This is a genomic window from Paenibacillus flagellatus (genome assembly GCF_003217775.1).
GTDB lineage: Bacteria > Bacillota > Bacilli > Paenibacillales > NBRC-103111 > Paenibacillus_AB > Paenibacillus_AB flagellatus.
This window is the reverse complement of sequence record NZ_QJVJ01000007.1, coordinates 115344-173014: the sequence shown is the minus strand read 5'-3', so window position 1 is coordinate 173014 and position 57671 is coordinate 115344. Positions and strand designations below refer to the sequence as shown.

The 57671-nt window shown below is 60.6% G+C and carries 41 protein-coding genes and 1 other annotated feature (2 of these 42 cut by a window edge); of the genes, 5 read left to right on the top strand and 36 right to left on the bottom strand.

The genetic code is table 11. From position 1 onward, the window contains the following. Positions 1-367, bottom strand: the beginning of a protein-coding gene (locus DLM86_RS16610; RefSeq protein WP_110841172.1) for a bacterio-opsin activator. 1772 nt of this gene lie to the left of the window's left edge; the window shows 367 of its 2139 coding nt (coding positions 1-367); its start codon is at positions 365-367; its stop codon lies beyond the left edge, outside the window. A gap of 135 nt (positions 368-502) precedes the next feature. Here DLM86_RS16610 and DLM86_RS16605 point away from each other — a divergent pair, with 135 nt between their 5' ends. Both DLM86_RS16605 and DLM86_RS16600 read left to right on the top strand, forming a co-directional pair. After that, positions 503-4144, top strand: coding sequence for an S-layer homology domain-containing protein (locus DLM86_RS16605; RefSeq protein ID WP_158289508.1), 3642 nt, complete (start codon positions 503-505; stop codon positions 4142-4144). Between the two features lie 263 nt (positions 4145-4407). Next, complete coding sequence (locus DLM86_RS16600; protein WP_110841170.1) at positions 4408-4926, top strand: GyrI-like domain-containing protein; 519 nt, start codon at positions 4408-4410, stop codon at positions 4924-4926. Between the two features lie 248 nt (positions 4927-5174). Here the strand turns inward: DLM86_RS16600 and DLM86_RS16595 are convergent, their stop codons facing one another. The 16 genes from DLM86_RS16595 to DLM86_RS16520 all read right to left on the bottom strand — a co-directional run bounded on the left by DLM86_RS16595 (position 5175) and on the right by DLM86_RS16520 (position 25511). Next, on the bottom strand, positions 5175-5663 hold the full coding sequence (locus DLM86_RS16595; RefSeq protein ID WP_110841169.1) for a hypothetical protein: 489 nt from the start codon (positions 5661-5663) through the stop codon (positions 5175-5177). A 118-nt stretch (positions 5664-5781) separates the two neighbouring features. Beyond that, positions 5782-6006: a hypothetical protein gene (locus DLM86_RS16590; RefSeq protein ID WP_110841168.1), complete on the bottom strand. Its 225-nt coding sequence runs from the start codon at positions 6004-6006 to the stop codon at positions 5782-5784. A 383-nt stretch (positions 6007-6389) separates the two neighbouring features. Further along, positions 6390-6992, bottom strand: coding sequence for a dihydrofolate reductase family protein (locus DLM86_RS16585; protein ID WP_110841167.1), 603 nt, complete (start codon positions 6990-6992; stop codon positions 6390-6392). Positions 6993-7229: 237 nt separating this feature from the next. Beyond that, a complete protein-coding gene (gene lspA / locus DLM86_RS16580; protein WP_245954662.1) occupies positions 7230-7706 on the bottom strand; it encodes a signal peptidase II in 477 nt (158 codons plus the stop codon). 23 nt (positions 7707-7729) lie between these two features. Next, positions 7730-8800, bottom strand: a complete 1071-nt coding sequence (locus DLM86_RS16575) for a sensor histidine kinase (protein WP_110841166.1) — start codon at positions 8798-8800, stop codon at positions 7730-7732. Continuing rightward, positions 8797-9498, bottom strand: a complete 702-nt coding sequence (locus DLM86_RS16570; RefSeq protein ID WP_110841165.1) for a response regulator transcription factor — start codon at positions 9496-9498, stop codon at positions 8797-8799. The genes DLM86_RS16575 and DLM86_RS16570 overlap by 4 nt, the downstream gene beginning before the upstream one ends. Before the next feature lie 13 nt (positions 9499-9511). Further along, entirely contained in the window at positions 9512-10285 is a 774-nt protein-coding gene (locus tag DLM86_RS16565) for an ABC transporter permease (protein ID WP_158289507.1), read from the bottom strand. Positions 10286-10298: 13 nt separating this feature from the next. Further along, the gene (locus DLM86_RS16560) at positions 10299-11072 is read right to left on the bottom strand and encodes an ABC transporter permease (protein ID WP_158289506.1); all 774 of its coding nucleotides are present in this window, start codon (positions 11070-11072) and stop codon (positions 10299-10301) included. Continuing rightward, positions 11069-12130 (bottom strand): ABC transporter ATP-binding protein, encoded by a 1062-nt coding sequence (locus DLM86_RS32725; protein ID WP_245954660.1) that lies wholly within the window; start codon positions 12128-12130, stop codon positions 11069-11071. Before DLM86_RS32725 ends, DLM86_RS16560 begins: the two co-directional genes overlap by 4 nt. 76 nt (positions 12131-12206) lie before the next feature. Then, positions 12207-12677, bottom strand: a complete 471-nt coding sequence (locus DLM86_RS16550; protein ID WP_110841162.1) for a hypothetical protein — start codon at positions 12675-12677, stop codon at positions 12207-12209. Between the two features lie 461 nt (positions 12678-13138). Further along, positions 13139-15472 (bottom strand): FTR1 family iron permease, encoded by a 2334-nt coding sequence (locus DLM86_RS16545; protein WP_110841161.1) that lies wholly within the window; start codon positions 15470-15472, stop codon positions 13139-13141. A gap of 35 nt (positions 15473-15507) precedes the next feature. Next, on the bottom strand, positions 15508-16632 hold the full coding sequence (locus tag DLM86_RS16540) for an imelysin family protein (RefSeq protein ID WP_110841160.1): 1125 nt from the start codon (positions 16630-16632) through the stop codon (positions 15508-15510). A gap of 199 nt (positions 16633-16831) precedes the next feature. After that, the gene (gene ileS / locus DLM86_RS16535) at positions 16832-19915 is read right to left on the bottom strand and encodes an isoleucine--tRNA ligase (protein ID WP_110841366.1); all 3084 of its coding nucleotides are present in this window, start codon (positions 19913-19915) and stop codon (positions 16832-16834) included. A 51-nt stretch (positions 19916-19966) separates the two neighbouring features. Further along, positions 19967-20227: a binding site (T-box leader), on the bottom strand. Positions 20228-20313: 86 nt separating this feature from the next. Then, on the bottom strand, positions 20314-21633 hold the full coding sequence (locus DLM86_RS16530; RefSeq protein ID WP_211326546.1) for a replication-associated recombination protein A: 1320 nt from the start codon (positions 21631-21633) through the stop codon (positions 20314-20316). 114 nt (positions 21634-21747) lie between these two features. Further along, a complete protein-coding gene (locus DLM86_RS16525) occupies positions 21748-24969 on the bottom strand; it encodes an MMPL family transporter (RefSeq protein ID WP_110841159.1) in 3222 nt (1073 codons plus the stop codon). 95 nt (positions 24970-25064) lie between these two features. After that, positions 25065-25511, bottom strand: a complete 447-nt coding sequence (locus tag DLM86_RS16520; protein WP_245954658.1) for a MarR family winged helix-turn-helix transcriptional regulator — start codon at positions 25509-25511, stop codon at positions 25065-25067. A gap of 167 nt (positions 25512-25678) precedes the next feature. Here DLM86_RS16520 and DLM86_RS16515 point away from each other — a divergent pair, with 167 nt between their 5' ends. Then, positions 25679-25987: a hypothetical protein gene (locus DLM86_RS16515; protein WP_110841158.1), complete on the top strand. Its 309-nt coding sequence runs from the start codon at positions 25679-25681 to the stop codon at positions 25985-25987. Between the two features lie 658 nt (positions 25988-26645). Further along, positions 26646-27542, top strand: coding sequence for an SHOCT domain-containing protein (locus tag DLM86_RS16510; protein WP_158289505.1), 897 nt, complete (start codon positions 26646-26648; stop codon positions 27540-27542). Positions 27543-27625: 83 nt separating this feature from the next. Here the strand turns inward: DLM86_RS16510 and DLM86_RS16505 are convergent, their stop codons facing one another. The 5 genes from DLM86_RS16505 to DLM86_RS31745 all read right to left on the bottom strand — a co-directional run bounded on the left by DLM86_RS16505 (position 27626) and on the right by DLM86_RS31745 (position 32477). Then, a complete protein-coding gene (locus DLM86_RS16505; RefSeq protein ID WP_110841156.1) occupies positions 27626-29995 on the bottom strand; it encodes a WG repeat-containing protein in 2370 nt (789 codons plus the stop codon). Positions 29996-30320: 325 nt separating this feature from the next. Then, positions 30321-30491 (bottom strand): hypothetical protein, encoded by a 171-nt coding sequence (locus DLM86_RS32095; RefSeq protein ID WP_158289504.1) that lies wholly within the window; start codon positions 30489-30491, stop codon positions 30321-30323. Positions 30492-30584: 93 nt separating this feature from the next. Continuing rightward, entirely contained in the window at positions 30585-31286 is a 702-nt protein-coding gene (locus tag DLM86_RS16500; RefSeq protein WP_245954656.1) for a DinB family protein, read from the bottom strand. A gap of 89 nt (positions 31287-31375) precedes the next feature. Continuing rightward, entirely contained in the window at positions 31376-32170 is a 795-nt protein-coding gene (locus DLM86_RS16495; protein ID WP_110841155.1) for a sigma-70 family RNA polymerase sigma factor, read from the bottom strand. Continuing rightward, entirely contained in the window at positions 32055-32477 is a 423-nt protein-coding gene (locus DLM86_RS31745; RefSeq protein ID WP_146250227.1) for a VOC family protein, read from the bottom strand. The genes DLM86_RS16495 and DLM86_RS31745 overlap by 116 nt, the downstream gene beginning before the upstream one ends. A gap of 422 nt (positions 32478-32899) precedes the next feature. On the opposite strand from DLM86_RS31745, the gene DLM86_RS16490 reads away from it, so the two are divergent. Next, positions 32900-38296: an OmpL47-type beta-barrel domain-containing protein gene (locus DLM86_RS16490; RefSeq protein WP_110841154.1), complete on the top strand. Its 5397-nt coding sequence runs from the start codon at positions 32900-32902 to the stop codon at positions 38294-38296. A 368-nt stretch (positions 38297-38664) separates the two neighbouring features. Here DLM86_RS16490 and DLM86_RS16485 read toward each other — a convergent pair whose 3' ends face one another. The 14 genes from DLM86_RS16485 to DLM86_RS16420 all read right to left on the bottom strand — a co-directional run. After that, positions 38665-40170 (bottom strand): alpha/beta hydrolase family protein, encoded by a 1506-nt coding sequence (locus tag DLM86_RS16485; RefSeq protein ID WP_110841153.1) that lies wholly within the window; start codon positions 40168-40170, stop codon positions 38665-38667. Between the two features lie 357 nt (positions 40171-40527). Continuing rightward, positions 40528-41379 carry a sulfurtransferase gene (locus tag DLM86_RS16480; RefSeq protein ID WP_110841152.1) on the bottom strand — a complete coding sequence of 284 codons (852 nt, stop codon included), beginning with the start codon at positions 41377-41379 and terminating at the stop codon, positions 40528-40530. 19 nt (positions 41380-41398) lie between these two features. Further along, the gene (locus DLM86_RS16475; protein WP_110841151.1) at positions 41399-42172 is read right to left on the bottom strand and encodes an ABC transporter ATP-binding protein; all 774 of its coding nucleotides are present in this window, start codon (positions 42170-42172) and stop codon (positions 41399-41401) included. A gap of 22 nt (positions 42173-42194) precedes the next feature. Beyond that, positions 42195-43223: an ABC transporter substrate-binding protein gene (locus DLM86_RS16470; protein ID WP_110841150.1), complete on the bottom strand. Its 1029-nt coding sequence runs from the start codon at positions 43221-43223 to the stop codon at positions 42195-42197. A gap of 29 nt (positions 43224-43252) precedes the next feature. Continuing rightward, complete coding sequence (locus tag DLM86_RS16465; protein WP_110841149.1) at positions 43253-44032, bottom strand: ABC transporter permease; 780 nt, start codon at positions 44030-44032, stop codon at positions 43253-43255. Between the two features lie 61 nt (positions 44033-44093). Continuing rightward, positions 44094-45467, bottom strand: coding sequence for an LLM class flavin-dependent oxidoreductase (locus DLM86_RS16460; protein ID WP_211326545.1), 1374 nt, complete (start codon positions 45465-45467; stop codon positions 44094-44096). 50 nt (positions 45468-45517) lie between these two features. Then, a complete protein-coding gene (locus DLM86_RS16455) occupies positions 45518-46507 on the bottom strand; it encodes an aldo/keto reductase (RefSeq protein ID WP_110841147.1) in 990 nt (329 codons plus the stop codon). A gap of 213 nt (positions 46508-46720) precedes the next feature. Next, positions 46721-49519, bottom strand: a complete 2799-nt coding sequence (locus DLM86_RS16450) for a DOMON domain-containing protein (RefSeq protein WP_110841146.1) — start codon at positions 49517-49519, stop codon at positions 46721-46723. A 21-nt stretch (positions 49520-49540) separates the two neighbouring features. After that, positions 49541-50518 (bottom strand): carbohydrate ABC transporter permease, encoded by a 978-nt coding sequence (locus DLM86_RS16445; RefSeq protein WP_245954655.1) that lies wholly within the window; start codon positions 50516-50518, stop codon positions 49541-49543. Between the two features lie 40 nt (positions 50519-50558). After that, on the bottom strand, positions 50559-51440 hold the full coding sequence (locus tag DLM86_RS16440) for a carbohydrate ABC transporter permease (protein WP_110841145.1): 882 nt from the start codon (positions 51438-51440) through the stop codon (positions 50559-50561). Continuing rightward, a complete protein-coding gene (locus tag DLM86_RS16435; protein ID WP_110841144.1) occupies positions 51437-53698 on the bottom strand; it encodes a DUF5696 domain-containing protein in 2262 nt (753 codons plus the stop codon). The genes DLM86_RS16440 and DLM86_RS16435 overlap by 4 nt, the downstream gene beginning before the upstream one ends. Further along, positions 53691-55874, bottom strand: a complete 2184-nt coding sequence (locus tag DLM86_RS16430; protein ID WP_110841143.1) for a YIP1 family protein — start codon at positions 55872-55874, stop codon at positions 53691-53693. Before DLM86_RS16430 ends, DLM86_RS16435 begins: the two co-directional genes overlap by 8 nt. A gap of 15 nt (positions 55875-55889) precedes the next feature. Further along, positions 55890-56735: a carbohydrate ABC transporter permease gene (locus tag DLM86_RS16425; protein ID WP_110841142.1), complete on the bottom strand. Its 846-nt coding sequence runs from the start codon at positions 56733-56735 to the stop codon at positions 55890-55892. Next, positions 56735-57671, bottom strand: the 3' portion of a protein-coding gene (locus tag DLM86_RS16420) for a carbohydrate ABC transporter permease (RefSeq protein WP_110841141.1). 47 nt of this gene lie beyond the right edge of the window; only the last 937 of its 984 coding nucleotides appear in the window; its start codon lies beyond the right edge, outside the window; the stop codon is at positions 56735-56737. Before DLM86_RS16420 ends, DLM86_RS16425 begins: the two co-directional genes overlap by 1 nt.

Genomic DNA, 57671 nt, shown 5'->3' with positions numbered 1-57671 from the left:
GGAGCAGCACGGTCCGCTGCCGGGACAGCTCCGATATGACATAAGGCAGAAGAGCGGTCTGCGGCGCTCTGAATCTGCCGTATTCGCTTTCCAGACCCATTTCCAGACCGGACAAAAATGCGGCCGGCGCGGACGGCTCGTTCAATCCGTCCAGCCATAGCGTAAGCGCGGACGAACGTCTCGACCGTTGCGCCATCTCGATGAGCAGCGTCGTTTTGCCGATGCCCCCGATGCCGGATACGGAAAACAGCTTCGTCTCCGCGTGGGGATCCGCCAGCCACCGCTCCAGCCGATCCAATTCCCGGTTCAAGCCGATGACGCGCCGGCGGGAAGGGAGGTTGTTGCCGGGTGTCGATATCGATTCCATCCTGCACGCTTCTTTCCGTACGGTAAAGTTGAAACAAATATGAAACACGAATCCTTATTTTCTTATATTACACTACTTGAAGCGGCTCATAAACCGATACCGATTTGTACCATTTTCGTTAAGGAGACTGCCATCATGAAACGCCTATCCTTGTTTTTGGCCATCCTGCTCGCGATCCCGATCCTGCTCGGACAACCCGGGCTTCTTGCACCGAAAGCCCGGGCCGCCGCCGACCCGGTTCCGCCCGAATCGTCCGGCTGGGTGCTGGTCTCGACCGCGGAGCAGCTGGCTTATATCGATCAGAACCAGGCCGAATATGTCGGCCGCAACATTCGATTGACGAACGACATCGACATGACCGGATACGATTGGATTCCGTTCGGCGGCAACGAGCATGGGCCCTATACCGGTTTGTTTGACGGCAGAGGGCACCGCATATCCGGGCTCGACATTCAAGGCGATACTTGGATTGCCGCGGGCTTCTTCGGTGATTTGGCGGGGACCGTCCGTGACTTGGGCGTCTCCGTTCAGCTCGACGGCGGACAATATGCGGGAGGCTTGGCCGGAATCCTGTCGAACGGGGGCAGCATCGTCCGTTCGTATTCGCAGGGCAGCGTTGCGAGCGGCGATCAAGGGTTCTCCGGTACGAGCGTCGCCGGGGGGCTGGTTGGAGGGGCCACCAATTCCCTCATCGTCGGTTCACATTCGACCGCATCCGTGAAGAGCGGCCCGGGCGCCAATCAATATACGGGGGGGCTGATCGGATCGCAGGGGGCGGGCACCATCCGCAACTCCTATGCAACCGGACCGGTCACGAATGCGAATTCCGGGTTCTCCCATACATACATCTTTTCCGGCGGACTGGCTGGACAGCTCGTGTACGGAAGGGTCGAAGGCGGCTATGCGTCCGGGGCCGTTACCCATGCCGGATCGGATCACTTGGCGATAGGGGGATTTGTAGGTACCTTCGCGGCAGGCGCCACGATCGGCCATTCGTTTTTCGACCAGGAGTCCACCGGGCAAACAGCGGGAATCGGCGGCGACTACGGCGGTGCGAAGGAGCTCGAAGGCCGGGCGACAGCCGACATGAAGCTCGAATCGAACTACGAAGGCTGGGATTTCGAGGGGACGTGGGGCATTCACCCGAGCGTGAACGAAGGCTATCCTTATTTGCAGCCCGTCGTTCTGACGGATGCCCTGCCGAGAGCGCTCAAGGATGCGCCCTATTCGTTGCGGCTCGAAGCATTCGACGGTGCATCGGGCGGATTGGACTGGAGCGCATCCGGGCTTCCGGCGGGCATGCAGGTGACCGCCGAAGGGGTTCTTCAGGGAGTGCCTGCGCAGGCCGGCGTATTTCCTTTGTCGGTAACGGCCACCGATACGGGCTCGAATTCGGCCGACGCAGCCCTGACCCTGTACGTCGACGAGTCGGCGCCGAATATTCCCGGGCTCGAAATCGCCCCGGGCGACGCGTTCGGATCGACGAAGGCCGTAGCTTCGCCGGTCGGGCCTGACCATACGTTCGCCTATACGCTCGGCGATGCGGCAGGCGTTCGCCCTCTGGTCGGGGCGGCGCTTCCGGGAGAAGCGATTCCGTATACGCTGGGGGCGGACATACCGCTTGCCGCCGCCGGCCGATATTTGCAAATGTACGAGGCGGACGCGGAGGGCAAGATCCGGGCTTGGAGCAGCGTTCAACTTGACGCCTCCCATATTCAGCAACGGATCCGCGCAACCGGGGTGAGCATCGATCCGGCAGAGCTGACCCTGACGACGGGGCGGCCTTCGCAGAAGCTGACGGCGATTGTCGTGCCTGCGGACGCGACCGACCGGACGGTGACGTGGAGCACGAGCGATTCGTCCGTGGCCGACGTGGACCAAGCGGGCAACGTGACGCCCGTCGCTGCAGGAACGGCGACGATTACGGCAACGACCGGGGACGGATCGCATACGGCCACCGCAACGGTTACGGTGCTGCCGGCGCCCCCGACCGTCGGGACGGTGATCGGGACGGTATATGGTGCGGGTCATGCGCCTTTGTCGGGTGCAACGGTATCCGTTGATGGAATTATCGGCGCGACGGACAGTCTGGGAACATTCGCGCTGACGGATGTGGCGGAAGGCAGCCGTACGTTAACCGTTACCGCTCCGGGGTATCACGCTCACACGGCCGTCGTGAACGTCGCGGCGGGCGAGACCGTCGATGCGGGCCGCATCGAGCTGACCCTTATCCCGCCGGATCCGGTAACCGTCGGTACGGTGACGGGAACGGTGTACGGCGTCGGCGACGCTCCGTTGCCGGGCGCGACGGTGACGGTAGGCGGAATCGGCGGCACGACCGACGGGCAAGGAAGCTTCACGCTGACGGATGTGGCGGAAGGCAGCCATACGTTAACCGTCACCGCACCGGGGTACCGTGCTTACACGGCCGCCGTCAACGTCGTGGCGGGCGAGACCGTCGATGCGGGCCGCATCCGATTGACAGCGGCACACTCTTCAGAGCCGTCGGACGGTTCGGATTCATCCGGCGATTCGAACGCTGTCGCACCGGCGGCCCAGCCTCACGGGCCGAATTCGACTACGGAGCTGACGGTTGCGATCAATGGTAAGGACGTTCGGGTTAAAGCGGTAAAAGAACAGGCTAGCGACGGCAGGTCCGTCCTGCGCCTCGTGCTGGATGCCGAGCTTCTGAAGTCGCTCTTTGCCGATGGCGGGACGGTCGACATCGCGGTCGACAATACGGATCCGATCGTGAAGGTGAACGTTCCGGCCGGAGCGCTTCAGGAAGGATCCGAGGCTGGGCCGGATGCGTCGATTCGCATCCGGGTCAACGGCGCAAGCTACAAGCTGCCGCTGCGCGTCTGGGACCGAGTCCCGAGCTATGCGACCGTGACGGTGTCCATATCGAGGCTGACGGAGGCTGCGGGCGGCGAGCTGAATGCCGCGCTGCATCGGCAAGGCTACGCGACGCTTGGCGAACCGATCGACTTCTCCCTGTATGTCGACGGAACAGAAATGACGGATCTCGGCGGCATTTACACCGAACGGACGATCGCGCTCGATGCTTCCGCTGATCCCGGCCGATCCACTGTCGTTTGGGTCGATGCGGCCGGCCGGCTGCATTTCGTCCCCTCCGTGTTCGAGACGGAGAACGGGGAGACGGTAGCGACTTTTTACGCCCCGCATAACAGCTTGTATACCGCGATCCGATCCGACCGGACGTTCGCGGACGTGAAGGGGCACTGGGCTCGGGAGGAAATCGAGCTGCTGGCGAGCAAGCTCGTCGTTCAAGGGATGAGCGCGGACGCGTTTGCCCCCGATCGTACAATCTCCCGCGCGGAGTTTGCGGCGATGCTCGTACGCGCGCTCGGTCTGGTCGAGAAGCCCGGCGAATCCGCCTATTCGGATGTGCGCCCGGAAGCCGACTGGTACGCCGGGGCGGTGGGAGCCGCTTCCGAAGCGGGATGGATCGAGGGGTACGAGGACGGAACGTTCCGGCCCGACGCGCTGATTACGCGCGAGCAGCTGGCGGCGATGCTGGCCCGCGCGATCCGGTACGCCGGAGAGCTTCCGCAGGCGGACGTTTCGGCACTGGAGCGCTTCTCCGACCATGCCGATGCAGCCGACTGGGCCAAGCAGCCGGCGGCTCAACTGCTGACTGCCGGCTTGATCCAAGGCGTCACGGAGACGACGTTCGCTCCGCAGGAGCCGGCCACTCGCGCCCAGAGCGCGGTTTTGCTGAAACGGATGCTGCATGCTTTGAAATTTATCGACTGACTTGAGGGCTCCCTCGTTTGTACGGCTTCCGGCCATACGAACCCGGGGGCCTTTCTTTGCTGCGAGACGTTCGGCAACGATCCATGATTCGGCCGGCGCCATTTGGCTTGCCGGCGTATGCCTTAAATAATTTCATTTATGTCAACAGTTTTTCATCTGTAGTGTTTGAGCTTTCGTATCCGTTAACTTAATGAATGATAGATTGTTTTCTTTATTGGTATCTGTATTAGTGGAAAAAAATATAAATCAAAGGAGCTCAGGCTATGAATTGGCGGATTGAACAAAGAGAAGCGTTTGAAGTTTTTGGTATTGAACGAAATTTCAGATTCGATGAAGCCGGGAAAATTCCGGTTTTTTGGGACGAGTGCCGTCAAAACGGCGATTACGAAAAATTATTTGACGCTGCAGGAGGAGCGCGTTACCCGGATGGTCGTGGTGTTCCACTCGAGGATGGAAGCTTTGTGATACATGCGGTATGCGGTTATTCCGATTTGGGCGACAATGCCTACCCCTACTTGATTTGCGCATTGAAAAAGCCGGACCATAATACAACAGGGTTTAAAGTCGTGCAGATTCCGAAAGCCACCTGGGCCGTATTCAGAAGTGAAAAAACAGACCGGATAGGTACGGAAATCCCCATACTATTCAAACAAGCGAATAGCGAATGGCTCCCATCCTCCGGTTATGACCATGCGAACGGGCCGAATATGGAAATGTACTATACTGCACCCGATGGTAACTACTTTGAGGAATTATGGATTCCGGTGAAGAGAGCGTCATAGAGCAATTACAGTCAATTGTTTACTAGTCCGGACAGTGAAACCTTTTCACTGTCCGGATTATGAGGGGCATCCGGAAATGCGGTGCCATGAAAGTAATCGAAATCCGGACACTTTGCCGCGCATTTTCGATCGCTTCGCAGATGCGCCTAAAAGTCGGGGCGCCATACTAGCGGATACAAGGCAATTCCGTATCGTGCTGGATAAGATCCGAACTCGATTTAGGGAATAGCGACTTCAAAGGTGCGATCTTATTGTTGGGCTTGATTCATCTTATACAGGCTGATGGCAAGTTCTAAGGACCGGTTTATCTCGGATACAACCTGCAGGGCAGGAGCCAGCGAGTCTTCAATGCCGTCCACGAAGAGATCGAGGTGGAACTTCAACGTATGCCCCAGCTGTCCGCCATACGGCGTCACAGGCGGCAGCGCAAACGGCCGCAGTTGTATCTTGCGGCCGCCTCTTGCACAATCGCGGACGAACCAGCCGAGAAACTCAAGTGCATGCCAGCCTTCCTGTGACGGCTGCAGCACAAGCTCGAATTGAATCAGAACCTCATTGTCCAGCCCGCCCCCGGTACGCAGCAAAGCGGCATGTGGCAGATGGGCATACTCGGTTGCGGCAAGCAGCTCCGCATCCACAGATGACAAATCATCCACACCGCTAATGGCAGATTCGACTCCGGCCAACTTGCACAAAGTTTGGTGAAATTGTTCAATTTCAGGGGGATACCCGCTCATTGTTTTTCCTCTTTTCTATTGGTGTAAGTTCTTCATCTGTAATGAATCCGCCAAGCGGAACAGGTTTCGATGATCCCGGTAGCTTATCGTCATGATGCTCTCGTTCCCAGTTCCGTATCTAGGCGATTGATGAAGAGACGGTCTGAACGGCTTCCTGTGCGACGGTTGGATGAAGCGACCGGAGTCCGATTTTCTTTAACAGAAGGCTTAAGATCAGGCTTGCGATGACGTACTCATTCACGTCCATGACCTGCGGCAGACTTGTGATAAAAGAACACATTTCCGGTATCGTCAGCTTTTCTGCCCCTGCCAGCGTATTGCCGGCGAGGCGGATTTCAGACACAGTGTTGTTCCTCCCTGTTCATTGGCAAGCCGGACAATCCGATTTTTTTGGAGAAAAAAGAAATCCTTTTTCCAATTGCCTTTGCTCGTTGTGCGCGCGTCGATCATCGTTTGAAGATCGTTTACGCAGCCGCGGTAATAGTCCGTACGTGGTATCTTGTTATGTACAAACGAAACGGGTTCTTTGTCGTACCCATATAGAAGGACGGGGAGTTCCGTATAGTGAAAGCAGATGCTCCGGATATGGTCATTATGACTCTGACGAGGGGACCCGGTCGTATGGGGTTGAACGGTTTAATAGCCGGAATCTGTGCACGATCCATAGGTTCACGCTCCTTTCGTTATCCGAACCGATCGGTGGCCGGCTGCCGTCGTGTCGTGGTGCTATCGTACTTCGTTAGCGTATTCAAGGTCTCTAACCGTCTGGTAAACGAGGCCTATGGCTCCAGAATCAAATGTCTTGTTTTCGATAAGTTTAAGATTGATCTTCTCCTTGAGACCTTGGAATAACGGCAACCCGCTGCCGATCAGGACGGGAGAGACCGTAATTTTATACTCATCTATTAAATCAAGCTGCATAAGGTAGTGTGCGAATCTGGGACTGCCGAGGATGACCATATCCTTGCCTTGCTGCTGTTTGAGGTTCTTGATCTCTTCCTCGACATCTCCTTTCACCAGTCTGGAATTGTTCCATTCGACTTTCTCCAGCGTCGTGGAAAAAACGATTTTGTCTGTCTTTTCGATCCACTCGGCATGATTCCGTTCATGCTGCGAAGCTGATGGGTTCGAAGGTACAGACGGCCAGTAACTGTGCATCATCTGATAAGTCCCGCGTCCCCAAATGACCGTGTCGGCAGTACTCAGAATTTCTTTCGCGTGTTTCTCCAAATCAGCATCGTAGGAAACCCAGCCAATGTCCATTTCCCCGTTCGGTCCTTCTACAAAGCCGTCAAGCGATGCATGCAAAAATAGAACAAGTTTTCTCATTTTCAGTTCTCCCTTTGTTTCATGAGAGATATCTATCATTAACTACATTATAGGACATTTCCGCTTGGGTTGTTTCTTATGGATTGCCAATCGAAATGTTCAACTCGTCGACCAAATTCCCTCTATTCCCGGATCCTAACCGTTCCCACAACAAACAATCCTTTTCAACAGCTTAATGGCAAAAGAGCAGCTGCCGCGGTGGCAAACGGCTCCGAAATCGTTGAACTAGAATACCTTTTATTTAATCACTTCCTTCAACTCTTCATCCTTATTACGCGACTCTTTCAAAGAGTGAATCATTACAATAAAGACACCCATGCATAAGAAGGAATCAGCTACATTAAAAACGGGGAAGTGAAAAAAATGAACTTGAATCATGTCCACAACTTCCCCTTTAAAAACACGGTCAATATAATTACCAAGCGCTCCGCCTAAAATAAGGGCCAAGCCATAAGGCGAGATCGTTTTTTCACGGTGCGCTTTGGGTAAATAGAGCATAATTCCGACCAGGACAACGGTCGTCGCGATAATAAAAAAGGTGATTTGTCCTTGCAAAATGCCAAAAGCGGCCCCTCGGTTTCGGATGGATGCAAGCCCAAGAACTCCAGGTATTAAGGGGATTTCTTGTCCGATTTTCATATAAGTCGACACAAGCCATTTTGCCGCATGGTCCGCAATAATTACGCACAAGGCTATATAGTAGTAACGGAACACGATGTGAGCTCCTCTCCCGTTCTTCAATCCACTTTGACAACCGGCAATGTCAAGAAAAACTCGGCACCTGACCCCGGTTTGCTCTGCACCCCAATATGACCGCCATGCTCTTCCACGATTCGTTTGCATATGGCAAGACCCAATCCGGCTCCCCCGAACGCACGGGAACGCGATTTTTCTCCTCGATAAAAGCGTTCGAACAAGTAGGGAGTATCCTCTTCGGAGATTCCAATCCCATTGTCTCGGATCACAATCCGAATGCAGTCCGCCTCGTCCCGAGTTGAAATTGTCACTTCAGCAGAATTGCCGGCATATTTTTTTGCATTTTCGATAATATTTTCAAACACCTGCGCCATGCGATCCCGATCGACTTGAATAGGTCTGGAGGGGAAGGGGCGTTCCACATTCAATACAATGGCAGTGTCATGAAGCTCCATTTCGAATGGCGCTATCATCGCTTCGAGGAACTCGCGGCTGTCTTGTTCCCGAATGTCCATCACCAGCTGTCCCGACTCTAATTGCGAGAATTGAAACAGATCTTCAATCAAGCGGTCAAGCAGGTCGGTTTTGTTTTTGATAACCGTCAGATACCGGGCGACCTTTTGCTCATCCCGGGCTATGCCGTCCTGCAAACCTTCGACGTATCCGCGAATGGACGTAATCGGTGTCCGTAAATCGTGGGAAATATTCGCGATCAGCTCGTTGCGGGACCGTTCGTAAGCAGCCTGCCGATCCAGAGATTCCTTTAACCTGGCTCGCATGACATCGAAAGCGGAACAAAAACGGCCCATCTCGTCATGGTATCGATTCCGAATTTCTACATCCAAATTGCCGTTCATAATCTGTTCCGCGGCGGCATTCAATTCCTTAAGCGGCAGAAGAATACGTCTAGTGATGACCCGCACTAGAAGATATGCGCATATAACAAACGCCATCAGCAGAATGCCGATCAGGAACATGAAGTTTAATCCAAGAGCCCCTTCGATTGGATCCGTATGCTTTTCGCGGACTCCGGAAATGCTCATCAAAACGGCGGGAACGATGATGATCGCGGTCAGCGTTGCGATCAGCTTGAAGCGAATTCCGAGCTTCATCGCGGACCACCGTCGAGCTTGTAGCCGACTCCCCACACCGTTTTGATCATCGTCGGGTTGGCGGGGTCGACTTCGATTTTTTCTCGAATTTTCTTAATATGAACGGTTACGGTATTCAAGTCTCCGCGTTCGTCGAGCCCCCATACATGCCGGAAAATTTGCTCGCGAGTCAATACCTGATTCGGATGAAGGGCGAAAAAACGAAGGACCTCGAACTCCTTAGCCGAGAAGGGAACAGGTTGATTTTGAACCCTCACTTCATATGCCTTGATATCGAGCTCCAGATTTTGATATCGGATGATTTCCGACGTTCTTGCAGGAGACGAAAGCTGATTGGCTCTCCTGAGCTGCGCCTTGACCCTTGCGATAATCTCGCCCGGACTAAAAGGCTTAACGATATAATCGTCCGCACCGATCCCTAGTCCGATAATTTTATCCACATCGCTTTTCTTGGCGCTAAGCATGATGATCGGTATCGACGATTCCGATCGGATCGTGCGGCATACTTCCATTCCGTCAAGCTTGGGCAGCATGATATCCAAAATCATCAATTGCGGCATGTATTCTCTGTATAGGTGTATCGCCTCTCGTCCGTCACTGGCGATGATGACCTCAAAATGTTCTTCCACCAGGTAGTCTTTTAACAATTCGGCGATTTCTTTCTCATCTTCCACGATCAAGATTTTGTCAAACGGCACAGGTTCACCCCATTTAAATCAAAATATCTTTTTTCCTAATCATCATAACACTACCCGCGTATAGAACACCAAAATAGACGATGCTGACGGCCAAACCGCCCCACAAGTCCATCGCAGCCATATCGTGTAGAGGAAGAAAGGGAACGACCTGCATTTGATAACCGATAAAAAAAGATCTAACCTGCGGGATTCCCTCGACAAGCGGAGAAACAGCTAAAAGCACGAGAGCCGCTCCGATCGAACCGCCCGGATTTGTCGTCAGCAAGGCTATAAAAATAACGATCATGCCGAACGCCAGATAAGGCGGCACGGATAGCAGAACGATTTGGGCCACAAGCCGGATCCCTTCGCTAAATGTATAAATCATTTCGTCGACAACCGTTCGTTCCCCCCACCCAAAAGCCAAAGTCCCGATAACATAAGAGGAAAGAACGAGAAAAATAAGCAGAACCGCCACAACAGTGACCATAGACACGATTTTGGCATGAAGCAGATCCATCCTGCTTACCGGGCAAAGAAGCGCCTTTTTCAGGTTGCCGCTCCGATATTCCTCCGCAATGGATTCGGCCGCGAGGATCGCGATCAAAATAGGGATGAAAAATGTGCCGTTAAGGAGTACGTTCAATGGAAACGACTGGCCATTGGGCCCGAAGCCGGTAAAACCGGCTGCTTCCCGGTAAATTTGAAAAACAGCCGAAATTTCCGCAGCGGTCAGAACAAGCATGAACACATACAGCTTTTTTTGCCTGAACACTTTGAAGAGCTCGCATTGGATAAGCTTGCTCAAGGAACGAACCCCCTTACAGGATGAAATCTTTTCTCTTTATCACGTTTGCGCTAACGAGATAGAAAACGGCGATATATCCGGCAATCACCGCGATGCTTTGAACCGCGGCCTCCCCGTTTATCCGATAAACATATTCATGAAAAAAATACATTTGGTTCACAATGGAATAAGGTTTGAGATGCTCGAAAGCATTCAAGTATTGCGCGGCGGTCAACACGCCGATGGATAGCCCGATCGTTGTGCTTACGTTCGCCGCGGATACGGCAATGAACATCACAAGCATTCCGCAAGCCATATACGGAAGGAGCATGGAGAAGGTCAGGCGAAGCGTCAACCACACGCCTTCCGTCTGCGTATACAGCGAACCGGCATACAATGTTTGTTCGCCCCAGCCGAATGCAAGCGTTCCGATCGCGTATTCCGCTGCGATGGAGAAAACAAGCAGTACCGTCATGAATACGAATAAGGAGACGATTTTGGCGTGGAGCCATTCGATTCGCCGGACTGGACGCAGTAACGACATTTTTAACGTGCCGGTTTTCACTTCGCCTGTTATCAGGTCGGCAACATAGATGGGAATAAATACGGTCATAAATTGAGCCATACTGTTCAGGAGCGTCAGCGGGAGAGACTGACCGTTAGGCATCAGAATTACCGACTTCCATTCCCCGCCTGCGTTATAGAAATGAACGGTTAACCAGGCATGAACGGCGAGGATCGCCATGAATATATAAAGCTTTTTGAATCGGAATGTTTTGTAAAGCTCGTTTTGGATCAGCCTGATCACGGTCCGCCATCTCCTTCCGTTATATCGAAAAAGAATTGCTCAAGCGTCCGAGGCCTGCGGCTAATGGTTCGAACGTGAACGCCGCTCGTCATGAGCAGTTGATTCAGCTTGAAGGAGCAATCGCCGTTTGTTTGGACAGTGAGGTGGTCATGGGAGCGCGAAACGGAAATGACCTCGGATGCTGATCTGAGAAGCTGCTCCGCCCTGTCCGGTTCCGAAGTGACGATCTCTACGGTTTCCTCTCCCGAAGCAAGCAGGTGCCTAACCTCACCCTCCGCAATCAGCTTCCCTTTCCGGATAACGCCTGCCTTGGTGCATATTTGTTCGACTTCATGAAGCTGATGGCTTGATATCAGAAAAGAGATGCCTTGCTCCACGGCGAGCTGCGCGATCAATTCCCTGACTCCCTTCATTCCTTGCGGATCCAATCCGTTCGTAGGTTCGTCCAGAATGATCAGCTTCGGACGGTTTAGAAGCGCGCCCGCAATGCCAAGCCGCTGCTTCATGCCAAGCGAGTAAGTACCAACCTTGTCTTTAGCCCGATCGGAGAGTCCGGCGATTTCAAGCACTTCATCGATCCGCCTTCGGGTTACCCCCGGCAATAGATTCGCCGTCAGCTTGAGATTATCGTAAGCGGATAGATACGTGTAAAAAGCCGGATTCTCAACGATGGCGCCTACAAGAGAGATAGCAGCCTTAAACTGCGATTTCAGATGAAATCCGCCAATCCTAACCTCGCCGGCATCGGGATGGACGAGGCCCGTTATCATGCGGATCGTCGTTGTTTTTCCAGAACCGTTCGTGCCGAGGAACCCGTATATATCCCCTTCCTCCATTCGAAGATTCAGACGATCCACGACGGTCCTGGAACCGAAAGTTTTCGTCAATCCCCGTACTTCCAGAAGCACCTTGTTTCCCATAAGCTTTTCCCCCCGAATTTCTTCGATGATAACCTTGCCTTTCATCTTAACCACTGAAAATGAAAAGCCGCCTCTATAAAAATAAAAGTTTGATGCTGAAATGATTAACATTCGATAAAGTGTGTCATTGCACAGCAAAAAAGGATGTCTCCACAGTCATGAATAATGACCATGAAGCACCCCTTTTTAGCCTAAGCACCGCGCCTTGAACGAATTAGTCCCAAAAATTGAAAACAACGTCGCCGATCGTTTTCGGTTTCCAAAAAAATATCTGACTTAATTCTGATTGGTTGAGGCTGTTTTTGTTTAGAACGGTGAGGGTCCTTTCATCAAGAGCTAAGTTTTCATTAAGCTCGCTTGCGGAAGCTACCCTAAATCCACAGCCAGAGGATTCTACATCATTTGAAAGCGAGTGATCGATAAATTTGATGTTGAAATATTCAATTGAGGAAGCAAACGCAAGAATAGGATAGGAGGCGTTTAGTAAAAGAAATACTCTTTCGTCCTTCCAACCAAGCTCCGCTTTGTAAAAGTTGTTTGATGCACAGGGCGCCTCGAAGGACAAAAGTCTCCCTTGGGCAACGTTAACTAACGAGTAACTAAGTTTTTTGAATTGCAGGGAATCGACCCTTTGCAACTCATTGATAGGAAATCCGGAGATGCCGTCAATAAGCAACATTTTCATCACCTGCCTCCGATCGTTGTGCCGTATATAGCCCGAACGATTCTAAAATACTTCGTTCGTTTAACGCTCCTCCTTAACTTTACCACATTTCGCCTGGGGCGCTTGTCCCTTCCGAATAGGCTTCCTGCCGGCGGCGGAAGCTAGAGATGCATCGCATTTATAGCGGAAGGAGATGGAGAAGAATGAAACCCGACGCCCGAAACGAAACGGAAACGGCGCCCAAGGCGGGCCCGACCGCCAAAATCGTAGCGGATATGCCGGAAGACGAGAAGATGCGGGAACGGCTTGAAGAACAAAAACAAAATGACGGCTTCCCCGGGTCTTGCGGAGTATAAGAGACGAGGGGCGCTTTCGTCGCCAAAAAGGACGGGCCCCGCACCGTAACGTGCGGGATCCCGTCCTTTTTCCTGCCAATCGTTGACGCAGGGTCTATCGGGCTTGCTCCGGCGGCGGCGCCGGCCTTACGAGGCGGGGACCGGCTCCCGCTTGCCGCGGCGCTGCAGGCCGCGGGCGAGATAGTAGCTGCCGACGACGAACACGAAGGAAGCGATTTGCAGCACGATGCCTTCCCAAGTGGCGTAGACGCCGAACCAGAGACTGATCCAGTACGGGAACTCGTACGAGCGGATCGGATGCAGCGGCAGCCAGCCGACAACCTGGAACACGTGCGTCGTCGTGCCGACCATCGTCAGCAGGACGCTGCCGATCATGACGCCGGTGACGACGAGCATTTTCTTGTACGGCAGCTTTACCTGGATGAGGAACAGCAGCAGCCCGACGAGTACGACGCCGGTCATGCCGAGGGCGATGCCGCCGCCGACGGCGCCCGGCCCCGCGTCGAGCACCATCGCCTGCAGGAACAGCACGGTTTCGAAGCCTTCGCGGTAAATGCTCGTAAACCCCAGCGTCACCATGCCGATCCATTGGCCGATGTCGCCCTTGACGATGCGGCCTTTCCGCTTCTGAAACGACTGCAGCCAGCCGGTCCAATACGTTTTGTGGAAAAACCAATTGGTGATGAGCAATAGCACCGCCACCGCGATCAGCGAGACGATCGCTTCCAGATGCTCGCCGAATCGCGCGAGCGAAGCGAGCACGCCGCGGGCGAGAAACCAGGTGAGCACCGTCGCTCCCAACGCCCCGAGCGCGCCCCACCAGAGCGGGCGGCGCATATGGCTGTATTCGCCGCGCTGCAGACCGGCCATCAGCGCCGCCAGGATGAGCACGGCCTCAAGTCCTTCGCGAAAGACGATCGTCGCCGTATTGAAGGCGACGGCCGTTCGCGACGAATGGCCTCCGCCGATCGCCTCCTGCGCCTTGGCCAGCTCCTGATCGAGCTGGAGGCGGACGCCGCGGATCTCTTCGGAGGAGGCGCGGCGCGCGATCAGATCGGCCAATCCTTTGTACGGCTGAACGCCGTTCCAGAACAAGCCTTCGATGATCGGCTTGAAGCTTGGCGCGAAGGCGACGATGCGCGGCTCCGGCCCCGACTCCATAATCGCGTACGCCTCGAGCCGGGCCGATTCGGCCCTATCGTACTGGCCTGCCTGCACCGCGCTTTCCATCTGGTCGAGCAGGGCGGAGACGGCGTCGAAATCGCCGGCGACGCTGTGCGCGAGCCAGTCGGCCGGCACCGCGTCGGTCACCGCTTTGGACAGCTTGCCGACGGCTTCGTCCACGGCGGAAGCGGGCGCGACCGACGTTTGCGCGGCGGCCGCGTCGAGGATCGCCTTCAGCTCGTTCAACAGCCGCTCGATGTCGGCGGCCGCCGACGGGTTGGACGCCTCGAGCGTCTCGCGCAAATCCTGGAAGGCGTTCAAGGCGGCGGTATGAAACGACGACGCCTCCACGATTTCGAAATCCTTCAGCACTTTGCCGCCGCCGACGCCGCGGCCGTATTCGACGGCGACGAGCGAGGCGAACCGCTTCAGCTGCCCGGCGAGCCGCTTCTTCTCGTCCAGCGAAAGGGGGGCGGCCCGGAAGCCGCGCAGCTCGCTCTCGACGGCGGCCAGCGGTTCGCCGATCGGCTTGCCGGCGAGAGCCGCGGCGAGCAGGCCGTCCAGAGCGGCCGTCGCCTTGCGCGCTGCGGCATCGCCCCGCTGCTCGGCATACGCCGGTGCGAGGATGCGGAAGTAGCCGCGCGCCGAAGCCGCATGCTCCGCCTGGCGCGTCGCGAAGCGTTTCGCCTCGGCGTCCTTCGCGTCCTGCAGCGCCTTCGTCAGGCGCGCCTGATACGCGTCCAGCAAGTCGGCCTTGACCCGGGCGGCCGCGTCGGATGCCGACGCCGCACCTTTCGTCCACTCGTCGATGGCGAGCGAGGCGTCGGTATTCGGCTGAGCAAACCGGCTTGTCGGACGGTATTCGCGGAGCTGCAGCCAGCCGGCTGCCGCCCCGGCATCGCCGCGCGCGATCGACTCCAATGCAAGCGAATACCCTCCGGCAAGCAGCGCGGTGCGAATCTCGGCGGCAGCCGCCGCCAGTCCGGGCTCGTTGCCGGTGCTCGCCGCTTCGTTCGCAGCGGCGAACCCTTCGCTCGCCCGCGCGGCGGCTTCGGAGCCGCCGCCGGAGGCGAAGGCGCCGGCCAGCTCGCCGCGGTACGTCCGTTCCGCCCGCGTCAGCTTGGCCTTCGCGTCCTCCGCGTCCAGCGCCAATCCCGCCGCCGCCCGGCTCAAATCGGTCTGCACCGAGCGGACCGCCTCCGCCGGCGCGGCCGGGTCGCCCGCGCCAAAGACCGAAGCCGACAGCGCTCCGAGGAGGAGGAACGCCGCCGCCATCGAGACCAAATAGTTTCTCATTCGAAAACGACTCCTTTTACGGTTTCCTACGACCGTCACGTTCGGATCTTGATGCCGAGCTTGGCTGCAGCCTGCGTCAATTGCCCGGCGATCGCCGAAGCCCGGTTTTGCGCGTCCGCGCCCAAGGCGTCCGCCTGCTCGGCTTTGAACGCCGTGCCGTTCTTCTCCTTCTCGTACAGGTCGGACACGAAGCCGAGCAGCTCGTCAAGCTCCCGGCCCGTTTGCTTCGCCAGCGCGGCGTCGGCCTTCTCGACGGCCGGACGGACGGAAGCGTACACGACCTCGAGTCCGGATAAAATGTCGCGAATGTCCTGGAGCCGGGATACCGCCACGAATTGGGCGCTCGTCGCGTTGTCCCCGCTGACGCTGCGCGATTGTTTCCACGCCTGGAAATATTCGTCCATCGTCGGGATCATGACGACGAGCGCGGTCAAGCTTTCCTCGAGCGTCGCCTTCCACTGTCCCGCATCCTTCAGCAAATGGTCCGACATGGCGGCAAAGCCGTCGGCGACGCCCTTCAGCACGTTCGCGTCCGGCAGCACTTCGCCGAAATCGACCTTCCCGCTGCCGTCCAGATCCGGCTTGACGCCTTGGGCGGTCCATTCCGGCTTCGTTCCCCACAGCGTCAGCTCGGCCAGGTAGAAGTAATTTCCCGGCTTCTTCAGCGTCTCGCCGTTCGGCAGCTTCACGTCGAAGCTGACGACATCCTCGCTGCCTTCGCCGGCGGGAATGCCCGCATCGAGGTCGATATCGTAATGGGAAAGCTCCTCGACGCCGGCCACGATGCCTTCCATCGTCTCGTAGGCGGAGTTGGCCGCCAAAAACTGCTTCTTCGCCTCGACGAGCAGCGGGCCGACGGTGCCCGCCTGCTTGCTCCACAGGGCGTCGTAGTCGAAGTTGACCGATTTGGCGGCGTCATAATACGATTGCGCCGTTTTCTTCAATTGGGCCGCGTTTTTTTGCAAATCGGTCGACTTGGCCACCAAATAGCTGTTCACCCGCGACAGGTCGACGCCGGGGACGTTGGCCGAAGCGCCGGAAGCGCCCGATGGTCCGGCGTTCCCGCTCCCTCCGCACCCGGCTGCGGCCGTCGTCAGAGCGAGCGCCGCGCACGCGGCGGCGGCGCGATGGCGAAACGAACGTAAAAAAGAATGCGACATAAACGAAACTCCTCCAGGGGTACCGAGCCTTCCGGCACCGACGATTCGATTGATTTTCAATGAGAATGATAATCGTTATCAAATAAGCTGTCAACGATTTATTTGATGGGCGGGGATGGCGAACCCGGCTTGAAACGCAAAAAAGCGGCAGCCGGAACCGGTTATCCGAATTCCATACTGCCGCTCGTCATCGTATGACCTATTCGATTTTCAAGCCGAGGCTGCTATCCCCGATCGAGACGTACTCCATGCCGTCTGCCTTGCCGAAACGCACTTCCGCCACGATCACGTTGTCGCGGAGCACGCGGTCGAACCGGTCGATGGCCGTTTTCAGCTGATCGTCCGCGTCGAGCGTCAGGTTGACGCGCTTCTCGACGGGCAGGTCGAGCTTTTTGCGGTAGTCCTGGATGGCGCGCACCACTTCGCGGACGACGCCCTCCTGCTCCAGCTCTTCCGTAATCGTCGTATTCAGGGCGACCGTAATCCGGTTGCCGGACGCCGATGCGAATCCCGTTTTCGCCTGCTTCTCGACGAGCAGCTCGTCGATCGTAATGTGCAGCGACTCGCCGTCCACCGTCATGTCGAGGAAGCCGTCGTCCACGATCCGCTTCGTCTCGGCCGCGGACATCATCTTCAGGTGCGCCTGAATCGGGCCGACGAACTTGCCGTATGTTTTGCCCGCGACCTTCAGATTCAGCTTGAGGGTAAAATCGACGAACCCGCCGTCGCCCTGCTCGACGCGAATGTGCTTGACGTTGACCTCGTCCTTGATGATCGATTCGAACCGGGTCAGGTCGAACTCGCGGTCGAGCGACACGATCAGCTCGGAGAGCGGCTGGCGCGTCTTGATCGCAGCGTCGTTGCGGATCGTGCGCGCCAGCTCGACGATTTGCCGGGCCGTCTCCATCTCCTTCTCCAGCTGCGCGTCGATCTTCGCTTCGTCCGCCTTCGGATAATCGGCCAGATGGACGCTGTCCGTTCCGCCCAGGTTGCCGTACAAGTCTTCGGCGAGGAGCGGCGCGTACGGCGCGATCATGAGCGCCAGCGTCTTCAGCACTTCGCCTAGCGTCTGGTAGGCGGACACTTTGTCCGCGGTCATCGCGCCTCCCCAGAACCGGTCGCGCGAGCGGCGGATATACCAGTTGCTCATCTCTTCGACGAACGATTCGATCTGCTTCGCCGGGTTGAGGAAATCGTACTGCTCGAGCCCCTTCTCCACCTGACGCAGCGTCGAATGCAGACGGGACAAAATCCACCGGTCCAGCTCGTTATCGGAAACGCGTGGCGCGTGCTCCTCCGGCTTGTAGCCGTCGATGTTCGCGTACAGTGCGTAAAACGCGTGCGCGTTATGGATCGTATCGATCACCTTCGACTTCGCTTCGGACACGATCTGCTTCGAAAACCGTTTGCTGTTCCACGGCGCGCTGTCGGCCAGCAGCGACCAGCGGAACGCGTCGGTGCCGAACTGCTCGATGATGTCCCACGGATCGATGACGTTGCCTTTGCTTTTGGACATTTTTTGCCCTTGCTCGTCGAGCACGTGTCCGGTCGAGACGACCGCCTTGTACGGCGACTGGCCGTTATACAGCGTGGAGACGGCCAGCAGGCTGAAAAACCAGCCGCGCGTCTGGTCGATCCCTTCGCAGATGATGTCGGCCGGGTACTGCTCGCGGAACGTGTTCTCGCTGCCGAACGGATGATGGTATTGGGCGAACGGCATCGAGCCGCTGTCGAACCAGACGTCGATCACCTCCGACGTCCGTTCCATCGTTCCGCCGCACGAGCAGCGCAGCTTCACGCCGTCGACGTACGGCTTGTGCAGCTCGAGGCTCGGGTCGAGCGGCTGAACCGACTTCGCCTGCAGCTCCTCGCGGCTGCCCGGCGCATATTCCGAGCCGCAATCGCCGCAAATCCATACGTTGAGCGGCGTTCCCCAATACCGGTTGCGGCTGATGTTCCAGTCGACGAGCTCCTCGAGAAATTTGCCGAACCGTCCTTCGCGAAGGTGGGACGGGTACCAGTCGATTTTGCTGTTATTGTCGATAAGCTGCTGCTTGACCGCGGTCGTCCGGATAAACCAGCTTTCCATCGCGTAATAGAGCAGCGGCGATTTGCAGCGCCAGCAGAACGGATAGCTGTGCTCGTACCGTTCCTTGGCGAACAGCAGGCCGCGCTCGGACAAGCTTTTCACGATATCGACGTCGCAATCCTTGACGAATCGGCCGGCGAAATCGGTCACCTGGTCCGTATAGCGGCCGGCCAAGTCGACGACGCTGACGAAATCGATGCCGTGCTGGCGGGTCGTCTTGTAGTCGTCCTCGCCGTGCGCCGGAGCCATATGCACGATGCCGGTACCGCTCGTATCGCTGACGAAATCGGCCGCGACGACGACATGGCCTTTGCCGGTCGGCTTCACGTAGCCGAACGGAGGATGGTACGAAGCGCCGGCGAAATCCGCGCCTTTGTGGACGGACAACGTTTCGTAGCCTTCCCCCAGCACCTTGTCCGCCAAATTTCGGGCCACGATGTACACTTCTCCGCCCCGCTTCGCCTTGATGTAATCGATGTCGGGACCGACCGCAAGCGCGATGTTGGCCGGAAGCGTCCACGGCGTCGTCGTCCAGGCGAGGAACGATTCGTCCGCGGTCGTGCTGCGGAACTTGACGGTGGCGCTCAAATCTTTGACATCCTCATAGCCTTGCGCAACCTCGTGCGAGCTGAGCGTCGTTTGGCAGCAAGGGCAGTACGGGCTGACGCGATGCCCTTTGTAGAGCAGCCCTTTTCGGTGAATGTCGGACAAGATGTGCCAGACGCTCTCGATGTAATCGTTCGTCAGCGTGACGTACGGATGGTCCATATCGGTCCAATAGGCGATCGCTTCCGTCAGCTCGCGCCATTGCCGCTCGTATTCGAACACGCTCGCCTTGCACGCCTCGACGAATTCGGCGACGCCGTACTTCTCGATTTCCTGCTTGCCGGAAATGCCGAGCTGCTTCTCGACGCCCAGCTCGACCGGCAGGCCGTGCGTATCCCAGCCGGCTTTGCGCACGACGCGGTAGCCGGACATCGTCTTGTAGCGGCAGATGAAGTCTTTGATGACGCGGCCGAGCACGTGCCCGATATGCGGCTTGCCGTTGGCGGTCGGCGGGCCTTCGTAGAAGACGAAGTTCGGCCGGCCTTCGCGGTTTTCGATCGAACGTCGGAACGTGTCTTGTTCCTTCCATTGCCCCAGGACGCGCAGCTCCCGGGCTCTCGGCTTTTCTTTCACGTCTACTTTTCTCACCGTGGATTCAACCTTTCTGTTCTTGGGAATAAACAAAAAAATCCCGTCCCGCAAAGGGACGAGATTGCTCTCGCGATACCACCCTCGTTCCGCAGGGCGCATCCGAAAAATGACGGACATGCCGCGGCACCTTAGTCGCGTACAACGATACGCGTCCCTTGTAACGGAGGGAGTCCGGGACGGCTTACTGGACCTTCGGCCATCCTTCTCGGAGATGATTTCCGTCTGCCTCTCGAACGTCGGCTTTCAGCGCGCGGCCGACTCTCTGGGGATCAAGCAAGCGGACGTACTTGTTCTCGTCAACGAATGTAAACGACGTATACAGTTCACATTCATTTAACCTCAACGGCAAGCGAAAGTCAATGGTACGCATGCGCAAACGAATACGCCGAACGCGTCTACTCGCCGCGCCCCGCTTTCCGCCGCAGCTGCTGGTTCACCCTCATCTTCTCCTCCATCCCCTGCTCGGACGCCTCGAAGAAGACGGCGCCGCGGATCGCGTCCGGCACGTACTGCTGCGCGACGTAATGCCCCGGATAGTCGTGCGGGTACTTGTACCCCCGGTGGCCGAGCTGCTCCGCGCCCTTGTAATGGGTGTCGCGCAAATGCATCGGCACGTCGGCCGACTTCGTCCGCTCGAACGACGCCATCACGTTCGCGATCGCGATCGGGATCGAGTTCGACTTCGGACTCTCCACGGCGAACAGGATCGCCTGCGCGATGTTGTATTTCGCCTCCGGCCAGCCGATCTTATGGTACGCGTCCATCGCCGTCACCGCCTGCACCATCGCCTGCGGGTTGGCAAGACCGATATCCTCGCTGCAGGCGACGATAAGCCGCCGCAAAAACGTCATCGGGTCCATGCCGAGCCGCTCGACCGCGTACAGAAACCAGTACAGCGCCGCATCGCTCGAGCCGCGCACGCTCTTGTGGAACGCGGACAGCACGTCGTACTGCGTCGACTCGTCCGCCTTGATCGTCGGACGGCGGATCGATTCCTCCGCCACCTCGAGCGTGATGCGGATCGTGCCGTCCGGCTCCGGCGCCGTCGTCAGCGCCGCCAGCTCGAGCGCGTTCAGCGCCCGGCGGATGTCGCCGTTCGCCATCCGCGCGATATGCTGCAGCGCCTCCTCGCTCGCCTCGATCGGCAGGAAGCCGAGCCCGCGCTCCTTGTCCGCGAGCGCCCGCCGCATCGCTTGAAGCGAATGCTCGTGCGTCAGCGGCTTCAGCTCGAACAGCGTCGAGCGCGACAGCAGCGCGCCGTTGACGTGGTGGAACGGGTTCTCCGTCGTCGCGCCGATCAGCGTCAAGATCCCCTGCTCGACCGCGGGGAGCAACGCGTCCTGCCGGGACGTGTTGAACCGGTGGACCTCGTCGAGAAACAAGATCGTTTTCTTCCCGTACATCGCCTTGTTCGCCTTCGCCTGCTCGATCGCCTCGCGGACGTCCTTCACCGACGCGTCCACCGCGTTCAGCCGGACGAACTCGCCGTTCGTCGCGTTCGAGATAATGTTGGCGAGCGTCGTCTTCCCCGTCCCCGGAGGGCCATACAGCAAAATCGAGCTGACCTGATCGGCCTCGATCGCCCGCCTCAGCAGCTTGCCGGGACCGACGATATGGTCCTGCCCCAAATATTCGTCCAGCGTCCGCGGCCGCATCCGGTCGGCGAGCAGCCTTCCGGCCGGCTTGGACGCGTCCTCATACGTAAACAAATCCACGGATACCCCACCTTGCCTTCGAGAAATATGCGCACGGCGCGCGAAAAGCCGCCACCCGAAGATGACGGCCTTCGCCAAGTCTAATCCGATTATACCAGCCCGAACGCCCGTTTGTCACACGGAACGATCGGTGTGGGAATGCAGATGCGCCATAGCGCCGCCCGGCACGCGGACGCGGACCTTCTCTTCCGACGGTTCCGGTGCGCGCTTGCCGCCCGAGAACGGCCACCAGTTCGCTTCCCCGAACGTCCGCACCATGACCGGAATGAACAGCGGCAGCATGACGAGCGCGTACAGGAACAGCCCGCACAGGACGATCGTGGCGATTTGCAGCAGCGACATGACGCCCGACGGCAGCATCGCCGCGAACGTGCCGCCGAGAATGACGGCGGCGGACATGATGACGGTGCCCATGTTTTTCATCGCGAGCAAGATCGCTTCCTGCGGCGACAAGTGCCGGTATTCCTTGAACCGGTCCATCAAGAAAATGCTGTAGTCGATGCCGAGCGCCATCAGCATGACGAAGCCGAAGAACGGAACCGCCCAGCTGATGCCCGAATAGCCGAGTATACGGACGAACAGCACCTCCGTAATCGCCATCGACGTATAGAACGTGACGAGCAGCGACAAAATGAGGTAAATCGGCATGACGATCGAACGGAACAGGACGATCAGGATGATGGTGATGCCGATGAGCATGAGCACCATCGTGCGCGAGTAATCGTCCGCGGATATGTTGCGCAAGTCGTTGTTCATGCTCGTCACGCCTTCGACCGCGAACGCGGCATTGTCGTAGCCGGTCCCTTTGAGCGCCCGGGTGACGGCGGCGTTCAGGTCGTCCGTCTTTTGCAGCGTCTCGGTATCGTACGGGTTGCCGGCGAATACGACGTCGAACTTGACGATTGTCCGGTCCTTCGACATGTAGACGTCGAGCGATTGTTTGAAAGCTTCGTTTTTCAGCGCTTCGGACGGGAGATGCCAGCCCGTCAGCTGCTTGTTCGGCGCCTCGGACAGCTCGTTCAGGAACGATTGCGCCGTCTGCAGACCGCCGGACACTTGCGCCAGGCCGCCGACGCTTTGGTCGAGACCGCTCGTCAGCTGGCCGAGCTGCGCGTTCAGCTCCGCGAAGCCGTTCTTGAGCTGCTCCTGGCCGGACGCCAGCTCGTCGAACCCTTGGCTCAGCCGCGGCACGTTCGCGACGATTTGCCCCTGGCCGTCTGCGGCCTGCTCGATCCCCGCCTGCAGCTGCGCGATGCCGTCCGCCAAGCGGGCGAGTCCTTGCGCGAGCGCCTCCTGACCGGCCGCCGCCTGCTCGAAGCCGGCGTTCGCCTGACCGATCCCTTGCGAGAGTCCGGCCAATTGGCCGTTCATCTGCTTCAGCCCTTCGGCGATGCCGGCTGCGCCGGTCCGAAGCTGGCCGACCGCGCCCATCGCCTTCAAATAATCCGGATCCTGCTTCAGCTGCGGATACTTCTGCTCGAGACCGCCGAGCCCCGTTTCCAGCTCGGTCAGCCCTTGGGCCAGCTGCTCCTGCTTCGCGGCGACGTCGCCGTACGCGTTGGACAGCCGGTCCAAGCCGCCGCCGATGTCGCGGTAGCCCGCCAGCAGCTGGCGGCTCGACGCGGCCAGCTGCTCCGCGCTCGACCGGGCTTGCTCGAGCCCGGCGCGCAGCTCACCCGCTCCGGTGGAGCCGTCGCGCAAGCCGGCCTCGATCCGCTTCAGCCCGTCGCCGAGCCGGACGACGCCGGCTTTCAGCTCGTTCGTCCCGGCCGTCAGCCGCTCGGCCCCCTGTACGGCCTCGTTCAGCTTCGGCGCATTATCGCCGAGCGCCTTGCTCGCCTCGGACAGCCCTTTGCCGATTTGGCCGAGGCCGTCGGTGCTTTGCCCGAGACCGTCGTCGACTTTGCCGACCTGCGACGCGACCTGGAAGTCCTGCATCGCCTCCCCGGTCGGCCTCGTGGCGCTGCGCACCGTCTTGACGCCGTCCGTCTTGACGAGCTCCCGCGTCACTTGCTCCACCGCCGCCAGCCCTTCGGCCGTATCCATCGGCTTGTCGGCCTTCAGGACGACCGTGGAAGGCAGCGAATCGCCGGGACCGAAGCTGTCGGAGATCACTTGGAACGCTTTGACCGACTTGTACTTGTCGCCGATTTCGTCCAGCGAGTTGAACGAGATCGAGCCTTTGTAAGCGGCCAGGAACGGCACGATGATCACGGCCAGCACGACGAGCGCCCACAGCGGACGCTTCAGCGAGAACGAGCCGACCGCGCCCCACAGCCGGCTCGGCTTATGCTCGAGCGAGCCTTTCGCCGGCCAGAAAATCGCCTTGCCGAGCACCGCCATGAAAAACGGCACGATCGTGTACAGCGCCAAAAGCAGAACCGCGACGCCGACCGCCACCGCCACGGCGGAACGGTACAGCACGAACGTCGACAGCCCGATCGAGGCGAAGCCGACGAGCACGGCCAAACCGGAGTAGAGCACCGTTTTGCCGGCGGTCCGGTACGTTTCCAGAATCGCCTCGGTTTTGTCTCCGCGGTGCGCCAATTCCTCCTTGAACCGGCTGATCAGCAGAATGCAGTAGTCCGTGCCGATGCCGAACAGCACCGCGACGAGAAAAATTTGCGTAAAGTTGGACAGCGGAAAGTCCAAGTAATGGACCAAAAAAGCGACGACCGACTGCGACACCACATACGTCAAGCCGACCGACAGCAGCGGGATAAACGGCGCGATCGCCGAACGGAAGACGACGAACAGGATGGCCAATATGAAGACGACGGTAATCCATTCCGTCTTCTTCAGCCCTTCCTGCGAGCTTTCGACGACGTCTTCGTTAATGAGCCAGTTGCCGGTATAATAGTGGTCGATTTTCACGTCGGATACCGCGCCGTAGAGCGCTTCGCGCAGCTCGGCCGGCGTCCGGTCGCCCTGCTCCGCCCCGACGAGGACGAGCACCGTTTTGCCGTCGCCCGCGACCATTTGCTTCGCCAAGTCCGGCATGTCGAAGTGGGTCGTCACCGACGTAACGCCGGCGCTGTCCTTGGCGTTTTTCAGCCTGTCGACGCCGCGCTTCACTTCGTCCATATCGGCGGACGACAACCCTTGATCGTTGTGGAACACGAGGACGGAGCTGAGCTCGCCCGACGTGCCGTCGCCCTCTCCCTTCATCTCCCGCAGCAAATCCGCGGCGATCGTCGAGGAATAGCCGTCGGGTACGTTGATCTGCCCTTTGTCCCGGACCAGGTCCGCCATATTCGGCGCCGTCAGGAACAGGCCGACCGCCCCGGCGATCCATAGGATCAGGACGAGCCAGCGAAATTTCAAAATCGTTTTCATGAATCCGAATGCCCCCTTCACGCTTGTTGCCTATCCGGCTTCGGCCGGACCGTGTGCCGCCGCCGCATGCGCTCTCGCATCGCGGCCCTCGGCGCTCAGCCGTCCGTCAGGACCCGGCCGAGCTTCTCGAACGTCGTAATGAACGCAATCGCTTCCTGCTCGTCGAAATGCTGAATATATTTCGACAGCAGCCGCTGAATGCTGCCGCACATCTCTTCGGTCATCCGCTCGCCTTCCTCCGTCAGCGCCAAATAGGTGACGCGCCGGTCTTTTTCGTCGGGGATCCGCTTGAGCAGCTTCTTCTCGAACAATCGCGTAATGATCGCCGTGATCGAGCTTTTGCCGACATAAAACGTATCCGACAGCTCCGACGATGTACACATGCTTCTGGAAGCGATGTAGCGCAGAATGGCGTATTGGTCGATCGTGATCCCGTCGGGCATCAACTCGCGAATAAGCGCGTTAAGCCGCCGTTCCACCGTAAACGTAACCCGCTCGTACCGGCCGATAATGTCTTTGAGCAGCTCGTCGTTCATCGTCATCCTGTACCCTCCTCCCATTCGAGAACTTGTTCCACAGTCAAACTGTTTGATTCTAAAATAGTTCGATAGTGGAACTATATCAAAAACGGTTCCCGTCCGTCAATGACAAAGAAGTGAACGTTCCGTATAATGAAAGTCATAATCGAACGTCAAAGGAGAACGACCCGATGGACCGCAAACAAATGGAAGAACAAATCATCCGAAACTACGAACGGGACGAGCATATGATGGTGCTCGTCTTCGCCCAATGGTGCGTCAACCGCGGTCTCGATCCGGAGGAGCTGTACAAGCGGGCGTATCCGGACCAAGCGGCCAACGACGTCCTGCGCCAAGCGATCGAGCTGACGGTGCCGAAGGAGGAGGCCGGCGACATTCCGGACGAAACCGTGCTCGGCGTCTTGTCGCTGTTCGGCAACGAGGAGCTGGCGTTCGTCGTCACGGAGGAGATCGCGAAGGGCGGAAAAGGCCGGCGGTGAGCCGGCTTTTTGTGGCGAAGCCGGCCCATCAACGGATTACCGGCTCCATTCGCCGCCGGCTCCGATCCTCCTCCGCACGCTCCGGCTTCATTCTAAAGGATTGGGGCGGTGACGGTCCTCAGGAGACGTTATTTGCCGATAAAGAAGCCTATTCGCCACGGATTCCGTCCTATTCCGACTCCGGACTCAGGAGTCCGTTACCTAAGATGGGTCGTATCCGATCCTTTCCCCCCTTTCTTCCTTCCGGTAGCAAGTATGTAGAGACCCAACGCGGACTTCCTTTGTCGGACCTTCTTTTTCGGAAAATCCCCCTCGGTCGGTAAGCGGCTCGGCTACGTCGTCAATAAGAAGGCGGCAGCCGCCGTCCCTGCCTCGATCTGCTGCCCGCACGGGCGCCTTCGAACGAACGATCCGAAGCGCGCGCGTTCCTTCTCCCCCACCTTCCGATTCGTGCCGGTTTTACCGCCGGCTTCAGCTTTCCTTCAGCTTGCTTTCAACGAACGTTCAGCCCGTCTTCATGCTGCTTTCATGTAGGCGGGCTAAGATGGTTTCAAGACGGACGGGAGGTGAACGAGAGAAACCGTACTGCCGACGAAGAAAGAAGAAGACTCGATACCCTACGAATCAACCAAACTTAATCAAACGGAGGAGAATTTCGATGAAAAAACAAATGAAAACGTTGGCCGCTACGACGCTGGCCTTGACGATTACGCTCGGCGGCGGACTTGTCGCCACCCATTACGCGAACGCGGCGACGACGGCGGCGGCGGAGCCGACTTCGCAAACCCAAGCCGACTCCCCCGTACAGAACGGCAAGCCTTTCGGCGGGAAGCGCGGGGCCGGCGACTTCGGCCGCAGCCTGCACGGCGTCGGCTCGTCCGAGGAGCTGGCGACGCTGCTCGGCATGACGCAGGACGAGCTGCATGAGGCGCTCAAGTCCGGCAAGACGATCGCCGCGATCGCCGGCGAGAAAAATGTCAGCGTCCAATCGGTCGTCGACCTGATCGTCCGAACCGAGACGGCACGGCTCGACCAGCTGCTCGCCGACGGCAAGCTGACGCAGGAGCAGTACGACGCCCGCAAGGCGGAGCTGGCCGACCGCGCGACGAAGCGGGTGAACGGCGAGCTCGCCGGCAAAGGCGGCTTCCCGGGCGGCGACCGCGGCGGCAATGGAGGACGGCACGGCTCGTCCGAGGAGCTGGCGACGCTGCTCGGTATGACGCAGGACGAGCTGCATGAGGCGCTCCAGTCCGGCAAGACGCTCGCCGCAATCGCCGGCGAGAAAAACGTCGCCGTCCAATCGGTCGTCGACCTGATCGTCCAAACCGAAACGGCCCAGCTCGATCAGCTGCTCGCCGACGGCAAGCTGACGCAGGAGCAGTACGACGCCCGCAAGGCGGAGCTGGCCGACCGCGCGACGAAGCGGGTGAACGGCGAGCTCGCCGGCAAGGGCGGCTTCCCGGGCGGCGACCGGGGCGGCAAAGGCAAAGGCGGGCCGCGCGGCACCGATACGAATGCGGACGGCACGAACGCGACTGCCGCGGCCGAAGCGTAAGCGGACGGCATCGCCCAACGAACAAAAAGGCGGTTCTCGATGATCGGGAACCGCCCCTTTGCTTTTTCTCGGAGCATTCGTTATTACAAGCCGTACTTTTCTCCCAAGAGCGCTTTCGCCCGCTTGCGCTCCTCTTCGTCTTCGGATGCCAGCGCTTTGTTCAGGCAAAATATCGCCATGTCGTCCATGCCGTTAAGTCCGCTCAGCGCTTTCCCTGCGTCGAAAAAAGTACCGTTGACGAGCGCATGGTTCAAGACCAGATACGGATCGGCCTTCGCCGCGGCCGAATAAGCGGCCGACACGCTTTGTTCGTCCGAGCTTCGATCCGCCGCGTACAAGTTGAAGTACAGCCGGTTCTCCGGAACGATCTCCGCCGCTTGAGCGGCAATCGCTTTGGCCTCGTTCCATATCTCGTCCGCGCCGAACAGCTGGGCCAGCTCGCCGAGCAGAAACGCGTATTCCATATAAGCTCCGGCGTCGTTCGGATATTCGGCGAAGTGCGCCTTGTACCCCGCCTCCACCTCGTTCAGCTCGTCCTGAAGCTCGAGCGCCATCTGCTCGCGCTCGTCCGCGCCGGATCGGTTGAACGCGTCCACCCATTCGTCGAAGCCGGCCCATAGCTCCTCCATTCCGAACAGAACCGGGTCGAACGGACGATACGGCGCGTAGTCGACCTTCGCCCCGACTGTTTCGGACAAGAAGCGAACCGGGACGAGCGTCGAGCCGTTCTCGATCGCGGGTGCGGCTTCGAGCGTCACGGACGACCCGTTCACGAGCGCATTCGTGTCGTCGATCGTCAGCTTGATCGAGAGCCCCGCCCGCGTCGCCGTCACCGTTCCGGCAGCCGGATCCCATCCGAGCTCGAGACCCAGGCTTTCCAAAATGGCGCGTGCCGGGACAAGCGTCGTACCGTTGCGGACGACCGGCGGCACTTCGAGATCGAGCAGCTTCCCGTTCACTTCGATCGCTTTCCCCGCGACGAACACGAGGGAATAGTCGCGACCCTGCGAATCGCGCGGACGAACGACGTTCCCCTGCTTGTCGACGTAGAAGGAACGGCTTCCTTCCCGAACGGCGAAAAACGGGCCGGTTTTGCCGTCGGCGAAGTCGTATGCCGGGCGGATCGCCCATTTCCCGTCAGTGTCGATGTAGCCCCACTTGTCGCCGCTTTCGGCTGGCGCGTAGCCGTCCTTGAAGTCGCCTGCGGAAGTAAAGGCTGCGGCGATCGCCATTTTGCCGGTTTTGTCGGTATAGCCGTAACGGTCGCCTTCCTTCACGACGGCGAGCCCTTCGGCGAACGGCCCGGCATGGTCGAAGCGCGCGGGGATGACGTACGAGCCCGTCTTGTCGATGTAGCCCCATTTGCCGTTCGTCTTGGCGGCGGCCAGCCCTTCGGAGAAGTCGCCCGCATCCTCGAATTGGAGCGGCACGACCTCCTCGCCGCGCTTGTTGATATAGCCGTAACGGTCCTCTCTGGCGACTTTGGCCAAGTTTTCCGAGAACGGACCCGCGTCTTCGTGAAACTTGTAAATCAGGTTCGTGCCGTTCTTGTCGATGAAGACGAAATGATTCCCCCACACGGCCGCCGCATAGCCGTCCCGGAACGGCAGCGCCCAGTCGTATTCGAACCCTTTGGCCATCTTGCCCTGCTTATCGATGTAACCGAACTTCAACTCGCCGTCCGTCCTGCGTCCCACCGCGGCGGCGCCGTTGGAAAACCGGGCGGCCGTATCGAACTGCGGCTTGATCGCGAACGAGCCGGATGCGTCGATATACCCCCACAAGCCGTCGGACTGAACGGCGGCGAGCCCTTCGGAAAACGGCTCCGCCCCTTCGTATTCGGGCTCGATGACGACTTTTCCCGTATCGTCCATGTAGCCGTACCGGCTGCCGATCGAAAACGGATACAGCTTCGTTTCCTCCGCCTCGGCCGCGTCCGCCTTCGGCCGGAAATCGATCGTGACGCCCCGCTCCCCGTCGAAGGTCGCGGAATAGCCGATCTTCTGGAACCATTCGAGCGGAAAGCAAGGATAGTCTCCGACCAAATGGACGGTGATGTCCGAAGCGAGCGTAAGCTCGGACTGCTTGATCTTCTCCTTGTTCAGCACGGTCACTTTGGACGACCCGACCTTCAGGTCGTAATAAGCGGAACGGGCGATGTCAAAGACGGTGATGCGGCCCGTCGCGCGATCGTACGTCGCTTCCAGCGGAATGTCTTTGGCATTTCCGCTCTGCAGCATGAAGATCGGAACGGTTGCCGTGCCGTTCTTGACGACAAGCGCCGACGAATGGGTCGTCGCCTGCTCCTCCCCCCAGTAATCGACGTATTGGTACGTCACCTGCCCTTTCTCGATCACCCGCTCCGTGTCGGCAGACGCCGCCGCCGCGACGGAAGCGGCGAATGCGAGCAGGCAGGCGAGCCATACGGCCCCCGCGGCTACCATTCGTTTCATGGCCTCTCTCCTTTTCCTCTCGCTTGGAATATATTAGGATTCCCGGGTCATTGTACCATGGAGTGGGACGGCGCACCATACGTTTTCGACAAATTTTCCAACTTTCCCCTAAACCGAACGTCCTATCGTGTTCCGACAAAAGTTTCATTGCCGCATTCGGCGGTTGGTGATGCGGGCGCCATACGACCGCGAAACGGGAAAAGAAGGCGGTCAGCGCGCCATGGAAAAGGCAAAGGCCGTTTCCCGGATCGGAAACAGCCTGCACATCCATCCCTATGCATCGCGAACGCCCGGTCCTGTCTCCCCGGGTTTCTCCCATTCGCGATCATTCGTTTTCCAGCATCTCTCTCCGGCCGAGGCAGGCGTTCGTCCCCCATCGCCCCGCCGATTGGGCCCATTGCCCTAATACGCGAAGAGAGTCGGGAGTGAGGAAATACCGCTTGTCCCGTCCGTTCTGCCGGACGTCGACCAGCCGGGCGTCCTGGAGGGCGTTCAAATGTTTGAGGACGCCTTGAAGCGTAATCGGAAACGTTCGGCGAGCTGCGTCGCCGTCTTCTGGCCTTCCTGGGCGAGCGTCTCCACGATTCGTTTATTTTTGGTATTTTTCTTTAATCCGCAGGCATCGGTTCAAGTGCACGAAAGGGTGCCGGGTAGCGGGCATCAACACCAAGCCGGCGAACGTTTTGCCGCCCCAGTAATCGAGAAGCCATCGCGCCTCGTCTTTGACGGCGCCTTGCTCGAGCAGACGTCGGATGCGCGCGGGGTCGACCTTCGTCTTAAACTGTCCGGGCTGCAGCGACCGCATGATCTCGCGCGTCCGTCTTCCCACGGCAAGACGATACGAGAATAACGCATCCGGATCGACTGTCGCGCTGAATGCGGCGGCTTCCTCCTCCCTCATTTCATTGCCGGAATGGACGGCGGTTACGTTCATTTTGGCCTGCCAATTATGAAAAAGTTGGTCTCCGCCATGAATGAGGACGTTCATCGTCATATCTTCGATCCGGGCGATATGCCACAGGTGCCAGACGATCGAGTTTCGCGTGTCCGGCATCTCGACGGGGTATCGGCGGAGCGTCTCTTCCTTGATGTCTTGTACCAGCTCGTCCTCCATCGTCGGATGCCCGTCCCCGTCCATGCCGCCGGCGTATAGCCAAGCGTGCTGGCTCAAAAACAACTCGACCGCTTCTTGGTGTTCGGCCGGTTTTGCGATCATGTCCGTCAACCGCTTATGATTCTCGTTCCACGCTTTGCGCTGCTCCTGGTTCATGCAGACTCCCACCGTTTCCATCGATTATGTTTCCGTATCGCGCAGCCGTACTTGTTCCCGTCGGGATCGTACGGCGAAAAGCCGCGAAGGCCACAATTTCCCCAAAAAGCTCATTCCGCCGATTGTCGGATCAGAGGTGAAGTCACCATCAGCACGTTGCCGTCCGGATCCTTGAAATAGAACCAGGCGCACCCGTGCAGGAAACGCACGCGATCGATCTTTATGCCGCTATCGGACAAATCGCGATAACGGCGGAACATCGAGTGGAAATCGGCTCTCCTGAACGCTTGGACGAACGCTTCCAGCAGTTCCGCGTCCGCTTTGGACGTTGGAGCGGCACCCTCATCGTTTTCCGCCTCATCCAGTAAATGAAGCTGTCGGTCCGCCGCTTTCTTTAGCCGTTTCCTGGCGCGGTGCAAGGCGGCCTTGACCGCCGTCGCAGGCTGCCCCAACGCTTCCGCGGTTTCTGTCGGAGTGAACCCGAAGACGTCCGTCAGCACGATCAACGCCACCTGCCTCGGCTCGAGTACGCCCATGAGCCATTCCAGCGACTCGCGGACGTCATGCCGGCTCCAATCCGCATAGGACGGGCCGTCCGGATCGGCCAAAAGCTCCGGCACGAACGCAATCTTACGTCTTCGGCAACGATCGAACCATGCGTTCGCCGCTATGCGGTACAGGTAAGGCTTGCTCCATTCGCGCTCCGGCCCTCTTCGGAACCGGCGGAACGCCTTGATCATCGTCTCTTGGAATAAGTCGTCTCCGTCCCACGAATATGCGTCATAGCAGTCAATCCTTCCTGTACTTCTGCTTATGCTCGTAGAACGCGACCGAAACGGGCAACTCCTCCACGATCCCGATCCGGTTGCCGTCCGGATCCAAACAATCGAAAAATCGAACCCCATCGCCGTTCACGATCGGCATCGCTTCGACCCCTTTTTCGATTAAAGCGGCATGCGAATATTCGATATCGAACGATTCGAAATTGTAGTACGGAATGCGCTCCGTTCCCGTATCGAACGTGGTCGGTTGAGCTCGCTCGACTTTCCATAGATTGATAAAGGTCGCTTCTCCCGGAAAAGCAAGCCCCGTACATACGTCGGAAAGCTGAATAACCTCCAAATCGAACGTGTTGATGTACCATTCCGTCGAACGTTTCATGTCCGTTACCGGGATAAAGACGCCGCTGACCTTGCTCATGATTTTGCCCAATGAATATTCCTCCATCGTTTGGATTTGCCTTCCTAGTACTAGTAACGAAATATTTCGGCCAAGAGATACGGGGGGCATCTCCTTATGCAACACTAACGCAAAAAAAAGCCGCGACAACCCGCCTTCCGGCAGTCAGTCGCAGCCCCTAAACGCGCCAGCCTCACGGGCGCCGCAGCCTTCCCCCTCCCCCGTCGCGATCGGATTGTCCGGGTCCGGCTCCCTCGTACTGCTTCACGTTCGCGAAGCCGGCCGCCTCCGGTGCGAGTGCGTTCGGTGTGGCGGAATTGCACAAATCGCGGACATTTCGGACGATTTCCGATTGTTTTTAATAGCGATCGCTCTTTTTTTAACCGGTTTTAAACTGACCGCTTTATGCTAGTAGGGTTAGCTGTCAGGAGTAGACGGAGAGGAGTGGGTAAGAGTTGTTGAGGACATTGTTTTCGAAACGACGGATCGGCAACATACGGCTACGGCCGGCGGTCATTTGGGCGGCAGTCCTGGTTTTGGCGATGGCCGCCTTGTACGGCGAACGGCAGGCGTCGGCGGCGGAAGGGTATCCGCCCCATCCGCTGCCCAAGTACATCGTCACCCAAAACGAGTATACGCTGGGACTGAATCCCGACGGAACGGTAGCCGGCGACGGCAAAATCCAATATCTCAACCACTGGACCTGGACGAACGTCGAATCGCTCGATGCGGGTCTGAAGCATGTCGTCGCCGTTACGACGGACGGCAAGGTGTATGCGGCGGGAGTAGACAACGACGTAGTCTGCTTCTCCAGCGACAACTTGAGTCAAAAAGCGACGCAATGGACGCAGATGAAAGCCGTGGCCGCGGGAGATTGCTTTACGGTCGGGCTGAAGGCCGACGGAACCGTCGTCGGAATCGGCAAGATGAACGGCTACGGGCAAATCAGCAATTTGTCCGACTGGTCCGGCATCAAGCAGATTGCCGCCGGCGACAATTTCACGGTCGGCTTGACCAACGCCGGCAAGGTGGTCCTGAAAGGCAACACGGATTACGGACAAGGAAATGTCGGCGGCTGGAGCGGCATCGTGCAGATCGCCGCCGGCGATATGTTCATCTTGGGGCTTCGATCCGACGGCACGGTCGTATCGACCGGCGGTCCCGACGTTTCCGGCTGGAGAGATATCGTTTGGATTTCCGCAGGCTCTTCGGTTGCGGCAGGCGTGACGAAGGACGGCAAGGTCGTCACGGCCGGCCCCGTGTTCGAGGAAATCAAACAGCAAATGGAGACGTGGACGGACATCATTCAAGTCTCGATCCGCCGTCAATCCCACGCCGTCGCCGTTCGCAAAAACGGACAGGCGGTGGCGGCCGCTCAGGCGCAAGGCTTCAATTACAAGCCGAGGGTGCCGTGGACGTTGAAGCAGTATGCGCCGCGGCAGCCGGGCTCGGTCGCCACCCCGGCGTCCCCGCGAAAGGCAGGCTCCGTCTCGCTGCAATGGACGGCCCCGTCCGCTTGGGGGCTCGGCAGCGACCGCTTCTATCAGGTGGAGTTTTACGACGGAAGCGCGTGGACGCCGATCGCCGATCGGGTGACCGGCACCGCGTTCGACTACGACATACCCGCAAGCGTCAATACGTCCGATGCCCGGTTTCGGGTGCGGGCGGGAACCGAATACGGCTTGTCGGAGTACGTAACGACGAATCCGATCGTGATCGACAATCAACCGCCGCAGGCGCCGCTGATCACGGTCGGCTCGGAATCGTGGAGCGGGCAGCCGGTCCAGGTTACGATTGCGGACGGCCACTCGGCAAGCGGTGCGGACCGCACGGAATACCGGTTGAACGGCGGTTCGTGGCAAACCTACTCGGCTCCGTTCCTCATTGAAGCGGACGGAGAGACGAGCATCGAGGCGCGAACGTGGAACAAGCTGGGGGCGGTCGGCGAAGCGAGCGCCAAGACGGTCCGGGTCGACCGGCTCGGTCCGGCGGCCCCGGTCGTGACGGCGGACGCTACCGGCTGGACCCGTGCGGAGCAAGTGACGGTTTCCGTAGCCGACGGCGCCGATGCGGGAATCGGCGTATTGCGGTCCGAGGTCCGGATCGTTGCCTCCGACGGCACCGTTCTGTCCGACTGGGCTCCCTACGTCTCGCCCTTGACGCTTCGGGACGAAGGACGCCGGACGGTTCGCGCGCGGACCGTCGATAAGCTGAATCAGGCAAGCGAGGAGACCGTCTTGGACGTATCGATCGACCGGACCAAGCCGAATGCCCCGGTCGCGACCCCGCAGACGTCCGACTGGATCGATGCGTCCGGCGTGCCCGTGACCATGCATGGGGGCGAAGACGGGCTTTCGGGCTTGCAGCGTCTGGAATATATGCTCAGCGGCGGGGCGGCCGCAGACTGGACGGAATATACCGGGGAGCTGCGGATCGAGGCCGAGGGAGAAACCGAAGTACGGGTGCGCGCCTTCGACCAGGCGGGCAACGCAAGCGACGAATCGTCCGCCCTGGTCCGAATCGACCGTTCCGCTCCGGATACGCCCGTTGTATCGGTCAGCGAGTCCGGATGGACCCGAAGGGACGTCCGGGTTGACTTCGCAAGCGCGGACCGGTTGAGCGGGCTGCTGAAATACCAAGCCAAGCTGGGGGCGGACGGCCCTTGGCGGGATGCGGCTCCCGGCGATTCCGTGACCGTCGCCGCCGAAGGCGAAACGACGGTCACGGTACGGGCGGTGGACCGGCTAGGCCACGTCAGCGCGGAGGCCGTCGCTTCGGTTCGGATCGACCGTACGGCTCCCACGATTCCTCTTCTTCAGACCGACGCGGCCGGCTGGACGTCCGGCAACGTGACGGTGTCCGTCTACGGAAGCACGGATGCCGTTTCCGGGACGGTGAAGTACCAGTTCAAGACGGGACCGGACGGCGCATGGACCGACATTTCGGGACCCGCCTTCACCGTGAGCTCGGAAGGCGAGACAACCGTCAACGTGAGAGCCTCGGACGAGGCGGGCAACGCGAGCGAAGAGGCTTACACCGTCGTTCGCATCGATCGGACGGCTCCGGCGGCCCCGGTCTTGGCCCCGAGCGCGACAGGATGGACTAACGATAAGGTGGACTTTGCCGTGAGCGGCGGTGCGGATGCGGGCAGCGGGATTGCACGATTGCAGTTTCGAATCGGCCTCGACGGGGATTGGACCGATTACGCGGGCGACGCGGTGACGGTCGAAGCGGAAGGCGAAACGGCCGTTTTCGCCCGGGCAATCGACCGTGTCGGCTTGATCAGCGAAGACGCGAGCGCGATCCTGCGGATCGATCGGACGCCGCCGAGCGTGCCGGTCGTATCGTTAAGCGAAAGCGGCTGGACGAACCGTCCCGTGACGTTCGAGGTTTACGGCAGCACGGATACGGGAAGCGGAATCGCGAAATATGTGGTGAAGCAAGGCGCCGACGGGGCTTGGGAGGAATACCCGGGTACGGCCGTTGAAGTCGGCTCGGAGGGGGAAACGCCGGTATTTGCGCTGGCCGTCGACGCGGCGGGCAACCGGAGCGCCGAAGTTCGGGCGGTAGTCCGGATCGACCGGGAGAAGCCGGTCATTACGCTGCAAGGGGACAATCCGCTGCGGCTGGAAGTCGGCAACCCCTATGCGGAACCCGGGGCCGTGGCCGCGGATGCGCAGGATGGCGATCTGACCGGACGGATGACGGTTTCGGGCAGCGTCTATTCCGCCGGGCTCGGCACTTATGAGCTCCGGTACCGCGTCTCGGACCGGACCGGGAATACCGCCGATGCCACTAGAATCGTGCAAGTCGTCGATACGACGAAGCCCGTACTGACGATAAGGGGAGCGAACCCGGCGATCGTTGCGCTGGGGGACGCCTATACGGATGAAGGGGCCGCGGCGACGGACAACTACGACGGCGACATCACGGGCCGGATGACCGTAACGGGCAGCGTGTATACGAAGCAAATGGGCATGTATGCGATCCGTTACAGCGTTAGCGACAGCTCCGGCAATGCGGCGGAAGCCGTCCGCACCGTTCAGGTCGTAGACAAGGAAAGCCCCTATATCGTGCTGCTTGGGGAAAATCCGCTGGAATGGCCGGTCGGGACGGCCTACGTCGATCCGGGCGCCGAGGCGTTCGATCCGCAGGACGGGAACCTTTCCGGCCGAATCGCGGTAACGGGCCATGTCGACGTATCGCGGCTCGGAAGCTACACGCTCCGGTACGACGTCGCGGATCAGGCCGGCAATCCGGCGTTCCCCGTCAGCCGTACGGTACGGGTGACGGACACGGTCCCTCCGGTCGTCACGCTGCGGGGGGAGGCGGAGATGTCCGTTAGCTACGGCGCTTCCTTTGTCGATCCGGGCGCTTCGGCTACGGATAACTATGACGGGGATATCGGCGGCCGCCTTCGGGTGCTCGGGAATGTCGATTCCCGCAAGCCCGGCGTTTACGAGCTGCGCTATCAGGTCGAGGATTCGTCCGGCAACCGGGCGATTGAAGCCGTGCGCAAGGTCAAGGTGCTTCCGGAAGAGGAGGAGAACGGGGGCTCCGCTCCAAGCTCGCCGATGCCGACCGCACCGGCGCCAACCGTCCCGGGGCCCGGAGCTGCGAGCCGACCGGATGTCGCCGGATCCGACATGTTTCACATAGATGGCCCTGCAGCCGGGCAAGACCTTCGGCTAACCGTCCGCGGAGAGGCTTTCGCCGGGGCGCTCGCCCGGGCCGGCGGTACGGACGTGGTGCTGTCCGTCAACGTTTTGCCTGAAACGGAACGGCGTTCGGTACGCGTCGATCTGCCGGCGGAATCGGTTATAGCGGCCGCGCAGGCGGCCGGGAAAAGGATCGTGCTGCAAGGCGCGGAAGCCGGTTATACGTTGAGCCCGGACGCCGTGGATGTGACGGCGCTTGCCCGGCGGCTCGGGAGCCGCGTCGACTTATTGACGATCTCGGTGACGATGGGACCGGTTGCGGACCCGGACAGACTGCAAAGCTTCAACCGGCAGCTGTCGGAGGCGGGTTATCGGCTTGTATCGCCGATTATGGAATTTGACGCAAGCGCCCGAGCCGGCGGATCTGCCGTGCCGCTGGACTCCTTCCCCGGCTACGTCCCGAAGACGATCCGGCTTCAGGAAGCGGCGAATCCCGATGAAACGACTGTGGTCCGTATGCTTCCGGACGGTTCGTTCCACTTTGTACCGGCGGTATTCTCCGGCGGTCAGGCGACCGTATGGAGCCGGACGAACGGAACGTTCATGGCGATTGTCGGGCAAGGAGGCGGCTTCCCCGATACGGCCGGACATTGGGCGGAAATGGAAGTCGGCCGGCTGGCGGCCAAGCTGATCATTCAAGGGATGCCGGACGGCTCCTTTCACCCGGACGCGGAAATAACCCGGGCGCAGTTTGCCGCTTTGCTCGCGCGTGCGCTCGGCTTGCAGCCGGTGACGCCGCAAGGACGGTTCCAAGACGTCGCCGGAGCCGATTGGCATGCCGGAACGATCGAAGCGGCCCTGGAGGCGGGATTGATCGGCGGCTTCGACGACGGCACGTTCCGGCCGAATGCACCGGTGACTCGGGAGCAGATGGCCGTTATGGTCGCCCGGGCCATGACCCTCTCGGGACTTGGGACGGAGGGAATCGCCGACAAACCCGAGGAGACGCTTCAGGGGTTCCAGGACCTCGGCAGCATTTCTCCGTGGGCTCGAGACGCGGTGGCGAGAAATGTGAAGGCGGGCGTCATTACCGGCTTCACGGATACGAGCTACGCTCCGGATCGAAAGGCCAGCCGAGCGGAAGCCGCCGTCATGATCAGCCGCTGGCTTACGCTTGCCCGCTGGATCAACTGACGCCAAACAACGGATAGGAACGACGGGGCCATGCAATTTTGCAGGCCTCGTTTTTCCGTTTCTTTTACCGCCCGAAAACGCCAAAAGGGTTGCAGCAGCCCGCCTCTCGGCAACCTGCCACAGCCCCCCCCAAACCCGCGTCCAACGCGGCCCCTGCCCTTTACTCCTCGCCCGTCGCGCTCGGATTGTCCGGGTACGAAATCCAATCGCTCCGATCCGTGCAGTGGGAATGCCTCGGAGGATAGTCCAACTCCCATGTGCAACGACCTCCCTTGGCTGCGCTTGGCATATTTGGCGGCCGCGATTAAGGAAACGGGTTCGATCGTTCCTAGAGAACAGGCTGCCACAAAAGACAGCCTGCTCCGTCATTATAATAGCGAGGTGGCGAACTTCACCTCCGGAAAGCGGCTATCCGGTCCTTTCATTAAATTTCCGCCTTGATTTTTCAGATACATATCGAAGAAATCCAGCATATAGGCATTGATAACGGAGTTCGCTCTTTCGGGCGCAATCTTTCCCGTAATGCCCAGCATTTTGAATATCGGAGAAATGAATTGGACGTCGGTATAGTTCAAATGCTCCGAATTTTCGATATAGAGGAATTGTCCCCCCGAGTCGGCCGATTCGCGCATCCGTTCAAGCTCTACCTTTTTGTCTTCCGTTACTTGCTCCATCCACTCTCTCGTGTTGCCCATACGTTTAAGCTCTTCCTCCGTGTAGGCGTGGTTATCCATCACCCTCTTTAATCTTTCGAATTCGCTTTCCGAGTTTATGAACAAAAACGGCTTTCGCAGACCCTCCCTGTCACGCAGTCGATAAAGCGCTCCATCCAAGTCTATTCCAACCGCGATTCGCGGATCGTAAGCGGCGTCGTAGGCCGTCGCTCCGCCGATGGAATGACCGAACACCCCGACATGGCCGAGATCGATTCTCCCATTTAGATGACTCGGAATCTGCCCCGATTGGATGAGCTCGAATTGGTCCAACACAAACGCCACATCGTCGGTTAACACGTTTCCCAACTTGTCGCGGTTTCCGCTTTCCGTCCGGTAATCGTGGTCGGGCGAGAATAAGTCGTTCGTTGTGCTGGTCGTGATTCGACCGTCCGGAAACTCGGTTGCAAAGGTATTGTAAGTGTGGTCGATCACGGCCACGATATATCCATGACTCGCGAGATTTTCGGCTTGCGACGTGTGGAGGAACCTGGATGAGCCGAAGCCGGGATTCGCAAGGATCAGCGGGTATGAAGTCTGTGCCGAAGAAACTTCGGCCCCCGAATAAGCATGACTGGACACGTACTTCAGGTGTTGTAAAGTAAACCCGGGAAGACCGTAGTTCGCGGCCATATAACGTAAAATCCGGGTATCGGGAATAAAGGGAGCGTACTTGCCGGTGCCGGCTTGAGCCGGATACCATACCTGAACCATCAATTCCCTCTTGCCTGACGCGGGTTTGCCAAATGTCTCCTCCCGGCTTGGGTCGACGAAATGAAAAACTTGCGTGCCTACCTTCAACTCGCCGGTTGGCGCCGGAAGATCGAATACGGGAAACACATAGAGGAAGCACGCCGTTACCGTTAGCCCAATCCCGATAAAAAGACGGCCCAGCACCCTACGGATTCGCGAGGCAGTCCGAACGGCTTTCGGCGTTAGGAACACGTTTATAAGCGAAAGCATGGGCATCAGGATCGTAAATCCGTATAAAAATAAAAGCTGAACCCTGTATCCTTCGACAAGCAAATGGATCACTAAAAAAACGGAGCCGGCTCCGCTTGCTAGGAGCAAAGCTGATCTTCGGATACGTTGATGGAAAAGGAACAGGATTGCCAACAAACAAGCATTTGAAAAGAATAGCAGCATTTCAAAGAGCCTCACGCCAACTCCCCCTAAAAACGAGTCCCATTGCTCGATAGGGTTAGTTTAAAGGAGCAACAAGGATGCTGCCATTGATCTAGGTTACAATTGCCTTACACTCTTGTAAGGTTGCAAGACGATGGCGCGGAAAGGCGAGGCAAGCCTGCTTGTGGAAGGATGGAAGCAACGTTCGGGAGCGTTCAACAACCACCTGTCCCGACCGCCTCACCGTGGCTGGCTCCGGGGTACTGCAACCTGCTTTCTTCACTTCTTGTTGGCAAGCTGTTGACGGAAAAGCCCAAAAGAGGCTGCAACAGATCGCCTCCCGGCAACCTGTCACAGCCCCCCCAAACCCGCGTCCGACGGGCCCCCTGCCTCTTACTCGTCTCCCGTCGCGATCGGATTGTCCGGATACGAAATCCAATCGCTCCAGCTCCCCGCGTACAGCTTCACGTTCGCGAAGCCGGCCTCCTCCAGCGCGAGCACGTTCGGCGTGGCGGAAATGCCCGACCCGCAGTACACGATAATCTCGCCTGACGGATCGAGCCCGGCGAAATGCGCGCGCAGCGACTCCGCATCCTTCCACGTGCCGTCCGCGGACAGCGCGTCCTTCCAGAAATAGTTCACCGCCCCCGGGATATGGCCGGCGACCGGATCGTACGGCGCCTCCAGACCGCGGTACTGGCTCGCATCCCGCGAGTCGACCAGCGCCGCGCCGCTGCTTCCGCCCGAGGCGGCCCGCGCCTCCTCCACGCCGACCAGCCGTTCCGGCCGCAGCGCGACGTCGAACGTGCGGCGCTCCGGTGACGGCTTCTCGGCCGTAACCGGCAGCCCCGCGGCCGTCCAGGCGGCGTATCCGCCATCCAGCACGGACGCCGCGTCGTGGCCGAGATAGGTCAGCACCCACCAAAGCCTCGCCGCTGCGGGCCCGTTGCCGTCCTCGTAGACGACGACCGGCGTCGACCGGTCGATGCCGAGCGCCCCGAGCCGCTCCGCCAACGTTTCCGGCGACGGCAGCGGGCTGCGCCCGCCGTGTTCCCTCGGAGGATCGGTCAGCACCGCCTTGAAGTCGACGAACACCGCTCCCGGCACATGGTCCCGTTCGTACGCCTCCCGGCCGTAGCCGCCCTCCTTCGGCGAAAACCGGACGTCCGCGAGGACGATCCGCTCTCCTTGCTCCAAGCGGGCCTCCAGCTCCCGCACGCTTACGATATTCGAACTTGCCGCCATCCGGCGCACGCCCCTCTCCTCAAATGATAAATTCGAGACTGTCCTCCGTCCGCACTTCGTGAATCGCCGCGTAAATGTCGTTCTGGATTTTGAGCAGCTCGATGTCGTCGCGCTTGCGCGGCCGCTTGTGCGGCACCGGGAAGATCGACTTGATCCGCCCCGGACGCGGCGACAGCAGCACGACCCGGTCGCCCAGGTATACCGCCTCCGACACGTCGTGCGTGACGAAGACGATCGTCTTCCTCTCCGCCTCCCAAATGTTGAGCAGATCGTCCTGCAGCTGCAGCCGCGTCAAATGATCGACCGCGCCGAACGGCTCGTCCATGAGGAGCACGTCCGGACGGTTCGCGAGCGCCCGGGCCAAGCCGGCCCGCTGCTTCATCCCGCCCGACAAATGGTGGGGGTACTTGTGCTCGAACCCCCGCAGGCCGACCATGTCCAAATAGCGCTGCACCGCCTCCCGCCGCTCCGCCTTCGCGGCGCCGCGAATTTCGAGGCCGAGCTCGACGTTCCGGAACACGGTCCGCCACGGATAAAGGGAAGGATCCTGGAAGACGACGCCGCGCTTCTTGTCCGGCCCTTCCAGCTTCTTCCCGTCGAAGAGCACCTCGCCCGACGTCGGCCGCTGCAATCCCGCCAAAATGTCCAGCAGCGTGCTTTTGCCGCAGCCGCTCGGGCCGAGAATGCTCAACAATTCGCCGTCCTCGATCGTCAAGTCGATTTGCTTGAGCGTCTCGGTCGGGTTCGTTCCGCCGTACGACTTCGAAACGCCGTTTATTTGAAATCCGGCCATATCGCGACCTCGCTTTCCGCCGTTACTTGCCCGGGATGAACCGCAAGTCCACGAATTTGCCCGCGTCGTAGACGCGATCCTGGAAGCCCAGCTTCACCTGGATTTGCTGCGTCTCCTCGAGCGCCTTCAAATCGACGTCCGGCTTGTTCTCCCACAGCACCTCTTCGCGCGCGAACGCTTTTTCCGCCGCGGCCGGGTCGATCTTCACCTTCGTCAGGAAGTACGCCTTGTACTCGTCGAGATGGCTTTTCGCATATTCCTGCGACTTGAAGTAGGCGCGGAGCAGCTTCTTGATCAGCTCCGGGTTTTTGTCGATGAAATCGTTTCGCGAGGCGAGCACTCCCGTATGGAAGTTCGGCAAGTAATCCCACCCTTTGGCCAAAATGTGTCCCTTGCCCGTCACCTCCGCCAACGAGGCGAACGGCTCGTGAATGATCGTCGCGGCGACCTGGCCGGAGGTGAGGCTGGCGAACGCCGCCTCGTTCACGCCGTTGGCGACGTACGTGACGTCGGTTTTGCCGAGGCCGTGCTTGTTCAGGATGACCTGCGTATAGACGTCCAGTCCGCTGCCGAACGCGGCGGCACCGACCGTCTTGCCCTTCAGATCCTCCACGCTTTTGATCTCCGGTCCCGCGATTAGATAGAACGGGCCCTTCGTCCGGAACAGCGAGGAGACGATTTTGATCGGCGCGCCTTTGCCGGCCGCGATAATCGCCGACGTCGTCGCCACGTCCGCCACGTCGACGTCTTTGCTCGTCAGCCCTTCGATGGCGTTCTGCGTCGTGATGAACTCGACGTCGAGCCCCTCTTCCTTGAAAAAGCCTTTCTCCGCGCCGAACTGGACGGCCAGCCCGCTTACCCCGTTAAACGCGGCATAGCGGATTTTTTCCGGCTTTCCGTCCCCGCCGGCGCCGGAGCCGCTTCCGTTGCTCGATTCCGCGCCCGCTTGCCCTCCGTTGCCGCCGCTCGCGTTCGAGCAGCCCGCAACCGCCAATACGGCCGCGAGGCTTAATGCGATCCATGCGCTTGTCCACTTCGTCATTCGTTTCATCGTTCGCTCTCCCCCCATGATGTCGTTCGTCAAGATGATTTCCAGCGCAGCACTACTTTTTTCTCCAGCCAATCGATCGCCGCGATCAAGAGCACCGACACGACGGTGACGACCGTAATGATCGCGAACGCCTTGGCGGTGTCGTACAGCGACGTCGCCTTCACGAGCAAGTTGCCGAGGCCGTTTTTGGAGGCGATCATCTCGCCGAACAGCGCCCCGACGAGTCCGGTCGCCGCCGATACGCGCAAGCCCGCGAATATCGTGGGCGCGGCCGACGGCAGGACGACCTTCAGCACCGTCTGGACTTTCGTCGCTTCGAACACGCGCGCCACCTTCAAATGGTTGTCCGCCGTCTGCTTGACGCCGGTGATCGTATTGTAGGCGATCGTGAAGAAGCAGAACAGAAAGACGATGGCGATTTTATGCGACAGTCCGATGCCGAGCCACAGCATGAGCAGCGGAATGATCGTCACCTTCGGTACCGCCAGCAGCGCGGACAGAAACGGGCCGAAAAACGTCTCGGCCCGCGGCACCAGCACGAGGAACAGCCCCGTTCCGATGCCGGCCAGCGCGGCGAGCAGATAGCCCGCCAAAAATTCCTGCAGCGTCACCGCCAAATTCGGGAAGATGTCCCCGTTCGCGAACAACGCGACGATTTCCCGGACGACCCGGGTCGGCTCGGACAAATACAAGCTCCCGATGATGCCCTGCCGAACGGCGTATTCGATAAACCCGAGACCGGCGAGCAGAAGCGCGATTTGACCGATCACGATGCCTCCGCTCGCCCGTCCGGACTTGTCCCTATCCATATGCTCATCCCCTCATTTCCGTCCGTCCGGAGGACGCCCCTCCGGGCTTCCGGCGCCATTCTCAGCGGCCTTGCAAAGCTTCCTTCTTCGTGAACGCATTGTCCGGACGCGTCAGCCCGAAATGGTCGCGGAACGTCGCGCCCTCGTATTCGGTCCGGAACAGCCCGCGCCGCTGCAGCACCGGCACGACCAAGTCCGCGAACAGATCCAAGCCTCCCGGCATGTACGGCGGGCAAATGTTGAAGCCGTCCGCCGCCTCCTCGACGAACCATTGCTCCATCTGGTCCGCGATCTGCTCGGGATCGCCGACGATGAGCAGATGGCCGCGGGCGGTCGCGGCGAAATAGTGGAACAGCTCCCGGACCGTGATGTCCTCGCGTCCCGACGCCCGCTGCGCCAGCGCGACGAGCTGCCGCGCCTCGTCGCCCGGCTTGGACGACAGCGACAAGTCCGGCAGCGGTCCGTCGAGCGGCAAGCCGGTCAGGTCGATGCCGATCCGCTCCGACAGCGGCCCCAGGTTGAAGTCCGTGACGAGCAGCTCGCTCAGCCGGCGGTATTTCGCCCGCGCCTCCTCCTCGGTGGCGCCGACCAGCGGCACGAGCCCCGGCAAAATGAACAGCTCCTCCGGCTTGCGGCCGTATTTCGCCAGCTTGCTCTTGATGCCGGCGTAAAACCGTTTCGCAGGCTCGAGCAAAATTTGTCCCGTAAAGATCGCATTGGAAAACCGCGCCCCAAGCTCCTGGCTCCGCTCCGACGTACCGGCCGACAAGAGCGGAATTTGCCCTTGCGGCGGCCTCGCCACGTTGAGCGGTCCCGCCACGGCGAAATGGTCGCCCTTGTGATGGATGGCGTGAACCTTGCTCCCGTCCACGAACACGCCGGTTTCCTTGTCCCGTACGAAGGCTTCGTCCTCCCACGTATCCCACAGCCGCTTGACGACGTCCACGAATTCGTCGGCGTAGTCGTACCGCTTCTCGTTGTCCCAATGCTTCTCGCGGCTGAAGTTGAGCGCCGCCCGCGCGTCCGCCCCCGTCACGACGTTCCAGGCGACCCGGCCGCCGCTCAAATGGTCGAGAGACGCCGTCATCCGCGCGACGTGGTACGGCTCCGCATACGTCGTATTCGCCGTAACGATCAAGCCGATCTTCTCGGTCACCGCGGCGACGTTCGCGATCATCGTGAACGGCTCGAGACGAACCATCTGCGACGGAAACTGGTACTGCATATCCGCGCTCGAGGCTAAGGCGTCGCCGAGGAAGAAGAAGTCGAACTTCGCGTCCTCCAGCTTTTTCGCCACTCGATGAAGAAAGGCCGGGTCGAACGCCCCGTCCGCCCGCGCCTCCGGCAGCCTCCACCCCGCGGGATGATAGCCGGTCGAGAACAGGAACAATCCCAAGTGCATCTGACGTTTCGGTTTCGGTTTCGGTGTGCTCATCGTGCTGCCTCCTCGATTAATCATACTTTCCCAATGCAATTACACAGGTTTTAAGGTAAAAAAAGACCGACCCGCCGCGACGCCTCGTCGATGTCCGCCAGCTCCTCCGCCGACAGCCGCCCTACCGTCGCCCGAAGCAAATCCGCGATCTGCTCCGGCTTCGAAATGCCGAGAATCGCCGAGGAGATGTAGGAATGGCTCAGCACCCAGGCGAGCGCCAGCTGCGCCAGCGTCCATCCCCGACGATCGGCAAGCGGGCGGATCGCTTCCACCAGCGCGTAGGCGGGATTGGAATCGAGCAGCAGCTGCAGCCGCTTCTCGCCCGCGGCCAGCCGCGAATCGGCCGGCGGCGCTTCGCCTTCCCGATATTTGCCGGTCAAAATGCCTCGGCCCAGCGGGCTGTAGGAGAGAATGCCGACCTTCTCGGATACGGCGAACGGCACCAGCTCCCGCTCGATTCCTCGCGATAGCAAGCTGTATTCGGGCTGGACGCCCTCGAACCGGTGCCAGCCGCGCAGCGCGCTGATCCCGTGCGCCTTGGCGATCTGCCAGGCGGCGAAGTTGGAGCAGCCGATATAGCGGATTTTGCCTTGGCGGACGAGCTCGTCCAGCGCGCCGAGCGTCTCCTCCAGCGGCGTCGCGGCGTCGAACTGGTGCACCTGGTAAATGTCGACATAGTCCGTCTGCAGCCGCCGCAAGCTGTTCTCCACCGCGCGGTACAGGTGGTAGCGGCTCAAGCCCGCGTCGTTCACCCCGGTGCCGACCCGCGCGAACCCTTTCGTCGCGAGCACGACCCGGTCCCGCCGGCCGCGCAGCGCCCGGCCGACGATCGTCTCCGACTCGCCCGTCCGATTCGGGTCGCCGAGGTCCATCCCTGTGCCGTACACGTCCGCCGTATCGATCAAGTTGATGCCGGCGTCGAGCGCCGCGTCGACGACGCGGATCGAGCGTTCCTCGTCGATCCAGCGGCCGAACGCCATCGTGCCCAAGCTGACCTCGGACACCTTCAGGCCGGTTCGGCCCCATTGTCTGTATTCCATCCTCGCCCATTCCCCCTTCGTCCCGAAAAAAGAAAAAGACGACCGAAACACGCCCTGTTCGGCAAGGCGGCGTCTCCGGTCGTCCGGTAGATAGCATGTGTTGGCATTCGAACGGTATTCGGTTTCGATCGTCTTTAATCATAGTAAGTCTATCGGATATAGGAGATCATAACACGCGCCCGCCTATCTGGCAATACGGAAAATACGACATCTTTATTCGAGGCCGAGCCGCGTCGTGCAGGCGTGGAACGACAGCCACGACGGCAGGAACGTGTCGCCGCCGCACCAATAGTCGAACACGCCCGCCGCCTTCGCATACTCGATCGCGGGCAGCTTCTCGTCCGTCCATTGGACGAAGCCGAACCGGAGCGGCTCGCGCAGCCCGCCTTCGGCGACGCCGAACTCGGACAGCGGAATCGCGACCTCGTACAGCGTCAGCTTCGCCGGTTCGTCGCGCGCGATCATCACCTCCGCCCCTTCCACTTCGCCCACATACGGGTAATGGACGGCCGACCGCTCCAGCTGATAGGGCGTCGTTCGCGGCGAGTCCGGACGCCGCAGCCGGGTGAACCGGTCGCGGCCGTGCTTGTCGCGGAACAGCGCGTACTCGTACTCGGTATCGCGATACCCGCCCTTCCAATACCACGGGTCTCCTGCCTGGCGGAAGCTGTTCGGGGCGCGGTCGCGGAACGCGAAGGCGATGTCGAACAGGTCTCCGCACAGCCACGGCTTATCCAGCCCGTCGGGATCGCCGTCCGCCGTCTGCGAGAACGACGGCTCCTCGACGGCGAAGCCGATATACAGCTTCGTCTCGTCGTAGGCGGCGTATGTCCGCGTCACGACGGCCGCCTCCGGCGTCCCCTCGGGTCTCGCCGCGTCCGGGTTCAGCGCGTAGTGCGTCGGGTCGACGCCGAGCCGCAGCATGCGGCTGTCCGTCGTCGTCGGTACGACGCCGTCCCAATCGGACAGCCGCCCGGTCAGCCGGACCGTCTTCCTCGAGGCGACCGCCGCCTGTACGATTTGCCCGTATTCGACCGGCGGGGCGTCGTCGTGGTCGGCGCGCAGCCGGACCGCGTACCGGTTCGCTTCGTTCGGCTTCGCCTCGGCCAGCCCGACGCGCAGCTCGGCGATCTCTCCCGCCGCCAGCTCGTACGCGACGCCTCCTTCCTTAGCTCGCCACCCGTCCGGCAGCCCGACGGCGGTCAGCCGCCCCCGGATCGGACGGTTCAGCTGGTTTTGGATGCAGACGGTCAATGCCGGCGACCGGTCCAGCGGCTCCGTGATCAGATGGACGAACAAATTGACCGGATGCCCGCACTCGATGCGCGCGGACCGCAGCAGCGCCGCCAGCCCGCCCGCCTCGAGCTCCTCGCTCGTCACGTACACCGGCTCGGCCGTAAAGGGGACGACCCATTGCCCGTCCCGCACTTCGCCGCACGGCGCCCCCATGAAGTCGAGCACGCGAATGTCCCGGGCCGCCGCTTCGAATGCGATCGTCCCCCCGGCGAGACGTTCGGGGCTTTCGCCCATCCAGCTCCAAAGCACCGCGACCTTCAACCGGTCGTCCTCGTATTCGGGCGGCACCGGCACGCTCCAACGGGCGGAAAATTCGTTCGCCCGCGTCTCGTTCGCATCGGCGAACCGCTTGTTCGCGAACACCGCTCCCCATATAAGCGGATGGGCGGGCCACAGATCGGCCACCGGCACGCGGTCCTCCAACAGGTGCGTCATGACGCCGTAAGCGGCCGCACCGGCCAGCTGCGTCGTCTCGAAGCCCATATTGTGCTGGATGTTCATCTGGTACAGCCCGGCGAGCGCTCCGAGCACGTGCTGGACGACGATTTGCTTCGCCGCCGTCTTGATCTTCTCCCTGTCGCTCTCCCAGACGTCCACGACGCCGCCCTCGGTCAGGAAGCTCCGCCCGACGCCGTGCTTCTCCGCCAGCCGGACGTGGTAGTCGACCGTACGCAGCACTTTGCCCTGCCGGCCGTTCGGATGTCCGATCTCCGCGTACGGATGGTGGCATGCGACGTCGATCCGCCGCGTCGTCTCCGCGTCGATATACAGATGGTCCTCCAGGTAGCTGGCCGATTCGCCGGATACGACGACGAGGTCGGGGCGAACCTTCCTCGCCTCGTCGATCCACTTGTTGTGCAGCCGCCGGAACCGCTCCGCCGTATCGGCCCACGTCCAGCCGTACACCCACGGTTCGTTCCAGAACTCGACGTACTTCACCTCGGGAAACCGGGCGACGATCGGGACCGTCGCGCGGATGAATTCGTCGTCGTCGCGGGGCGGTCCCCAATGCCGCTTGCCCCGCGCCGTCTCGGCGCGCGCCCATTCGGGGTTCGCATAGCCGACCAAGCCGACGATGCCGATGTCGTGCTCCCGGCAAGTGCGGACGACACGCTCGATCCCGCGGAAGTCGTAATCGATCGGGTCGTCCGGCTTCCGCTCCGGCCGCCACGTCTCGGGCGTCGCCGCCGACGCCGGTCCGGCCGGGCCGGATGCGGCGAAGTGGCCGCGGTACATTTTCACGCCGATCATCCGGTCGAACCGATAGTGGCCCTGGTCGAGATGCACGTTCGTCGCGAAAAACGACTCCGGCCTCGGGCCCGGATGCGGCCCCGGGACGACGGCCCATTCCGTCTCCGCGCGGCGAAGCGCCGCCCCGTCCGGCGCCAGCAGCTCGGCCGCCGCTTCATAATAGCCCGTCTGCGCGAGGACGAGCTCGATCGCAGCGACGGCCGCTCCATCCCCACGGCACTCCGCCGGGCGCTCCGTCTCGAACACCGTCCGCCCGCGAACGTCCTTCACGACGACCCGGCACCGCAGCGCACCGTCGGCGCCACTCCTTTCCGGTATCGCCTCGGCGACGACGGTCAGCGTCAGCGGACGATGCAGGACGTCCTCCGCAGCGTACAGCCGGTGCTCCCCTTCCGGCTCCAGCCGGATGTCCATTTCTTGCGCCGACATTCCGGCCGCCGCCGCTTCTTTCCGTTCCACTGTCATGGACACGCTCCTCCTTAACGGCTATTCCACCAGACCGGTACGTTCGACGCCCTGGACGAACCATTTTTGCGCGATCAAGTATAGCAGCAGCGGCGGCGCCACGAACCAGAACGACGCGGCCATGTACACCTGCTCCGTAATGTTCGTGTCCACGTAGCCCGGAACGTCCCCCATCGCCGATTGCAAATTGTCCAGCTGGATCGGCAGCGTCGCATACTCTTTGCCGAGAAAGAGCGAGGGTAAGTACGAGTCGTTCCAATGCCAGACGAACGAGAACAGGAAGACGACCAAAATCGCCGGCCGCGCCAAAGGCAGCATGACGCGCACGAACAAGCGCAGCGCGCTCGCCCCGTCGATGCGGGCCGCCTCCTCCAGCTCCTTCGGCAGCGTGCGGAAAAACTGCCGGAAGATGATGACGAACAGCGCCCCCTTCAGCCCTTGGCCGAACAGCGCCGGCACGAGGAACGGCAGCGGCGTGCGCAGCATGTCGAGCTTCTGGAACAAGATGTACAGCGGGATCAGAATCGTCTGCGGCGGGATCAGAAACGACACGAGCACGAGCGCGAACCAAAGCCCCCGCAGCGGGAACTGGAGCCGGGCCAGAGCGTATCCGGTAATGGAGCACGACAGCACCTGCAGCACCGACGCCGTTCCCGCGATCGTCAGCGAGTGGAGGCCGGTGACCGCATACTTCATAAATTTGAGCCCGAACCAGACGTTGGCCGCGTCCCACTCGATCGGAATCCATTCGACCGTCGGGTCGAGCAGGTCGGTCTTGCTTTTGAACATCGTGCTGACCATGTACAGAAACGGTCGCATATACATGACCGCGACGTTCGTCAAAATCCAGTACAGCATGATTTTGTAAATAAGCCCTTCGCGGATTTCGCGCCCGAGCAGCAGCAGCTTCGTCCGCTTGCCGACCGTGCGGGCCAGCTTCCGCCGGTCGCCGCCCAGCCGCCTCGCCATCCGGACGACGGCCGCCCTATCGACGTTCATGCGACGCCCTCCCTCCTAAAGTCCAAACCGTATAGCGCCGCTACCGGTCGGTCGCGAACTTCCGGCCGACGAGCAGGATGCAGCCGATCAGCGCCAGCACGAACAGGAAAAAAATCCAACCGAGCGCGCTCGAGTAGCCGAAGCCCATGATCGGGTTCGTGCGGACACCCGCGATGTAGGTCAGCAGCTCGCTGAACGGCGACGTGAACTGGTCGACCGTCGTGTAGACGAAATTCAGCACGATGAACGGCGCGAGACCGGGCAGCGTAATTTTCCAAAAGCTTTCCCACGGCGACGCGCCGTCGATCCGGGCCGCCTCGTACACGGACGCGGATATCGTCTGCATGCCGCCCATGAAGATGAGCACCTGCACGCCCGAATACCACAGAATGAGCACGAAGTTGTTCAGGACGCCGATCAGCGGGGCGGCCATGCCGCCGGGCAAGTACGACGTCAGCCAGCCGGCGACGTCGAACTGCTCCAGGACGGCCAGCTTCCCTTCGCCGCTCTCCTCGAGCCGGTTCAAGATGCTGTTGCTCGAGAGGACGACGGGGAGGAAGAAGATGACGCGGTATATCGCCCGCCCCGGAAACTTTTGGCTGACCAGAATGGAGACGATCAGCGCGAACAGCACGATGACGAACAGGATGACGACGGTCTGCTTGACGTACAACGCGAACATCGTCGGAAACTTCTCGTCCTTCAAAAACGCGTAGCGGAAATTGTCCAGACCGACGAAATTCATCCGGATTTCCGAGCCGAGGAAGTTCACCTTGTAAAAGCTGATGACGAGCGAGTAGACGAGCGGGAACGCCATGAAGGCGAGGAAGCCGACGATCCAGACGGACATGAACAGATACCCTTCCAGGGCGAGCCGGGCGTTCAACCGCATCCGGCCGCGCTTGCGCTTGACGGCGTTCATCCTCCGCTCCCCCCTTCCTTGCCGGCCGGCACGACCGCGTAATCGCGGGCCGGGACGTCGACGCCCTCATGGCGGTACGGCCGGTCGGTGTAATTGACGACGACCCGGCGTCCGTCCTCGTACGTCGTCGCGTACACGCCGTCGGCCAGCTGCCGGTGTCCTTCGATGAACAGATGCGCCGAGGCGCCGATCCGGTCGCGGTACGTCCCGTATTCCCGCACGATCTCGTCCCGCCAAATGTCGAACTTCGTACTGACGAGCGTCGACCGCGCACTCGTATATTGCAGCTCGGACGCCGCATCGTGCGTTACGGTATACGCCGGGATCGCTCCGTACTCGATATGGCGCAGCCGGTCGGTCGGCGGGTCGGCGTACAGGTTCGCCTCGTCGCCCGAATAGGCGGCCAGCCCGTGCACGGCGATCGGGTAAAACGGCACCGTCCTCCCTTTGAACGCGTCGTATCCCGGTCCGATCGGGAACCCTTTCAGCATCGATGCATGACCGACCGCGTACGCGTTGGCCGAGGCGAACCCCGACACGCCGAGCTCGCGGGCGGCCTCATCGAGCATTTGCCGCTGGACGCCGGCCGCTTCGCTGCGGGTCGTGACGGCATCCCGGCCGAAGTCCGAGTGAAGCGTCGAGTTCGCGTCGCGTCCGTACAGCAGCAGCCCGGACACGCCCCATTCCCGGTAGACGGGAAGCGCGTCGCGCAAATACGCGACCGACCGGTCGGGACGGAGCCGGTACCGGGTGTAGCTGTTCAGATTCAGCGAATCGCCCTTCCGCTCCACGACGCCCGTACGGACGTTGCGCAGCGCGTCCTCCCGCGGGCGGAAGCCCGCCTCCTTCGCCACGGCGTCGAAGTAGTTGTCGTACAGCAGCAGCGGTACGCCGATCGAACGGGCGTAGCCGGCGAGCCGCTTCAGATCGTCCGCCTTGCCGAGGCTCGGGTCGGGCGGAAACCGCTTCGGCCAGCTGCCCGGGAAATCGCCGCCGTCGTTCCATCCCCGCAGCGCCGCGGTCATCGAGCCGACGCCCCGCTCGGACAGCGTCCGCAGCATCTGTTCGGCCTGGGCGAACGTCGTGACGGGCACCGTCTTCCGTCCGAACATGCCGATTTCCAGGTTCGCCTGGTACACCGTAATGGCGAACGGGTCCGTTTTCCCGGCGGGAGCCAGCTTGCGCGCTCCCTCCGCCATCAAATACGACCGGTACGCCTTCGCCATGCCGACGTAGTCGGCGTCGGCCCCGGCGAGGAACGTATACGTGATCCGCCGGTCGAGCCGCTTCACCTCGTCCTCGATCATTTGTTTCGATCGGGCCGGATAAGCGTTTTTCAAGTAGTCGTCCGGCAAGTAGGCGAGCTCGGCCGCCGCCCAGTTGTACGGCGTAAGCAGCCCGCTCGGCGTCGCCGTCAGCTTGCCGTACGCGCCGCCTTCGCCGACGACGGCGACGAACGCGCCGTCGCCCCGCTTGATGCCGAACACCGGGTACCGGACCGGCGTCGGGCTGACGGGCCCGAGCTCGAAGCCGATGTCGTCCCCGTAGACGGTTTCGTTGAACGCGGCGTCGTACGGGTAATCGTTGTCGTAAAAGTCGATCAGGTAGCCGGGGCCGCTCGGCACGAGCAGGTAGCCCGGCCGGCTCGTGCCGAGGACGGCGCCGAGAAACGGGTACGGCGTAATGCTTTTGAGCGCCGCCTTCTTCGGATCGTCGAGGATGCGTTCCCCGGGAACGTCCACGATCAGGCTCGCGCCGGACAGCCCGAGCCGGAACGAAAACCGCAAGGCTCCGTTTTTCAGGCCGTACGCGACTTCCACGCGGTCGTCTCCGGTCCGGTACAGCTTGACGTCCGGCTGCTCGGACTGCAGATTGCCGCGCTTGAACGCGTTCACGTTCGCCGTCGGGTCGTGGTATTCGACGATGAACGGCGACAGCACGTGCCCCTTGTAATCGCCCGCGATGTCGCGCGAAGCCGCTTCCTCCTTGTCGGCCGCTCCGCGCCAGACGTGCCCGTTCCGCTTGTCGGTCACGGAGACGACGCCCGTCGTGCGCTCCACCGTCAGCTTCAGCGTGTCGTTCTCGATCGTCGCATCCGTCTGAAGCGGCTCCCCTTGCGGAGCGACGTACCCGACGGCGTCCGCCGGATCGTCGCCGGCGGCGCCGCACCCGGCCGCAGCCAGCAGCGCGCAGACGAGCAGCGCGGCGCGGACCGCCCGGCTCCATCCGGAGCGAATCGTTAGGCGCCGGTCAGCCACGGTAGATCAACTCCTCTATCAGCTTGGAGCCGAAATCGTTCAGATCGAAGCTGAGCGTAATATGGACGAATATCGCGAACCAGAGCACGGCCATCGTCAAGAGCGTCAGCAGGACGTTGACGACCGTCTCCTTCACGTCGTAATTGTGGATCGTCTGCACCTTGACGAACAGCAGCGCGACCGTCCAGGCGAGCGCCGCCTGCTGGGCGAAATGGTAGACGACGCCTTCGCTGGCGGTCAATCCGTTCGACAGCAGCGTCAGCGGCAGCGTAACCGCGACGTAAGGAGCGAGCGCGTGCATCGAGCCGACGAACACGTCCTTGAACGTCCCTTCCCCGCGATACAGCGTGCTGACCAAATAGTTGCAGACGACCCAGCTGAGCAGCGGCACGAGCAGGACGGCCCCGCTGCGGACCGGGTCGATCAGGTTGGCGGGCACCGGATGGAAGACGAATCCGGTCCACCGCTCGGCCGCCAGCTTCGAGACGAGGGCGGCCAGCAGCACGCACAGGCCGAACGTCCACGAGCCTTTCCTTCCGTCCCTCAGCTCCTCGAACACGGCATAGGGGCGCTTCAGCACGGCGCCGAAGCGGATCGCTTCCCGTGCGGCCGCGGCCGCGAACGCGGGCAGGCGGGCGGCCGGCGCCGGGCCGTGCGGCGCGCCGAGCTCGTCGACCGCCGTCGGGCCGGAAGCCGCCGTACCGGGTACGACGCCGAACGCCGCGGCCGAACGGACCACGCCCGGCCGCAGCCGCCGGACGAGCCGGTACGCCGCCGCCAGTGCGACGAGCCCGCCGACGATCCACCCGAACCGCTCCTGCAGCCACAGCATCCGCACCTGCCAGAACGCGTCGGAGTAGCCCTTGCCGTCGAGCGCCAGCTTGTATTCGGCCATCGCCGCCTTCCATTCGCCCCGCTTCGCGTACGCCTTGGCGAGCCCGAGATGCGCCCGGCCGTACGATTCGTTGCTCCGCAGCACCTGCCTCCACGGCTCCTCGCTCTGCTCGTACTTGCCTTCCGCGTACAGCGACGCCGCTTCCAGCACGAGTTTGGCGAACGGCGTCGGCCGCAGCCGGTGGACGAGATGGGTCGTATTGTCCGTGACGATCAAATCTCCCCCGGACGTCAGCGCGAGGCCCGACGGCGACTTCAGCTTGCCGACGCGTTGCCTCCGGTCGTCCTCGCTCTGGAACGTATACAGCAGCTTGCCCTGGGCGTCGAGCTGCACGATCGCGTTCGTCTTCGCGTCGACCGCGGCGATCATCCCCCGCCCGTCGACGGCGACGTCGCGGAACAAGTAGTCGCCGTCCTTCGGGCCGCCGCCGCCGCCCGCCCCCGGCACGACGAAGCTTTTGGCCGGCAAAATGTTTTGCCCCGCATAATTGAGCTTCTTGATCTGCTCCGTATCGATCGACATCGTCGTCGTGTACAGGAAGCCTTGCCCGTTCAGCGTCACGTTCGTGATGGAGCCCGGCAGCGCGTCCGACAGCTTCTCCCGCTGCTCCTTCGTGTAGAACAGCCGCTGCAGCCGCTCCACCGGCGTCAGCTTCACTTTGTTTTTGCCGTAAAAGCTCAAAAACTCGTTGTTTTGCCCGAGCTGCATCATCCCTTGATACGAGCCCTTCGAGACGATGTACAACAGGTCCCGCCCGTCGACGGCCAGCTTCGACGGTACGAACCGGTAATCCGGGGGCATGTGCCCTTCCTTGGGCGCCGTATACTCCCGGACGAACGCGCCGTCCGGCGAATATTTCGCCACGCGCGAGTTGCCGGTGTCCGCCACGTAGACCGAGCCGGACCGGTCGACGAATACGCCCTCCGGCGCCTTCAGCTTCCCCTTGCCCGGCTCGTGTCCGATATACCGGACGAAGCGGCCGTCGCCGTCGAACTGAACGACCCGGTCCTTGCCCCGGTCGGCGATATAGATCCGGTCCCGCTCGTCGACGAAGACGTCCTCCGGGTTGCGCAGCGTATCCGGCTTGCCGTCCGCCGCGGGGGGCAAATCGCCGCCGATGAGCCCGACCGGCGAGTACGCCGGGCTCAAGCCGATGACGACGCCCAGCTCGTCGATCCCGTACGAGGCGAACGGCGACGAGGCCGCGTCCGCCCGTCCCGCCGGCCATGCCGCAAGCAGAAGGGCGACGGCGAGCGCAAGCGCGAATCGTTTGGCGTGCATGGTCCGTTCCCCTTTCTACTTGATGCCGGAATGCGCCATCGTGTCGATGACTTTTTTCTGAAGCGTCAGGAAGATGATGAAGTTGACGAGAAACATGAGCATCGTCGCCATGGCGGCTCGGCCCTGCCCCGCCACCGAGTTGGCGAGCCCGTTCGTCAGCGTGTCGATGTAGAACGGCAGCGTCTTCAGCGTCTCGTCCTGCATGTACAGCGAGGACGGTCCCGCGTCGCCCCACGTCGCCTGGAACGTCAGGATGGAGATCGTCGCGACGGCCGGCATGCACACCGGCATGACGATCCGCGCGAAGATGGCGAATTCCCGCGCCCCGTCCAGCTTCGCCGCCTCGATCAGCTCGTCGGGCACCTGGTCCATGAACTGCTTCATCAGGAAGACGCCGACCGGCATCGCCAAATTCGGCACGATATGGCCGAGAAACCGGTTCATCAGGCCGAGCTCGCTGACGACCAAATACCGCGGAATGCCGACCGCCTCCGGGGCGAACATGAGCGACAGGACGATCGCCGAGAACAGCAGCTTCTTCCCCTTGAACTTGTGCTTCGACAGCGGGTACGCGCCCATGCTGCTGATCAGCACCGTGGCCGCGACCATGACGGCCGCGACGAGGACGCTGTTGAACAAATACCGGGTGAACGGAACGAACGACTGCTGCGCCGCGGCGAGCAGGTCGTGCCAGTTATCCAGCGTCGGCGAGCGCACCCAGAACGTCGGCGGATAGGCGAACAGCTCGTGGTACGGCTTGAACGCGTGATTGAAAATGTACACGATCGGCAGCGCCATCACGACGGCGAGCAGCGTCATGAGCGCGAGCAGCGCGATTTGGAAACCGTCGGGCCGCCGCATTACAATTCCCCCTTGCTGTCGAACAGTTTCGTGAACAGCCGGTTCACCGCGTACATGAGCACGAGCAGCACGACCGATATGGCGGCCGCGTAGCCCATCTCGTACCGGATGAAGCCGTAATCGTCGATATGGTTCAAGATCAAGTGCCCCGCGTATTGCGGCGTCGGGTTCGTCTCCGACAGCTGCGCGCCGAGCCCGCCGGACTTGAGCGTCCCGACGACGGTCATGACGGCGGCGAACAGCATTTGCGGCTTGACCGACGGAATCGTGATGTACCAAATTTCCTGCAGACGGCTGCGGATGCCGTCGATTTTCCCGGCCTCGTACAGCTCCTTGTTGACGTTGGATATGCCGGCCAGCATCGCCAGGAAGCCGACGCCCATGCTCGACCAGAGCGTAATGCCGATCATGATCGGCATGAGCAGGTCCTTATCCTTCGTCCACAGCTTCGGCTGGTCGATCAGCCCCCACTCCAGCAGGACGCTGTTCAGGTAGCCGAGCCGGTCGCCGCTGAAGACGATCATCCAGACGACCGCCATCGCCACCCCCATCGTCATCGACGGCGAATAGAGCACGAGCGTGTAAATTCCTTTCGCCCGGTTCGGCAGCTGCGACACGAGCCAGGCGAGCAGGAAGCTGAGCGCGTACCCGCCCGGACCGCAGATCACCGCGTACAGAAACGTGTTCGGGATGGCGTACCGGTAAAAGACGTCGTCCTGCGTAAGCAGGTCGCGGAAGTTGGCGAGACCGGCCCATTTCGGAAATTCGATTACGTTGAAATGGGTGAGCGACAGCAGCATCGCCATCGCGACCGGCACGACGATGAACAGCGTGAAGCAGATGACGAACGGGGCGAGGAACAAGTACGAGTACCGGTCGGCCCACAGCTCCCTCCCGAACGTCCGCAGCTTGCTTGCGGGGCGGAACGCCGGGGCC

Bases quoted from the DNA above. Each gene is read 5' to 3' on its own strand.
- DLM86_RS16425 (WP_110841142.1), bottom strand. From the start codon at position 56,735: ATGCGGCGGCCCGACGGTTTCCAAATCGCGCTGCTCGCGCTCATGACG.
- DLM86_RS16430 (WP_110841143.1), bottom strand. From the start codon at position 55,874: ATGCACGCCAAACGATTCGCGCTTGCGCTCGCCGTCGCCCTTCTGCTT.
- DLM86_RS16510 (WP_158289505.1), top strand. From the start codon at position 26,646: ATGAAAAAACAAATGAAAACGTTGGCCGCTACGACGCTGGCCTTGACG.
- DLM86_RS16450 (WP_110841146.1), bottom strand. From the start codon at position 49,519: ATGACAGTGGAACGGAAAGAAGCGGCGGCGGCCGGAATGTCGGCGCAA.
- DLM86_RS16515 (WP_110841158.1), top strand. From the start codon at position 25,679: ATGGACCGCAAACAAATGGAAGAACAAATCATCCGAAACTACGAACGG.
- DLM86_RS16575 (WP_110841166.1), bottom strand. From the start codon at position 8,800: ATGAAGCTCGGAATTCGCTTCAAGCTGATCGCAACGCTGACCGCGATC.
- DLM86_RS16605 (WP_158289508.1), top strand. From the start codon at position 503: ATGAAACGCCTATCCTTGTTTTTGGCCATCCTGCTCGCGATCCCGATC.
- DLM86_RS16500 (WP_245954656.1), bottom strand. From the start codon at position 31,286: ATGGAAACGGTGGGAGTCTGCATGAACCAGGAGCAGCGCAAAGCGTGG.
- DLM86_RS16520 (WP_245954658.1), bottom strand. From the start codon at position 25,511: ATGACGATGAACGACGAGCTGCTCAAAGACATTATCGGCCGGTACGAG.
- DLM86_RS16545 (WP_110841161.1), bottom strand. From the start codon at position 15,472: ATGAGAAACTATTTGGTCTCGATGGCGGCGGCGTTCCTCCTCCTCGGA.
- DLM86_RS16470 (WP_110841150.1), bottom strand. From the start codon at position 43,223: ATGAAACGAATGACGAAGTGGACAAGCGCATGGATCGCATTAAGCCTC.
- DLM86_RS16440 (WP_110841145.1), bottom strand. From the start codon at position 51,440: ATGAACGCCGTCAAGCGCAAGCGCGGCCGGATGCGGTTGAACGCCCGG.
- DLM86_RS16600 (WP_110841170.1), top strand. From the start codon at position 4,408: ATGAATTGGCGGATTGAACAAAGAGAAGCGTTTGAAGTTTTTGGTATT.
- DLM86_RS16460 (WP_211326545.1), bottom strand. From the start codon at position 45,467: ATGAGCACACCGAAACCGAAACCGAAACGTCAGATGCACTTGGGATTG.
- DLM86_RS16475 (WP_110841151.1), bottom strand. From the start codon at position 42,172: ATGGCCGGATTTCAAATAAACGGCGTTTCGAAGTCGTACGGCGGAACG.
- DLM86_RS16595 (WP_110841169.1), bottom strand. From the start codon at position 5,663: ATGAGCGGGTATCCCCCTGAAATTGAACAATTTCACCAAACTTTGTGC.
- DLM86_RS16455 (WP_110841147.1), bottom strand. From the start codon at position 46,507: ATGGAATACAGACAATGGGGCCGAACCGGCCTGAAGGTGTCCGAGGTC.
- DLM86_RS16525 (WP_110841159.1), bottom strand. From the start codon at position 24,969: ATGAAAACGATTTTGAAATTTCGCTGGCTCGTCCTGATCCTATGGATC.
- DLM86_RS16550 (WP_110841162.1), bottom strand. From the start codon at position 12,677: ATGAAAATGTTGCTTATTGACGGCATCTCCGGATTTCCTATCAATGAG.
- DLM86_RS16495 (WP_110841155.1), bottom strand. From the start codon at position 32,170: ATGGGGTTCGATTTTTCGATTGTTTGGATCCGGACGGCAACCGGATCG.
- DLM86_RS16540 (WP_110841160.1), bottom strand. From the start codon at position 16,632: ATGTCGCATTCTTTTTTACGTTCGTTTCGCCATCGCGCCGCCGCCGCG.
- DLM86_RS16585 (WP_110841167.1), bottom strand. From the start codon at position 6,992: ATGAGAAAACTTGTTCTATTTTTGCATGCATCGCTTGACGGCTTTGTA.
- DLM86_RS16445 (WP_245954655.1), bottom strand. From the start codon at position 50,518: ATGAACGTCGATAGGGCGGCCGTCGTCCGGATGGCGAGGCGGCTGGGC.
- DLM86_RS16505 (WP_110841156.1), bottom strand. From the start codon at position 29,995: ATGAAACGAATGGTAGCCGCGGGGGCCGTATGGCTCGCCTGCCTGCTC.
- DLM86_RS16465 (WP_110841149.1), bottom strand. From the start codon at position 44,032: ATGGATAGGGACAAGTCCGGACGGGCGAGCGGAGGCATCGTGATCGGT.
- DLM86_RS16480 (WP_110841152.1), bottom strand. From the start codon at position 41,379: ATGGCGGCAAGTTCGAATATCGTAAGCGTGCGGGAGCTGGAGGCCCGC.